The following is a 55,573-nucleotide window of genomic DNA, read 5'->3' on the forward strand; positions in this document are numbered from 1 at the left end:
ACGTCGCCGGACAATCATTAGCGCGAGGCCGCCCCCCAGGGGCGGCCTCGCTGCATTTCCCCAGCGGGAACCCAGCGCGCCTGATGGCCGGCTCACGACGTGACACGTCGAGGGCCGGCCATTCGTGCGTCCGGGCACGACCGTCGGTGCGAGCTCACCCGCGCCGTGCCATAGGTTGGGCTGGTGAGTCCCGTCAACGTCCGTGTGCCCGCCAAGATCAACCTCTGCCTGGGTGTGGGGCCCGTGCGTGACGACGGCTACCACCCGCTGGCAACGGTGTACCAGGCCGTCGACCTGCACGACGAGGTGCGCGCCACCGTGCGGGAGGACGATGCGATCACCGTGACGGTGCACTCCGACGTCGACGCCCGTTCCGAGGTGGCGGTGGTGCCCGTCGACGACGACAACCTCGCGGTCAGGGCGGCCAGGCTCCTGCGCGACCGCACGGGCGTCTCGGCGGGCGTCGACCTCGCGATCCGCAAGGTCATCCCCGTGGCGGGTGGCATGGCGGGAGGCTCGGCCGACGCCGCAGCGTCGCTCGTGGCGTGCAACGAGGCGTGGGGCACGGGTCTGGCGCGACCTGCGCTGGAGGTGCTGGCCGGTCAGCTCGGCAGCGACGTCCCGTTCCTGCTGCACGGCGGCAATGCCGTCGGAGGAGGACGCGGAGAGACCGTGAGCCCCGTGCTGGCGAGGGGTTCGTACCACTGGGTGTTCGCGATGGCCCACGACGGACTGTCGACCAAGGCGGTCTTCGCCGAGTTCGACCGGATCAATGCCGGGCGGACCGTGGCCGAACCTGCCGTGCCCGACGCCCTGCTCGCCGCATTGCGGGCCGGTGACGCCGAGGCTCTGGGTGCTGCGCTGTCGAACGACCTGACCGAGGCGGCCCTGTCGTTGCGGCCGGAGCTCGATGACACCCTCAGCATCGGGATCGAGGCGGGGGCGCTCGGAGCCATCTTGTCGGGCTCGGGTCCGACGGCCCTGTTCCTGGCGTCGGACGAGCAGCACAGCCTCGACATCGCCTTCGCGCTGACCAGCGCGGCGGGCTGCGCCGACGTGGTGCAGTCGCGCGGGCCCGTGCCCGGGGCGCGGCTGGTCTGAGGCGCGTCAGCCCTCGAGCAGCTCGGTGAGCTCGAGCCAGCGCTCCTCGAGGCCGCTGACGGTCGCCGCGAGATCGTCGGCCTCCTTCGAGCGGGCGAGCAGGCCGGGGACGTCGGACGGATCGTGCGTCGCCAGCTCGGCGTGCAGCTCGTCGATCCTTGCGGTCTGCTTCGCGATCCTGCGCTCGAGCGAGCCGACCTCCTTGCGGGTCGTGCGCTCCTCGGCGCTCGACAGACGCGAGACCTTGACGTGGCCGGCGGTGGACGGGTTGGTCGCGGCAGGGGAGTCCTGCTGACGGCGCAGCTCGAGGTACTGGTCGACGCCGCCCGGCAGGTGCCGGAAGCGGCCGTCGAGGATCGCGTACTGCTGGTCGGTGATGCGCTCGAGCAGGTACCGGTCGTGCGAGACGACCAGCAGCGTGCCGGGCCACGAGTCGAGGAGGTCCTCCATCGCGGCGAGCATGTCGGTGTCGAGGTCGTTGGTCGGCTCGTCGAGCACCAGGACGTTGGGCTCGTCGAGCAGGATCAGCAGCAGCTGCAGGCGTCGCTTCTGCCCACCCGACAGGTCGCGGACCGGGGTCGACATCTGGGCGCTCGAGAAGCCGAGACGCTCGAGCAGCTGTGACGGCGTCATCTCCTTGCCGCCCGACACGTAGGCCGTGCGCTGACGGCCGACGACGTCGCTGACGCGGTCGGCGCCGACGTCCTTGAGCTCGTCGAGCTCCTGCGTCAGCGTGACGACCTTGACGGTCTTGCCCTTCTTGACCCGCCCGGAGGTCGGCTCGACCTTGCCGGTCACGAGGCCCAGGAGCGTCGACTTGCCGGCGCCGTTGGCGCCGAGGATGCCCGTGCGCTCGCCCGGTCCGATGCGCCACTCGATCTGCTTGAGCACGTCGTTGGGGGCCGTCTCCGACCCCGTGGCGGGGTACGACACCGACACGTCGAGGATGTCGACGACGTCCTTGCCGAGGCGCGACGTGGCCATCTGCTTCAGCTGGATGGGGTCGCGGGCCGGCGGCTCGTCGGCGATCAGCTCGTTGGCCGCGTCGATGCGGAACTTGGGCTTCGACGTGCGGGCCGGTGCGCCGCGGCGCAGCCACGCGAGCTCCTTGCGCATGAGGTTCTGGCGCTTGGACTCGGTGGCGGACGCGTGACGGTCACGCTCGACGCGCTGCAGGACGTAGGCCGCGTAACCGCCCTCGAAGGGCTCGACGATCCCGTCGTGGACCTCCCACGTCGCGGTGCAGACCTCGTCGAGGAACCACCGGTCGTGCGTCACGACGAGGAGGCCTCCGGCGTTGGACGACCACCGCTTCTTCAGGTGCCCGGCGAGCCAGGTGATGCCCTCGACGTCGAGGTGGTTGGTCGGCTCGTCGAGGAACAGGACGTCGTCGTCGCCGACCAGCAGGCGGGCCAGCGCGACGCGGCGGCGCTGACCGCCCGAGAGCGTCCCGACCGTCGCGTCCCACGCGATGTCGGAGACCAGCCCCGCGATGACGTCGCGGACCTTCGCGTCGCCGGCCCACTCGTAGTCCTGCATGTCGCCGACGATCGCGCGTCCGACGGTCCCGGCCTGGTCGAGCACGTCGGTCTGGTCGAGCATCCCGATCGTGACACCGCCGCGGGTCGTGACGCGGCCGGAGTCCGGCTGGAGCGTCCCGGCGAAGATGCGCAGAAGGGTCGACTTGCCGTCGCCGTTGCGACCGACGATGCCGATGCGGTCGCCCTCGTCGATGCCGATCGTCACCGACTCGAAGACGGTCTTGGTCGGGAAGTCGAGCGCGATCTGTTCCACGCCGAGGAGATGTGCCACCGCACGAGTCTAGGGGCGGGCCCTCAGGCGTCGAACGGCCGGGACAGGATGCGCAGCGCGGCGGCGAGGTCGGCGGCACGGTCGGCCGGCAGGCCCGCGAGCAGATCGCGCTCGCGGGCGATCAGGGCGTCGAGCGCCCCGTCGACGGCGCGCCGTCCCGACGGCGTCAGCCGCACCTGGACGCCGCGTCGGTCGGCGGGATCGGGCAGGCGCTCGACGAGCCCCTTCGTGACGAGTCGGTCGACCCGGTTCGTCATGGTGCCGCTGGTCACGAGGGTCTCCTGCACGAGCTGGCCGGGGGAGAGCTGGTACGGCTCACCGGAGCGGCGCAGCGCCGAGAGGACGTCGAACTCGGACGGCTCGAGCCCGTGCCCCGCGAAGGCCTCCTTACGGGCCCGGTCGAGGTGCAGGGCGAGCCGCGAGACGCGGCTGAGGACGTGCATCGGCGTGACGTCCATGTCGGGACGTTCGCGCTGCCAGGCGGCGATGAGCCGGTCGACGTCGTCCTCCATGCCGACAGACTACCAAGGCTCGTCAAGATTCTTGATGTCGAGATTCTTGACCGCGCCCACGCCACGACATCGTGCGGGTCGGGTCGATCGGGACGACGATGGAGGCATGACCGAACTGCAGGGAGCCCGCGTGCTCGTGCTCGGGGCGACCGGGGGCCTGGGTGCTCCCATCGTGCGTCGTCTCGTGGCTGCGGGCGCCGACGTGTGGCTGTCCGCCCGGTCAAGCGACCGCCTGGCCGCGCTGGCCGACGAGCTGGGGTCGTCGGTGCTGGGCACCACGGCCGCGGACCTCCGCCTGCCGGGTGGTCCCGACGAGGTCGTCAGTGCCGCCGCGGAGGGTGGGCCCCTGACGGGGGTGGTGCTCGCAGCCGGCGTCGTGGCGTTCGGCGACGTGGTCGACCTCGAGGACGACGTGCTGGACGACCTGCTGCTCCTGAACCTGATCGGGCCGATCCGAGTCGTGCGCGCGGTGACTCCTCATCTGGCCGAGGGCGGGTTCGTGGTCCAGGTCAGCGCCGTCGTGGCGGAGCGGCCGATGCCGGGGATGGCCGCCTACAGCGCCAGCAAGGCCGGGCTCACGGCCTTCGGTGCGGCGGTCGCGAGCGAGCTGCGTCGGCGGAAGGTCAGGCTGCTCGACGTGCGGCCCCCGCACACCGAGACGGGTCTGGCCGATCGTCCGCTGGCCGGTACCGCCCCGCGCATGAAGACCGGGCTCGACCCGGACGCCGTCGCCGCCCGCATCGTCCAGGCCGTCACCGACGGTGAGAAGGTGCTCGGCTCGGACGCGTTCACGCCGTAGCGGGATCGCCGGCGGCAGGCGTGCGAACGTCCTGGCGGTCGGACCGAACCCCTGCCGTGGCCCCTGCCGCGGCGGTACCGTCGTGACGTGTCCCTCGATGACGCGGCCCTGGTCGCCGCCGGTCCCACCCGCCTCGGCGAGCTGATGCGCGCCGGCGAGCTGACGTCACGACGCCTGACGGAGGCCACCGTGGCCGCGATCGACGCGGCGGAGCCCACGGTCAACGCGACCGTGGCGGTCCTGGCCGAGGAGGCGCTCGAGGCCGCCGACGACGCCGACCGCCGCCGTGCGGCGGGGGAGTCGGGCCCGCTGCTCGGCATCCCCGTCGCGGTCAAGGACGACCTGGACATCCGTGGTCACGTGACGGGCCGGGGCAGTCGAGGGGCCACGGCGGTGGCGACCGCCGACGCCGACCTCGTCGCCGCGATGCGCGCCGCCGGCATGGTCGTGGTGGCCAAGACGACGCTGCCGGAGCTGGCCATCACGGGGTTCACCGAGTCCGAGCTGACCGGCGTCACCCGCAACCCCCACCACCCGGACCACACGCCCGGCGGGTCGTCGGGCGGCTCGGCGGCCCTCGTCGCCGCAGGAGCGGTCAGCCTCGCGACGGCGTCCGACGGCGCGGGCTCGATCCGCATCCCGGCCGCGTGCTGCGGGCTGGTGGGCTTCAAGCCGACCCAGGGCACCATGCCGAGCTCGGGCGGGTGGCACGATCTCTCGACGCAGGGCTGTCTGGCCGCACGGGTCGTCGACAGCGCCCTGTTCCTCGACGCGTTCGGGAGCTTCGGGACGTCCCTCGTCGAGGCGGCCTCCGCCGACCCGGCCCCGCTGCGGATCGGCGTCTCGTTCAGTGCCGCGGCCGCGACCACGCCGGCACCCCTCGACCAGCGGGTGCGGCAGCAGGTCGAGCGCGCCGCGACGTTCCTGCGCGACGCGGGACACGCCGTGACCGAGGTCGACGTCCCCTACCCCCTGGCGGCCAAGGCCCTGACCGCGCGCTACCTCGGGGGCATCGCGCAGGCCGCCGCCGACCTCGACGACCCGCGGGCGGTCGAGGCCCGGACGCGGTCGATCGCCCGGCTGGGCCGTCCCTTCGGGCGGCGCGCCGTCGCGTGGTCGCGACGGCAGGGTGCGACGTGGGGCGGGTCGGTGCACGACGTCCTGGACGTCGACGTGCTGCTGACGCCGGTCATGAGCGGTCCGGCGATCCCCGTCGAGCACTGGAAGGGGCGGGGCGGTCTGTCGACGGTGCTCGCGATGAACGCGTTCTACCCGTACACCGCGCAGTGGAACCACGCGGGCGTCCCCGCGGTGTCGATGCCGTCCGGGTCGACCGACGACGGGCTGCCGCTCGCGATCCAGCTCGTCGCGCGCCGCGGCGACGACGCGCGGCTCATGGCCCTGGCGGGCCAGTGGGAGCGTCGGTCGGTGTCATGACGTCAAGTATCTTGACATCAAGATATACGGGTCGTACTGTCGGAGCATGACGACCTGGGACCCCCACCGCTACCTGCGTTACGCCGACGAGCGGTCGCGGCCGTTCGTCGAGCTCGTCGCCCGCATCGAGGGCGAGCCCCGCTCGATCGTCGACCTCGGCTGCGGGCCCGGCCACCTCTCGGCCGTCCTGCGCGCCCGCTGGCCCGAGGCGACGATCGTCGGCGTCGACTCGTCGCCCGAGATGATCGAGCGGGCCCGGACCGACGACACCGACGCCCGGACGTCGTACGAGCTGGCCGACGTCGCGACGTGGGAGCCCGACGGTCCGGTCGACCTGATCGTCTCGAACGCCCTGTTCCAGTGGGTGCCCGATCAGCTGACGGTCATCGAGCGCCTCGCGGCCCACGTCGCTCCGGGTGGGACGTTCGCCCTCCAGACCCCCAACAACTACGGCGGACCGAGCCACCGGCTGCTGTCCGAGATCGCCTCGCAGCCGCCGTACCGCGACCTGACCGAGGGCCTGCACGACGACCGTGGCACGCCGCCCGCGGCCTACCTCGACCTCTTCAGCCGCCTCGGCTGGGCGACGGACGTGTGGGAGACCACCTACCTGCACGTGCTGCCCGGGGAGGACCCGGTCCTCGACTGGATCTCGGGCACGGGAGCCCGGCCGGTGCTGGCCGCCCTGCCCGATCCGCTGCGCGAGGCGTTCGTCGAGGAGTACCGCGCGGCGCTGCGGGCCGCCTATCCGGCGCAGCCCTGGGGCACCGTCATGCCGTTCGCCCGCGTCTTCGCCGCCGCCCGCCGGACGGACTGACTCCGGTACGCTGGGCGGGCTGTCCCGGGTCGGCCCGCCGACCCCCGACGGTTGTTCCCCGGTTGGTCTGCCGGCAGGGCCCGCCGCACTTTGAATGCGGACAAGCGACGTAGGTTCGACTCCTACCCGGGGAGCCACGCCACCGCTCCGCGCCCGCGCGGACCCCCGCCGTCGACCGAGGAGCCCTGTGACCACGAGCCCGCACTCCACCGACGCCACCGCCGTCACCGCGATCGTGCTGGCGGCCGGTGCCGGCACCCGGATGCGCTCGCAGCGTGCGAAGGTCCTGCACGAGATCGCCGGCCGCAGCATGCTCGGCCACGCCCTCGCCGCCGTGGCGGGGGCAGGCGTCCACACGACCGTCGCGGTCGTCGGGCACGACCGCGACCAGGTGTCGGCCGCGATCGCCGAGCACGATCCCACGATCGTCCTGGCCGTCCAGCACGAGCAGAACGGGACGGGTCACGCGGTCCGCGTCGCGCTGGAGGCGCTGGGCGCACCCGTCACGGGCACCGTCGTCGTCACGTACGGCGACGTGCCGCTGCTGACGTCGCAGACCCTGGCCGAGCTGGTCGTCGGCCACCGCGCCGCCGGGCGGGCCGTCACGATCCTGTCGTCCGAGGTCGCCGACCCCGCGGGCTACGGACGCATCGTGCGCGACCGCGACGGCTCGGTCCTGGCGATCCGCGAGCACCGTGACGCGTCCGACGACGAGCTCGCGATCCGCGAGATCAACAGCGGCATCCTGGTCGTCGACGGACCGTTCCTCGACCACGCCGTCGCCCGGCTGAGGTCCGACAACTCCCAGGGCGAGCTGTACCTCACCGACATCGTCGGCACCGCGGTCGCCGAGGGGCGGCCCGTCGGTGCGCACGTGCTCGAGGACGTCTGGCAGACCGAGGGCGTCAACGACCGCGTCCAGCTGGCCCGGCTGGGCCGCGAGCTGAACCGGCGCATCACCCGGCACTGGATGGCCGAGGGCGTCACGATCGTCGACCCGGCCACCACGTGGATCGACTCCGCCGTCACGCTGGCGCCCGACGTCACCCTCCTGCCCGGCACGCAGCTGCTGGGCGCGACGGAGGTCGGCGAGGGCGCGACGATCGGTCCCGACACGACGCTGCGCAACGTCGAGGTCGGGGCGGGGGCCACGGTCGAGCGCACCCACGGGTCCGACGCGGTGATCGGCGTCGACGCCACGGTCGGTCCGTTCGCGTACCTGCGACCCGGCGCCGAGCTGGGCGAGGGCGGCAAGATCGGCACGTTCGTCGAGGTGAAGAACAGCTCGATCGGCCCCGGTGCGAAGGTGCCGCACCTGTCGTACGTCGGGGACGCCGACATCGGGGAGGGCGCCAACATCGGTGCCGGCACGATCTTCGCCAACTACGACGGCGTCCACAAGAACCGGTCGACGATCGGCCGGCACGCCAAGACCAGCTCCAACAACACGTTCGTGGCCCCCGTGACGGTCGGCGACGGCGCCTTCACGGGAGCGGGCGCGACGATCCGCGAGGACGTCCCGCCGGGGGCGCTGGCGGTCAGCGCGGGCCGACAGAGGAACATGGGGGGCTGGGTCGCCAGCAAGCGTCCGGGCACCCCGTCAGACCAAGCCGCGCGCGAGGCCGACAGCGCAACGACCATGGAGGACTCCGGTGAGTAGCCTTTCCCGCCGCACCCCGACCCGCAACCTGCTGCTCTTCTCGGGACGGGCGCACCCCACGCTGGCCCAGGAGGTCGCCGACCTGCTCGAGATCGAGGTCGTTCCGACGACGGCCTACGACTTCGCGAACGGCGAGATCTACGTGCGCTTCGACGAGTCGGTCCGCGGCTGCGACGCCTTCGTGCTGCAGAGCCACGCCGCGCCGATCAACGAGGCGATCATGGAGCAGCTCATCATGATCGACGCCCTCAAGCGGGCCTCGGCCAAGCGCATCACCGTGATCCTGCCGTTCTACGGCTACGCCCGCCAGGACAAGAAGCACCTCGGCCGCGAGCCGATCTCGGCCCGCCTGATGGCCGACCTCTTCCTGACCGCCGGCGCCGACCGGCTCATGACGGTCGACCTGCACACGGCGCAGATCCAGGGATTCTTCGACGGGCCGGTCGACCACCTGCTCGCGATGCCGATCCTGACGCGTCACGTCAAGAAGCACTACGGCAACAAGGACCTCGCGGTGGTCTCGCCCGACGCCGGACGCATCAAGGTCGCCGAGCAGTGGGCCGCTGCGCTCGGCGGGGCGCCGCTGGCGTTCATCCACAAGACCCGTGACCCGCGCCGCCCCAACGAGTCGAAGGCCAACCGGGTCGTCGGTGACGTCACCGGTCGCGTGTGCATCCTGGTCGACGACCTCATCGACACCGGCGGGACGATCGTCCAGGCCGCCGAGGCCCTGATGGCCGACGGCGCCGAGGACGTCGTGATCGCGGCGACGCACGCGGTGTTCTCGGGCCCCGCCGTCGACCGGCTGAAGAACTCGACGGCCCGCGAGGTCATCGTGACCAACACGCTGCCGATCGCCGACGACAAGCGGTTCGACAAGCTCACCGTGCTGTCGATCGCCCCGCTGCTGGCGCAGGCGTCCGCCGCGGTCTTCGAAGAAGGAAGCGTCACCAGCCTGTTCAAGTCCTGAGGCCGAGCGAGCCCTGCGAGCGAGCGCCGAAGGAGGCTAGCGGAGCGTGAGCGCCGCGCGGCGCAGCCGCCCCGCAGCGAAGCCTCCCGGGCGGGCGATCAGACCGACCCGCCCCGCCGGGGAACCCGCCCCGCGGGGAACCCGAGCCGCGGGGACGACGAGCTGACGACCTACGCGACCGGAGCGGGCGCGGAGGTGGTCGGCGCCGGAGTGGTCGGCGCGGGAGTTGTCGGGGCCGTGGTCGTCGGCGTCGGGGTGGTCGGGGCCGTGGTCGTCGGCGCCGGAGTGGTCGGGGCCGTGGTCGTCGGCGCGGGCGTCGTGGGCGTGACGGGATCGGGCTCGCGCTGGAGCGTGATGCGTCCGAGGCTCAGGTCCTGGTTGTTGAACAGCGTGAGGACCGACGACGTCCACGCCTGGTACGTGTGGCCCTGGATGGTGCTGTACGGGAACACCACGACCGTGACGCCACCCTGCTGACGAGCCGTCCCGCCGATCGCGAAGGTGCCGTCCTGGTTGGTCGGTCGTTCGTCGAGGACCCGGCCCTGCGCGTCGGTCATCCGCACGCTGATGTTGGGGATGCCGACACCGTTCTTGTCGACGGCCTGGCCGGTGAACGTGCCACCGCGGGTGCCGAGGTCGATCGTGACGTTGCGCTTGCCGCCGGCGCGGACCGAGCCGATGGCGAACGAGCCGCCGAAGTAGCCGTTGGTGTCGGGCACCTGGAGGCGGTACGGACCGGGCGTGAGGCCGCGCAGCGAGATGTTGCCGGCCGAGACCTTCTTGACCCAGTACTCGCCCGACTTCTTGTTCACCGCCGTGACGTAGGTGACGCCCCGCGCCCGTGCGCCGCCGAGCGTCAGGAAGCCGCGGATCGCGCCGGGCTTGGTCGTCAGGTTGAACGAGGCCTGGCGGAACGTCCGCAGCTTCACCGAGCGGATCAGCTTGCTCTTGCCCACGCGGCGGTTGCGCGCGTCGTAGGCGAAGACCCGGTAGTCGTCCTTGGCGAGACCGCCGAGCGCGTACTCGCCCTTCTTGTTGGCGTCGACCTCGATGACCTGGCCGCCGTTGCTGACCGCGCGGATGTGCGCCTTGGCCGCTCGCTTGCCCCGGACCTTGACGACACCGCCGATCGCCCCGCCGCGCTTCATGCGGACGTTCTTCTGGACGGGACCCGATCCGACGCGCACCCGGACGTCGAGACGAGCCGCGTACGCCTTGGTGTTGTAGGCGGGACGGCCGTCGACGAACTGCAGGTGGTAGCTGCCGGGACCGGGCGGCACGAGCTGGTAGATGCCGTTGCCCTTGACCTTGACGCGCTTGAGGTAGGTCCAGTTGGCGTCGAACAGCAGCACCCGCACGGTGCTGACCGGCGACCCGGTGGAGGCGTCCGTGACACGGCCGTACACCTGGGGGCCGGCGGCCTGGGCGGGCGTCGAGACCCCCACGAGGGCGCCGACCGTCACGAGGACGGACAGCAGTGCGGCCACGAGCGGGCGACGTCGAGCGAGCATGGGTGTGGATCTCCGTCCGGGACGGTGCCGCAGGGTTCCGACACGCGATCATTTTAGCCGCGATCGGTGTCAACCACGGGCGATCCCGGCCCTCGTGTCCTGCGTCACCCCGCACCGATCGGTGAGCCCGTGCACGGTGCGGGAGATATCATGCGACGAGTGGATCGTAGAGCCGTCCCGAACCGGCGTCGCGAGGTGGAGGAAGGTGTCGATCGCATGTCCGAAGCGCGTGGAGGGCTCCGTCGGCCGTTGCTGGTCGTGGTCCCCGTCCTCCTGTTCGTCGTGGTCTTCATCGGCGCCCGCATGATCGGTGGCGGCCCCCCGGGCAACCCGTTCGTCGACCGGCCGCCCCTCGTCGTCGCCGACACCGCGGCAGCCGGTGCTGCGGCCAGCGCCTCCGGCGGCGACCGAGACCTGCTCGACCGCCTGTCGAAGGTGCCGCAGGGCACGTGGCTGACGCCCGAGGCCTTCCCGGTCGGGCAGGTCGGTGCCCGCGTCTCCAAGGTCGCGGCGCAGGCCGAGGTCGAGAAGCGCACACCGGTGTTCGTCGTCTACGGCATCACCGACCGCGACTGCAGCGGCGGGGAGTCCAGCGGTGGCCTGCCCGCCGACCAGTACCCGACGTGGGTGGCCGAGATCGCGTCCGCGATGGGCTCGGACGCCGCGGTCGTCGTCGAGCCCGACGCGCTGGCCACCGCTGCCGAGTGCGGTCAGGGCGAGCAGCGCACGACCCTGCTGCGCGACGCCGTGACGCTGCTGGCCGACCGGGGTGCCGTCGTGTACCTCGACGCCGGCCACGCGAGCTGGACCGACCCGCAGGTCATGGCGGGCCTGCTGCGTGACTCGGGCGTCGAGAAGGCGCGGGGGTTCTCGACGAACGTCTCGGGCTACGAGTCGGACGCCGACGAGCGGACGTACGCCGAGACGATCAGCACCGCGCTGGACGGTGCGCACTACGTCACCGACACCGGGCGCAACGGGGCCGGGTCGAACGGCGAGTGGTGCAACCCGGAGGGCCGGGCCCTCGGTCGCGCACCCGCCGCGAGCACCGACGGCGCGCTCGACGCGTACCTGTGGATCAAGCCTCCCGGCGAGAGCGACGGCACGTGCGGCGGGGGTCCGCCGGCGGGTCAGTTCTGGACCGAGCGCGCCCTCGCGATGGCGCGCGCCGCGGGATGGTGAGACATGCGTCTCGTTACAGTTCGTCGCGTTGACTCCGCTCGTCCCCGCGGGCCACTAGGATCGGCTTCATGATTGAGGGAGGCGAGCCCAAGCTCGCGGTCATCATCGAAGACGATGCCGATGTGCGGCACCTGTTGAAGACGGTGCTGACGCAGAGCGGGTTCCAGACGATCCTCACGACCAACGGCGCCGACGGCATCGAGGCCGTGCGCACGCACGACCCGATCCTCACGACGCTCGACGTCTCGATGCCCGGCATGGACGGGTTCGCGGCCGCCAAGCGCATCCGCGAGTTCAGCACGACGTACATCGTGATGCTGACGGCGCTGGCCGACGAGATCGACATCGTGCAGGGCCTCGACTCGGGCGCCGACGACTACCTGCTCAAGCCGTTCCGCCCGCGCGAGCTGCGCGCGCGCATCGAGACGATGCTGCGGCGCCCCCGCGACCGCGCCGGGGTCGGGTCGAGCGCGCCGGCGCCGGCGTCCACGTCCACGTCCGCGGCCCCCGCCCGTGCCGCCGAACCGGTGTTCGAGCAGGTGACCGAGCCGTTCGCGCAGCCCGCGCAGCAGGCCCAGCAGGCTCCGCCCACCGTGCCCTACCCGGTCGTCGAGCATCCTCCCGTCGCCCCTGCCGAGCCCGCGCCCACCTATGCGCCGCCACCGGCCCCGCCCGTCTACGCGCCGGTCCCGGCACCGCAGCACCAGGCGCCGCAGCCTCCGCCCGCTCCCGAGCGGCCCTACCGCCAGCCCGTCCAGGAGCCCATGTCCGTGGCTCCGGCACCGTCAGCCGACGGATGGCTCGAGCACCGCGGCCTGCAGCTCAACACGCAGACGCGCCTGGTGCAGGTCGACGCGCGCGGCGTCGAGCTGACGCGCAGCGAGTTCGACCTCCTCGCGACGCTGATGGGCTCGGGTCGCCGGGTCCGCAGCAAGGCCGACCTGGTGCTGGCGCTGCGCGGCGAGACCTACGTGACGACGTACTACGTCAACGACGCCGACAAGCGGGCCGTCGAGGTGCACATGGCGAACCTGCGGCGCAAGATCGGCGACTCGTCGGCGACACCGCGGTTCATCGAGACGGTCCGGGGCGTGGGCTACCGGCTCGCGTCCGACCGCGAGGTCGGCTGACCGCGACCGCCCGACCCCACGCGAGAGGCCCCAGCCGGTTCGGCTGGGGCCTCTCGCGTGTCGTGCCGGTCGAACGGGTCAGTTGGCGTCGACGGGGATCTCGGCGGCCTGCGTCGGGGTGTCGGAGGCGAAGATCGCGATCGGCACCTCCTGGCGGATCGTCTCGCGCTCGTACGACGACGAGCCGGGGGAGCGCTGGATGCGCACCTCGGCGCGGAACGTCAGCGTGACACCGGTCGTGTCGGCGGCCAGGTCGCCGATCGGCTGGTTGCGCAGCTCGAAGGCGCCCTTCGGCGACGTGATGAGCATGCCGTACTTGCCGCCCTGCGGCTCGGGGTCGAACGTGATCCTCGAGGCCTTCTCGTTGAGCGTGTAGGGGCGCTCGACCGTGCCGGACGTCGACGTCGTCGCGGACTCGACCTCGATGCGGTCGAGGAAGACCCGCCGCTTGGTCTTGAACGGGTCGCGCAGCTCCTGGTCGAGGTCGTAGGCCTGGAACGTGAACGAGAAGTACTTGTTGCCCTTGGGGTACCACTCGTTGGTGCGGGGCGTCGACTTGGTGGGGTAGAGCGTGTAGACGAAATCGACGCCGTCGATCTCGACGTGCGACTGGAACGTGCCGTCCCGCGTGAACTGCGAGTCGAAGGCGGGGGTCGCCGCGGCCGTGGGGGTCGCGCTGGGCGTCGGGGTCGCCTCGGACGACGAGAACGTGCCGAGGTTGCAGCCGCCGAGTGCCGACAGCGCGACGACGGCGACGGCGGCGTGGCCGACGCGGCGGCGGAGGCCGCGTCGGTGGGAGGTCGAGGTCACGGGGATGCTCCTGGAGGCGTCGGTCGAGGGGGAAGAGGGCGTGGAGGAGTGGTGGGGGTGGCGCGCGTCGGTCATGCCTTGAAGCCCTTGTGGCGCTTGAGGAGCTTGATCGCCATCCACACGGTCTGCAGGACCGTGATGACGCCGAGGACCGTCCAGCCCCCGAGCAGGACGTCCGACTGCAGCACGGTGGGCAGCTGGGCCCAGATCGCGACGGCTCCGGCCAGGACGATGCCGACGATGGCGAGGGGGATCAGGTGGGCGTGCCCGCCGCCGCCGCTCTCGGCCTTGGCCTGCAGCGCCCAGTTGTCGGTCTGCGAGCTGCTGGCGAACTTGGTCCACGAGCGCGCGAAGTGGCCCAGGCGCACCCACATGTAGAGCTCGGCCGGGATGAACAGCAGGGCGAACAGGTAGTCGCGCCGGTTGGCGTTCTGCATCGCGTGGGCCGTGCGCAGGTTCAGCAGCGTCGCCATGATCGTCGGCACGATCCACAGGATCACGAAGACGAAGGCGTGGAGCATCAGCGACGTGATCAGCAGGAACAGGAAGACCAGCCGCGTGAAGCCGTTGGTCGCCATCGAGATGTTCTCGAACCAGCGCAGGCGCAGGTTGGGGTGCAGCGGCTGGCCCTTGGTGTCGCCGCGCTGGCCGGGCCACATCAGGTCGATCGCGCCGGTGTTCCACTTGACCTGCTGCGCGTCGAGCGACTGCAGCGTGGTCATGCCGCCGACGTTGGCGCGCGCGTGGGCGCTGATCTTGGTGAGGTAGCCGGCGCTCTTGATCTCGAGCGAGAGCAGGGAGTCCTCGATCTCGCTGTCGCGCACCCACGGGTAGCGCTGGTGGGTCTGCTTGACGACGGCTCGCAGCGCCGTGGTGGAGAAGATCGAGTACTGGCCGCCGAGGACCGCCATGTTGCGGCCCCGCAGCAGGTTCTGGATGTTGAAGGCCGCGAACTGCGCGCGCTGGCCGGCGATGAGGAACTTGCCCATGAGGGTGTCGAGGCCGCTGTCGTCGATGCTGTAGATCGCCGAGATGCCGCCGATGCGCTCGTCGTCCTGGATCTCGCGGACGAGGTACTCCACGGCGTGCGGGTCGGCGGTCGTGTCGCCGTCGACGCCGAGCAGGTAGTCCATGCCCTCGACGAGCGTGTAGCCGTAGTTGAGCGCACCGACCTTCTTGTCGGGGTTCTCGCCGATGTCGTGGACGAAGATCTCGGTCATCTGCTCGTCCGAGCCGTGGCCACGCACGTGGAGGCCGGCGTAGTGACTCGCGATCTCGACCGTCGCGTCGGTCGTGTTGTTGACGATGACGTGGATCGCGTCGGGCAGGCGCGTCTGGGCCAGCAGGGAGTCGAGGACGTCGGCGATCGCGTCCTCCTCGTTGTAGGCGGGGATGACGCAGCCGACCGTCGACCGGTACGTCGGCAGGGCGTCGATGCCTGCCATGAACGTGTCGGCGTACTCGCCCATGACGGGATCGACGTAGGTCCCCTCCGGTGCGGCGTAGCCGATGCCGTCGTCGTTCATGTCGTCTCGCTCCTCGTGGACGGGGCGCTCGCCCGGCCGATGGCACCAGCCTGACTCATCAACATCAGGATTGCCGCACCTTCGGCTCAGGATCGCCTCAGTTCTGGCGGGCCTTGGCCAGATCGGCGTCGGCCCGGCCGAGCAGCGAGTCGAACGTGGCGGGGGAGTCGATCGTGTGGCCCGTCCCGAAGGTCGCACCGGTGCGCAGCTCCATGCCCTCGCCGACGGCCGACTCGGTCAGCCCGGTGCGGATCGCGTCGACGACGCGGCGGGGCGTCTCGGCGTTCGCGGCGACGACCAGGACGACGAAGCGTCCGGCACCGAGGTGCCCGAGCAGGGCGTCGGCGGGCACGCGGGAGCGCAGGATGCCCGAGAAGTGCACGAGGGCGTTGTCGCCGGCCTCGCGGCCGAACGCCGAGTTGAGCTCGTCGAGGTCGTCGATCTCGGCCAGCACCAGGGCCACGTGGCTGCCGGCCCTGGTGGCGCGCTCGAGCCGGTCGGCGGCGTCCTCGCGGAACGCGTCGGACGCCAGGACGTTGAGCTTGCTGCGCCGGCGCGCCTCGGCGCTCATCGACCACCAGTTGCCGGCGCGCTCGACCCGCAGGGCCGACAGGCAGACGGCCGAGACGACGAACAGGGCCGTGAAGGGCAGTGCCACGCCCACGACGCCGGGGCGCACGGCACCGGAGGCGTAGAGCGCCGCGACGGCGACGTACCAGGCGCCGAACAGCAGGAACGTGCCCTGCAGGATGCGGGCGTTCAGGTTGAGGCGCATGGGGCCCCGGAGCAGCTCGGTCGCCGCGAGCCAGGCGAAGCCGCCCGTGGCCGCCGTGCGCAGCGTCGTGCTGAGGTCGAGGTCGGGGTCGGACGTCTGCACGAGCGTCGGGAGCGCGACGGCGGCGGCGGCAGCCACGGCCATCCAGATGTTGGAGCGCTCGCGGCCGTCGAGCAGACGGCAGCCCGCCCACATCGCGCCGACCGCGAACACGGTCGAGGCGTCGCCGGCCGCGACGACGACCAGCGGCGCCGAACCGTCGGCGGCGTAGATCGCGTCGAGGGCCGTGACGCACAGCGCGCCCGCGAAGGCGGCGGTCCAGGCCCGGTTGGCCTCGTCGTTGTGGCGCATCGCCGCCGTCGTGGCGAAGATCGCGGTCACCAGCGTCATCGGGAGGACCCGAGCGATCAGCAGGGTCTCCAGGTCGAGATCCATGTCGTCTCAGCTCTCCTCAGGGTGGTGGTCGACCGCGCGGGCGGTCGTCGTGGACGGGGACGTGGCCGGGGCCTCGACGCTCCGGGCGGGGTCGTGCCGGGGGACGCACACCGTGACCTGCGTGCCGCGGCCCGGCTCGCTGTCGACCTCGATCGTCCCGCCGTGCAGCACGACGATCTCGCGCGAGATGCTCAGCCCCAGGCCCGTGCCGTGGACCGTCGACCCGCGGACCGACTCGGCGCGGTAGAAGCGCTCGAACAGTCCCTTCTGCTCCTCCAGCGACATGCCGCGACCCGTGTCGGTGACCACGATCTCCACCTGGTCGGACTCCGTGGGGGCGACGGTGACCGAGATGCGGCCACCGATGCGGTTGTACTTGATGGCGTTGGAGAGCAGGTTGTCGACGACCTGGCGCAGTCGGAACGAGTCGACCTCGGCATCGACGGCGTCGGCGACGTCGAGGCGGATCGAGATGAGCCGCTCTCCGGCCATGGGCCGGATCGCGTCGATCGACTCGTGGACCAGGCGCGAGACGTCGCACGAGGTGCGGGACAGCGACATCGCGTTGGCCGGGCTGCTCGACCGCGCCGCCAGCAGGTCGGTGACCAGCGAGTTGAGACGCTCGGTGTTGGTCAGCGCGATGGTCAGCATGTCGCGGGCGTCGTCCGGCAGGCCGTCGGTCTCGAGGGCCAGGTCGATGTAGCCGAGCACCGAGCTGAGCGGTGTGCGCAGCTCGTGCGACATCGACGTCACGAGGTCGTCGCGGTCGGTGATCGCCCGGACCTCGGCCGACACGTCGCGCAGGACGATCACGACGCGGTCGAGGCCGGCCTGCTCGTCGTGGATCACGCGGACCGTCACGTCGATCGTGAAGCGGGTGGCCGTGCGGTGACCGATCCAGTACGTCGCGCCGTCGACCTCCTCGCCCGCCAGCACGCGGACGTGCGGGAAGTCTCCGAGGGCGACCGGCGTGATCTTGTCGGCGTGGTAGAGCGGGAAGCGGTGCCACGGCGTGTCGTCGGGCAGGCCCAGCTCGGCGAGCAGGGCGCGTGTCGCCCGGTTGTTGGTGACCGTCGCGCCGGTCATGTCGAGGCTGATGACGGCGAACTGGACGGCGTCGAAGGCCTCGCGCAGGGTCGTCTCCTGGATGCGGGCGCGGGTCAGGGCGGCCTCGAGCATGCGGGTCTGGCGTCGCAGCAGGACACGCTGCGAGTCGACCCGGCGGGACGTCGTGTAGACGACGCCCGCGACGAAGATCTGGCTGAACGCCAGGCTGATGGCCGGGATGGGGCTCGTCGTGGCGGCGGGGGACGGCATCACGCCGAGCTCGAGCAGCAGCGTCTGGGTCAGCAGCATGACCGATGCCAGGCCTGCCCCCGCGACGGCTCCGAGCCGGCCGAACGACGTCGCGAGCCAGATGACCGGGAACACCATCAGGACGCCGAAGCCGGTCTCGGGCACCGCCATGCGCAGCAGGCCGAGCGCCGCGATGTCGAGCAGCGGGACGATCATCTGCCAGCGCTGCGGGATGCTCAGCCACGGGACGACGGCCGCGGCGATCGTGACCCACAGGATCGCGGTGATGCCGAGGAAGAACGCGGGGCTGTCGGACAGGTCGCGCTCCGACAGCACGACGGTGATGCAGGTGATGAGACCGATCGCGCCGGCGAGGAAGACCTGCGAGCGGAAGACGCCGTCGCCGAACCGCGAGGACGAGACAGGTGCCCGATCGCGGACCGGGGACGACTGCATGGCGCACAGCGTATCTTCCCGCGGGCGTCGGTCGCGATTTCCCGGTCCGTGGGCGCTGCGATAGACTGCTGCGGTTGCCTCGGCGAGGGTCCACGGACCGTGATCGACAGGGCGCTCCACAGGAGTGCTGTGTCGAGCGCCTCGACCGCCGGCACGTCCGACCTTTCGCACGCACGACGCACCCAACAGGAGTTATCCCGTGGCCGAGACCAAGATCGCCGCCGAAGCACGTACCGAGTTCGGCAAGGGTGCGGCCCGTCGCATCCGCCGCGAGGACAAGGTCCCCGTCGTCCTCTACGGCCACGGCACCGACCCGATCCACCTGACCCTCCCGGGTCACCAGTTCATGCTGGCGCTCAAGGGCTCGGCCAACGCCCTGCTGACGATCGACCTCGGATCCGACACGCACCTGGCGATCCCCAAGCAGGTCCAGCGCGACCCGCTGAAGGGCTTCATCGAGCACGCCGACCTGCTGATCGTCCGCAAGGGCGAGAAGGTCACCGTCGACGTCCGCATCAGCACCGTCGGCGAGGCCGTCAGCGGCAACCTCGTCGTCCTCGAGAACGCGACGATCTCGATCGAGGCCGAGGCGACCCACATCCCCGAGGCGTTCGAGGTCTCGGTCGAGGGACTCGAGGCCGGCGCCCAGATCCTGGCCAAGGACATCGAGCTGCCCAGCGGCTCGACCCTCGCCGTCGACGAGGAGCTCCTCGTCGTCAACGTCACCGCCGCGCCCACCGCCGAGCAGCTCGAGGCCGAGCTGGCCGAGGCCGAGGACGAGCTCGGCATCGAGCACGACCCGACCGACGCCGAAGAGGCCGAGGCCGAGGCTGCTGCCGAGTCGTCCGACGACGAGGCGCCCGCCGAGTCGGAGTGACCTGGCTGGTCGTCGGGCTCGGCAACCCGGGCGCGACGTACGCCGCCACGCGGCACAACATCGGCTACATGGTGGCCGACGCCCTCGCGATGCGCATGGGCGGAACAGCCAAGAACCCCGGCTGGAAGAAGCACAAGTCCGGCCGGGGCGAGGTCGTCGAGGGACGGCTCGCCGGTGAGCGGGTCGTCCTCGTGCGCGCCAAGTCGTACATGAACGAGAGCGGCGGTCCCGTGTCGACCATGGCGAAGTTCTACGGCGTCGAGCCCGATCACGTCATCGCGATCCACGACGAGCTCGACATCGACTTCGGCATGCTGCGCATCAAGCTCGGTGGCGGCGACAACGGGCACAACGGCCTGAAGTCGATCCGCCAGTCGCTCGCCTCGGGTGACTTCTTCCGGGTGCGCGTCGGCATCGGCCGGCCGCCGGGACGTCAGGACGTGCACGACTTCGTGCTCAAGCCCTACAGCTCCGTCGAGCGCAAGGACCTGCCGGTCTACGTCGAGGAGGCGGCCGACGCCGTCGAGAGCCTCGTCACGGTGGGACTGGATCAGACCCAGAGCGCGTTCAACCGGTAGATGATGACACTTTCCCGCCTCGCCACGACCGTCTCCTCCGAGCCCACCGTGGCGGCCGTGCTGGCCGAGCGCGCCGAGGGCGTCGACACCCTCGACGTCCAGGCCCCCGAGCCGCTGCGGCCGTTCCTGACCGCTGCGCTCGCCGAGCAGGCGACGGTCGTCGCCGTCACCGCGACCGCCCGCGAGGGCGAGGAGCTGACGGCGCAGCTCGGCGAGCTGCTGGGCGCCGACGCCGTCGCGTACTACCCGGCGTGGGAGACGCTGCCGCACGAGCGGCTGTCACCGCGGTCCGACACCGTCGGGCGTCGTCTGGCGGTGCTGCGCCGCCTGGTGCACCCGACGCAGGCCGGCGAGCTCGACTCCGACACCGCGAGCGGGGCGCTGCGGGTCGTCGTCGCGCCGATCCGCTCGCTGCTGCAGCCGCAGGTCAAGGGCCTGGCCGACCTCGTGCCGGTCGAGCTGCACCGCGGCGACGAGGTCGCGCTCGAGCAGGTCGTCGCCGATCTCGCCGCAGCCGCCTACTCGCGGGTCGACCTGGTCGAGCGCCGAGGCGAGTTCGCGGTCCGCGGCGGCATCATCGACGTCTTCCCGCCCACCGAGGACCACCCGCTGCGCATCGAGTTCTTCGGCGACGAGGTCGACGAGATCCGCCGCTTCGCGGTCGCCGACCAGCGGACGCTCGAGGAGATCACGCACGTCTGGGCTCCGCCGTGCCGCGAGCTGCTGCTGACCGACGAGGTGCGCGCACGCGCCGCACAGCTGGCCGTCGAGCACCCCAGCCTGGCCGAGATCTTCACCAAGCTGTCCGAGGGTCACGCCGTCGAGGGCATGGAGTCGCTGACGCCCGTGCTGACCGACGAGATGGAGTCGTTCGTCAACCTGCTGCCCGAGCGGTCGGCCGTCCTGCTGATGGACCCCGAGCGCATCCGGGCCCGCGCGGCCGACCTCGTCGCGACGAGCGAGGAGTTCCTGCAGGCGTCGTGGGCCGCGGCGGCCGGTGGCGGCGAGTCGCCGATCGATCTCGGGTCGGCGGCCTTCCACTCCCTCGACGACGTGAAGCTCGAGACGCTGAGGCTCGGGCACACGTGGTTCACGCAGACGCCCTTCGGCCTCGACCTCGACGAGGGCCAGCGCGCCGTCGAGATGGAAGCTGGCGCGGCGTACCGCGGCGACACGTCCGCAGCGCTCGAGGACGTCCGTCGCTGGGTCGCCGCCGGCATGCGCGTCGTCTTCGTCGCCCCGGCGGCGGGTCAGGCGCAGCGCACCCTCGAGTGGCTGGGCGGAAGCGACGTCCCCGCAGCCCTCGACGACGAGGTCACCGCGCCCTCGCCGGGCATCGTCCAGGTCGTCATCGGCGAGCTGTCGACGGGCTTCGTGTCGGCTCCGCTCCAGCTCGCGGTCATGACGTACGACGACCTCGTCGGTCAGCGGGCCGCCGACCGCACCGAGCGCAAGATGCCGGCGCGCCGGCGCAAGCAGGTCGATCCGCTCGAGCTCAAGCCCGGCGACTTCGTGGTGCACGAGCAGCACGGCGTCGGTCGCTACGTCGAGCTCATGCAGCGCGTCGTCCAGGGGGCGGCGCGCGAGTACCTCGTGATGGAGTACGCGCCGTCCAAGCGCGGCCAACCGGCCGACCGGCTGTTCGTCCCGATGGACCAGCTCGACCAGATCAGCCGGTACGTCGGCGGCGAGTCGCCGACCCTCGACCGTCTGGGCGGTGCCGACTGGACGAGCCGCAAGAACAAGGCCCGCAAGGCCGTCCGCCAGATCGCCGGCGAGCTCATCAAGCTGTACGCGGCCCGCCAGGCCACCAAGGGGCACGCCTTCGGCCCCGACACCCCGTGGCAGGCCGAGCTCGAGGACTCGTTCGCCTTCGTCGAGACGCCCGACCAGATGGTCACGATCGACGAGGTCAAGCGCGACATGGAGCGCACCGTGCCGATGGACCGCCTGGTGTGCGGCGACGTCGGCTACGGCAAGACCGAGATCGCCGTGCGTGCGGCGTTCAAGGCGATCCAGGACGGCAAGCAGGTCATCCTGCTCGTCCCGACGACCCTGCTCGTCCAGCAGCACTACGCGACGTTCGCCGAACGCTTCGGACAGTTCCCGGTCACGATGAAGCCACTGTCGCGGTTCCAGACCGAGAAGGAGTCCAAGGAGACCCTCGCGGGCCTGGCGGACGGCTCGATCGACATGGTGATCGGCACGCACCGGCTGCTGCAGCCCGGCGTCAAGATCAAGGACCTCGGCCTCGTCATCGTCGACGAGGAGCAGCGCTTCGGCGTCGAGCACAAGGAGGCCATGAAGATGCTGCGGGCCGCCGTCGACGTCCTGTCGATGTCGGCCACGCCGATCCCGCGCACGCTCGAGATGGCCATCACGGGCATCCGCGAGATGTCGACGATCGCGACGCCCCCCGAGGAGCGCCACCCCGTGCTGTCGTTCGTCGGGGCGTACGAGGACCGTCAGGTCGTCGCCGCGATCCGCCGCGAGCTGCTGCGCGAGGGTCAGGCGTTCTTCATCCACAACCGCGTGCAGTCGATCGACAAGGCCGTCGCCAAGATCAAGGAGCTCGTGCCCGAGGCGCGGGTCGCCGCGGCGCACGGCCAGATGGGCGAGCACCAGCTCGAGGAGGTCATGGTCGACTTCTGGGAGAAGCGCTACGACGTCCTGGTGTGCACGACGATCGTCGAGTCGGGCCTCGACGTGTCGAACGCCAACACCATGATCATCGAGCGCGCCGACACCCTCGGCCTGTCGCAGCTGCACCAGCTGCGGGGTCGCGTGGGGCGCTCGCGCGAGCGCGCGTACGCGTACTTCCTGTACCCGCCCGAGAAGCCGTTGACCGAGACGGCGCACGACCGGCTGGCCACGATCGCGCAGCACTCCGAGCTCGGCGGCGGCATGGCGGTCGCGATGAAGGACCTCGAGATCCGCGGCGCCGGCAACCTGCTGGGCGGCGAGCAGTCCGGCCACATCGCCGACGTCGGCTTCGACCTGTACGTGCGGCTCGTGGGCGAGGCCGTCGCGGAGTTCCGCGGCGACGCCGAGCCCGAGCGCGAGGTCAAGATCGAGCTGCCGATCGAGGCGCACCTGCCGCACGACTACGTCGGCAGCGAGCGGCTGCGGCTCGAGATGTACAAGCGGCTCGCCGACGTCCGTGCCCTGGCCGACGTCGACGAGATCCGCGGCGAGCTGGTCGACCGCTACGGCGAGCCGCCCGAGGCCGTCGACGTCCTGCTCGACGTGGCACGCCTGCGCGTGCGGGTGCGCGAGGCAGGGCTCACCGAGGTGACGGCCGCGGGCCCGAACGTCCGCTTCGCCCCGCTGACGCTGCCCGACTCGGCGCAGATGCGGCTGCAGCGCGTCTACCCGCGCAGCACCTACAAGGTGGCCGCCGAGGTCGCGCTCATCCCGCGTCCGAAGACCGCGCCGATCGGCGGCACCCCGCTGGTGGGCCGCGAGCTGCTGGAGTGGACCCGCACCGTCATCGACACCCTGGTGCCGGCGCCGGCGCCGGCGGGCTGAGCCGCTACTCGCCGGGAGGAGGTGGATCCGCAACCGTGCCAGCGCTGAGACGGTTGCAGATCCGCCTCCTCCTCAGGGCCGGGCGGCCGAGCGTGCAGCGGTCCTCCACGCGTCCTCGTCGGCGAAGGTGACCCGGGCAATGCGTACGGCGCCGGGGTGGAAGTCGAGGCGCGGCCGGTAGGCGAGCTCGCACCGGGCGCTCAGGTACTCGCTCGTGGCGTCGAGCGACTGGGACGACAAGAACAGGGCGGCCCGGCTCGAGAGGCCGATGACGTGCTGCCGGTTGACCACCACGAAGAAGCCCTGCTCGACGGGTTGGTGCCGAGACATCTGGTAGACGTTCGACCGACGCCACCCGACGTCGACGTGCCGGAGCCCGTCGTCCTCCCCGGTCGTGATCAGCGGTGAGATCTCGTTGTCCAGGAGCACGTCGACGCCGCACCCGCTCCGCGTGTCGAGCTTGATCTCGAGGATGCTCGTGCGCGTCCACTCGTCGATGTCGCCAGGTGCGATGTCGACGACGGGCGCACCGGTCGACGCGAGAAGGATGTCGAGACAGTGTCGGTCGACCTGTCCGGCCAGCTGTATCAGCAGATCGTCCTGCGTCCGGTCGACGTCGTCGAGATTGGAGCGGTCGAACGGGGTGGGCAAGGTCGTGATCGACGTGTCGTGTCGTGCCAGGTGGCCGACAGGCACCTCGTGGTCGATCCAGAGGAAGGACACGCGTGCGAAGGCGCTGTGGTTCTCGAACGCGCTGGCCCGCGACTCGTCGTCGAGGCGGACCGTCTCGTTGCGGCCGACGTCGGTCGCCATCAGGCCTCTTCGCGGAGCCTGGGGGGAGTCGCGTTCTTCGGCTTGATGCCGTGCTTGTCGGCGTAGAAGGCCCGGACGACGTCCATGTCGGCCGTCACGTCGTCGGTCGCGTGGAACGTCGGACCGAAGCCCATCGTCCGGGTCGGGGGCTCGAAGAACGCCAGCGTGATCGGCAGCCCGGTCTCGCGGGAGAGGCGCAGGAAGCCCGACTTCCAGTACTCGCCCCTCGACCGGGTGCCCTCGGCCGCGAGGATCAGCCGGAACGGCTCGCCGTCGCCGCGCCTCGCCTCGTCCGCGAGGTCGCGGACGACGCCGGCCGCGTTGTCCCGGTCGAGCGGGATGCCGCCGAGCGCCTTCAGCACCCAGCCCAGCGGGCCCTTGAACAGCTGCTTCTTGACCAGCACCCGCGGGTGGGCGCCGCCGTGCCACATGACGAGCAGCATCGTGATGAAGTCCCAGTTGGACGTGTGGGGCGCGCCCACGAGGATGCCGCTCGGCGGGACGTCACCGACCATCCGGTAGCGCATCAGCCGGACGACGGTGCGGGCCAGCCGCTGACGGATCATGCGACAACTTTAGGGGAGGGCCAGGCGCACCCCGGCGGTGCCGGACGCGCCGCGCCGGAGCCGCGGATCGGTTGCGGATGGCAACGACGGTACTAGCGTCGTCCCATGACCAAAGCGGGGACGTGGAAGCAGCTCGTGCGCACCAAGGACGTCGACGACGTCATCCACCAGAACGACGCCGATCCGACGGAGGAGGGCCACCACGCCCGCCTGAGTCGCCGACTGACGGTCTGGGACCTCATGGGGTTCGGCATCGGCATCGTGATCGGCACGGGCATCTTCACCCTCACCGGCACGGCCGCGAAGGACAACGCCGGCCCCGCCGTCATGATCTCGTTCCTGATCGCCGGCGTCGTCGCGATGCTCGCGGCGCTCTGCTACGCCGAGCTCGCCGCCGCGGTGCCGACCGCCGGCAGCTCGTACACGTACGCGTACACGACGATCGGCGAGATCTTCGCGTGGATCATCGCGTGGGACCTGATCCTCGAGTTCGCCCTGGGCGCGGCCGTCGTCGCGCGCGGCTGGTCGGGCTACCTGCAGGGCGTGTTCGACCTGCCGAAGGCCTTCTTCGGCGAGGAGGACAGCGTCGTCAACCTGGGCGCCGTGTTCATCGTGATCGTCCTCGGCGTGGTCGCCGCGATGGGCATCCGCGAGTCGAAGCTCGTCACGAACTCGCTGGTCGTCATCAAGGTCTCGATCTGCCTGTTCATCATCGGCGTCGGGCTGTTCTACATCGACATGGGCAACCAGAAGCCCTACATCCCGCCGAGCGAGAAGGCCGAGTCGGCCAGCGGCCTCAAGCAGCCCCTGTGGCAGTGGATCACCGGTGTCGACCAGACGGCGTACGGGGTCACGGGCGTCCTCGTCGCGGCGGCGGTCGTCTTCTTCGCCTACTCGGGCTTCGAGGCCGTCGCCAACCTGGGGGAGGAGACCAAGGACCCCGCCAAGGACATGCCGCGAGGCCTCATCGGCACCCTCGTCATCTGCACCGTCCTGTACGTCGCGGTGTGCTTCGTGCTGACCGGCATGGTCAAGTACACGCAGCTCAGCACGGGAGAGCCGCTCGCCGACGCCTTCGACCAGAAGGGGCTCGGGTGGGCCGGCATCATCATCGGGACGGCCGCGGTCGCCGGACTGACCTCGGTGATCCTGGTCGACATCGTCGCGATGGGACGCATCGGCTTCGCGCTGTGCCGCGACGGCCTGCTGCCCCCGGCCGTCGGCCGGATCCACCCGAAGTACCAGACCCCCGTCGTCATCACGGTCGGCACGACGATCGCGGTCGCGGTGCTGGGCGCCTTCGTGCCGCTGGCCGTCCTGGCGGAGATGGTCTCGATCGGGACGCTGTTCGCCTTCCTCGTCGTGTCCCTCGCGGTGATCGTGCTGCGCCGCACCAAGCCGCGCATGAAGCGTCCGTTCCGCACGCCGTCGGTGCCGCTCCTCCCGATCGTGTCGGCGGTGCTGTGCGTCGCCCTCATGACGAACCTCGCGGTCGAGACGTGGCTGCGGTTCCTCGTCTGGCTCGCGCTCGGGCTCGTCGTGTACCTCGCCTACGGACGCAAGCACTCCCGGCTGGCGTCCGGCCGGGCGGAGCCGTCTAACCTGTGACCATGCTCACTCGAACGCGCGGGGTCGTCCTCGGGCTCGCGGGCCTGTCGCTCGCGGCCTGCGGCGCCGTCCACCCCGGATCGGCCGCCGTCGTCGACGGCACGACGATCTCGATGCGCACCCTCGACCGCACCGCCACCGCCTACTGCACCCTGACCGCCAGCACGGCTCGCCAGCAGGGCATCACGACGGTCAGCAACGCCGACGTGCGCCGTCAGGCGATCGTCGGCCTGGTGTCGCTGCGGGTCGCCCGCGACCTCGCCGCGAAGGAGGACGTGACGGTGTCCGCGAGTGACTACGAGCTGACCGCGTCGCAGCGCGAGCAGCTCGCGTCGGCGTTCCCCGGCTCGGACGGCGACGACCTGGCCGAGGCGATCGAGGACAGCCAGGAGGTGTCGGCGATCGCCGTCGCCCTGGCCGAGAAGCGGTCCAACCAGCAGGCCACGACCGAGAACGAGGCCCAGTTCGCCGAGCTCGGGCAGAACGAGATCCTCAAGGCGTTCGCCGACAGCGACGTGTCGTTCGCCCCGCGCTTCGGGCTCGCCCCGGACGGCACGCAGCGCTCGGCGACGGGATCGATCTCGGTGACCCCCGTCGACCTCGAGGCCCCGGTCGACGAGGAGCTCCCGTCGGCGCTGCGGTGCTCGTGACGGTCGTCGCGTGACGATGCAGGTGCTGGTGCTCAGCCCCAGGGTCGCGCCCGGCATCCTGACGCTGGCCGCGTGGGACGCGTTGCGTGGAGCGCAGCGGGTGCGGGCGGCTCTCGACGACCCGCACGTGCAGGCGATCGTCCGATCGGGGGTCGCGGTCGAGACGGCCGCGGGGCCGCCGACGTTCGAGGCCGGCACGGTGTGGATCGCCCCGACGGGCGACGCGGCCTGGGCGCGGTCGATGGCCGACGACCTCATGGGGCCGGGCGACGACGCGCAGCGCGTCGAGGTGCTGTTCGGCTCGTACGACCTGCCCGGGTCGGGCCTGCTCGACGTCGTCGACGTCATGGACCGCCTGCGCCGCGAGTGCCCGTGGACCGCGCAGCAGACGCACGAGTCGCTCGCGCCCTACGTCCTGGAGGAGGCCCACGAGGTGCACGAGACGCTCGAGAGCGGCGACTCCGACCACCTGCGCGAGGAGCTCGGCGGCCTGCTGATGCAGGTCGTCTTCCACGCGCGCATCGCCGCCGAGGGATCGGTCGACGACGGCGCGGGGTGGGACGTCGACGACGTCGCGGCAGGCATCGCGGCCAAGCTGGTGCGCCGCAACCCACACGTGTTCGCGCCCGAGACGCTCGACCGCGTGCCGACCACCCCGGCCGAGATCGACGCCCAGTGGCAGAGCATCAAGCGGTGGGAGCGCGCCCAGGCCCCGAGCGCCCACGGCCACTGAGGTCCGGCGCGTCGCCCTGCTCGCGCGACCGGGCGCCTGACAGGCGGACCCGCGCACCCCTCGGGGCGATCAGTCGCAGGTGCGGTTGCCCTTGGTGGGAACGGTGTCGTGGACGATCTTGACCGAGCCCCGGACGTCGCGAGGGACGTGCAGCGTCGACACGCGGGCAGTCGGAAGGTCCTGCGACTGCGACGCGCCGCCCGGGCAGCTCGCACCGTCGGCGCGGTACGCGATCCGGTAGGTCAGCAGCGTCCACGTCCCGGCGTCGATCGTCTCGTCGGCATCGAAGATGGCGTCACCGGATTCATCGACCTCGTGGGGACGTTGGTCGAACTCGTCGCGCGGCGTCTCGAGGAGGAACCGGCCGGACTCGCCCGGCATCATCGCGTCGAAGGTGACGGACGAGAGATGGACGGGCCGTGAGCCGTGGTTCGAGACGGTCACCGTGATCCAGCAGTCGGAGGCCGGTGTGAGCTCCGGCTGGAAGGTCGGTGCCGGGGCGTCGCCGAACTCGTCCGGCACCACGGTCGCCGGGACGTCCTTGCCGTCGCACTGCATCGAGGCGGGGGTCACCGAGATCTCGGCGAGCGTGCTGCGTGCCAGCAGCTGCCACGCTGCCACGGCGACCAGGACGAGGACGACCGCCGCCACCGTCGCCGTCCTGAGACGCGGCCGTCGAGTGGTGGCGGGATCGAGCACGGCGCCATCGTGCCACGTGCGGGAGCCGACGGGGCAGCGGCGAGGCGGTGCGGTCGGGGTGGATCGCGGCACTAGGCTGTCCCCGCAGGTTCTTTCACTCACGAGGAGCACTCTCTTGGCACGCATCGACGCCGTCGGCGCACGGGAAATTCTGGATTCACGAGGCAACCCCACGGTCGAGGTCGAGGTCGCCCTCGACGACGGCACGATCGGACGCGCGGCCGTCCCGTCCGGCGCCTCCACGGGCGCCTTCGAGGCCGTCGAGCTGCGTGACGGCGACAAGAAGCGCTACCTCGGCAAGGGCGTGCTGAAGGCCGTCGGCGGCGTCAACACGACGATCGGCCCGGCCCTCGTGGGCTTCGAGGCCGACGACCAGCGCGCGATCGACCTCGCGATGCTCGACCTCGACGGCACCGACAACAAGGCCAAGCTCGGCGCGAACGCGATCCTCGGCGTCTCGCTGGCCGCGGCCCGTGCCGCGGCCGACTCGGCCAAGCTGCCGCTGTTCCGCTACGTCGGCGGACCCAACGCGCACGTGCTGCCGGTGCCGATGATGAACATCCTCAACGGCGGCTCGCACGCCGACTCCAACGTCGACATCCAGGAGTTCATGATCGCTCCGATCGGCGCGAGCTCGTTCTCCGAGGCGCTGCGTCAGGGCGCCGAGGTCTACCACGCGCTCAAGTCCGTCCTCAACGAGCGCGGGCTGTCGACGGGTCTGGGCGACGAGGGCGGCTTCGCGCCGAACCTCGACTCCAACCGCGCGGCTCTCGAGCTCATCGCCGTCGCCGTCGAGAAGGCCGGCCTGAAGGTCGGCACCGACATCGCCATGGCGCTCGACGTCGCGGCCTCGGAGTTCTTCGCCGACGGCACGTACGCGTTCGAGGGCGAGCAGAAGTCGGCCGAGGAGATGTCGGCCTACTACGCGCAGCTCGCCGCCGACTTCCCGATCGTCTCGATCGAGGACCCCCTCGACGAGGACGACTGGTCGGGCTGGACGACGCTGACCGAGACGATCGGCGACGACGTGCAGATCGTCGGCGACGACCTCTTCGTGACCAACGTCGAGCGTCTGACGCGCGGCATCTCCGAGGGCGCCGCCAACGCGCTGCTCGTCAAGGTCAACCAGATCGGCTCGCTCACCGAGACGCTCGACTCGGTCGACCTCGCCCACCGCCACGGCTTCAGCTGCATGATGAGCCACCGCTCGGGCGAGACCGAGGACACCACGATCGCCGACCTCGCGGTCGCGACCAACTGTGGCCAGATCAAGACCGGCGCCCCCGCCCGGTCCGACCGCGTCGCCAAGTACAACCAGCTGCTGCGCATCGAGGAGCTGCTGGGCTCGTCCGCCAGCTACGCCGGCGCCTCCGCGTTCCCGCGGCTGGCCCTCTGACGCATGGCATCGCGTTCACCCCGCGGTCGCGGTCGGCCTCCTGCCCGGAAGCCGACCGCGACACGGGGTGGACGCCGCACGCCCCGGGCCGCGGCATCCGCGACGTCCCGACCCGGGTCCACCCCGGCCAAGCCCGTCACGCAGGGTCGCATCGGCTCGGCGCCCCAGCTGACGACCAGGGCCGTCGTGCTGCTGGCCGTCGTGCTGCTGCTCATCGCGTCGTACACGTCGACGCTGCACGCGTGGTGGCAGCAGCGCTCCGACATCCAGGCGACCAAGGCCGAGATCGCGACGCGCCAGCAGGCGATCGTCGAGCTGGAGGACCAGATCGACCGCTGGGACGACCCGGCCTACGTCAAGCAGCAGGCCAAGGAGCGGTTCGGCTGGGTCTCGCCCGGTGAGGTCGGCTACCGCGTGATCGGCAGCGACGGCAAGGTGCAGGGCGCCGACGTCCCGACGCTCGACGCGCCGCCCGCCAGGACCGACCCCGACTGGTACGACAAGCTCTGGGGCAGCGTGAAGGAGGCCGGCAAGGAGCCGTCCGCCACCCCGACCACCGACCCCGAACCAGACAAGGTGCTGAAGGACCAGTGACAGTCGCCCAGGCCGACCTCGACGCCGTCGCCGACCAGCTCGGACGCTCCCCGCGGGGCATCCTCGAGATCATGTCGCGGTGCCCGTCGGGGCACCCGAACGTCGTGAAGACCGAGCCGCGGCTCGACGACGGCACCCCGTTCCCGACGATGTTCTACCTGACGTGCCCGCGGCTGGCCGGCGAGATCGGCACGCTCGAGGCGTCCGGGCTGATGCGCGAGATGAGCGCCCGCCTGCTCGAGGACGACGAGCTCGCCCGGGCGTACGAGAAGGCGCACGTCGAGTACCTCGCCGAGCGCGAGGCCCTCGGTCACGTCCCCGAGATCGACGGCATCACCGCCGGCGGCATGCCGACCAGGGTCAAGTGCCTGCACGTGCTGGCGGGCCACTCGCTGGCCAAGGGCCCCGGCGTCAACCCGCTGGGCGACGAGACGCTCGAGCTGCTGGGCGACTGGTGGGTCGGCACGCCGTGCGACCCCGACTGGGTCGCCCCCGTCGACGACTGAGCCGGGTGCTCGCGCTGCGGCCGTGGGTCGCGTCGCTATGCTCGTCAGATGCCTGAGCAGCGTGCCCGCGTCGCCGCGATCGACTGCGGCACCAACTCGATCCGCCTTCTGATCAGCGACATCGGCGACGGCCGCAAGACCGATCTGCTGCGCGAGATGCGGGTCGTCCGCCTCGGGCAGGACGTCGACCGCACGGGCCACCTCGCCGAGGACGCCGTGCAGCGCACGCTCCAGGCGAGCCGTGAGTACGCCGAGCTGATCGCGATGTTCGGGGTCACCGACATCCGGTTCTGCGCGACGTCCGCGGTCCGCGACGCCGACAACGCCGAGGCCTTCGGCGACGCCGTGGAGGGCGTGCTGGGCGTGCGTCCCGAGGTGCTGGCCGGCGACGACGAGGCGCGCGCGTCGTTCCTCGGCGCGACCCGCGACCTCGACGACGTCCGCACGCTCGTGGTCGACATCGGCGGCGGCTCGACCGAGATCGTCGTCGGCACGGGCGACCGGATCGAGTGGTCGGTGTCGCTCGACATCGGCTCGGTGCGGCTGACCGAGCGCTTCCTGCCCAGCGACCCGGCGTCCGTCTCCGAGGTCGCGGCGTGCATGGAGCACGTCGACGCCGTCCTGGCACCGGTCGTGGCCCAGCTCGATCCCGTCGGCTCGTTCGTCGGCGTGGCCGGCACCGTCACGACCGTCGCCGCGCACTCGCTCGCGCTGCCGTCGTACGACTCCGACGTGATCCACCGGGCGCGGCTCGACCTCGGGGACGTCAGCGCGGCGTGCCTGTCGCTGGTGCAGATGTCGGTGGCCGACCGGCGCATGCTGCCGTTCATGCACCCGGGTCGCGCCGACGTGATCGGCGCCGGGTCGCTGATCCTCGACCGCCTGGTCGCGCAGCTGCCCCTCGACACCGACACCCTGGTCGTCAGCGAGCACGACATCCTCGACGGCATCGCCTGGGACATGGCCTGACCCTCCCGCCCCGCCCGCCGGCCTGCCGGCGAGTGGTGCGGAGTGGACATTCCGGGACGGCGTGTCCGACCACACCGCACCGCTCGAGGACGGGTTTGCACCACTCGGCATGATCGGACCATGGCCTCCCGCACCCTGCACGTGACCGTCCCCGACGACAGCTGGCTCAGCGCGCTCGATGACCTCGACGACGTCGAGCTGTCGGTGTGGGACATGGGCGGCGACCAGCCCGGAGAGCACGTCGACCTCGCCGTCCGGCCCTACACCGTCGCCGCCGGCGGGCTCGACGCCCTCGACCCCGACCGGCTCGACGTCGTCCAGTCGCAGGCCCTCGGCTACGACGGCGTCGCCGACGTGCTGCCCGACGGCATCACGTACTGCAACGCGGTCGGCGTGCACGAGGAGTCGACCGCCGAGCTCGCCGTCGCGCTGCTGCTGGCCTCGCAGCGCGAGATCGACCGCTACGCCCGTGAGGTCGGCCAGTGGAACCGCGGCTTCACCGCGAGCCTGATCGACCGTCGCGTCATGCTGCTGGGCACGGGCGGCATCGGTCGCGAGATCGAGAAGCGCCTCGACGGCTTCGGCGCCGAGCTGGTGCGGGTCGCGTCGCGTGCGCGGACCGACGACCGGGGCGAGATCCACGGGCAGGACGAGCTGCCCACGCTGCTGCCGACCGTCGACGCCGTGCTGCTGGCGGTGCCGCTGTCCGACAGCACCGAGGGCCTGGTCGACGACGACTTCCTCGCGGCCCTGCCCGACGGTGCGATCGTCGTCAACGTCTCGCGTGGCAAGGTCGTCGACACCGACGCCGTCGTGCGCCAGGCCGGTCGCGTCCGCCTCGCCGCCGACGTCACCGACCCCGAGCCCCTGCCGTCCGAGCACCCGCTGTGGACGACGCCGGGCGTGCTCGTCTCGCCGCACGTCGGCGGCATGTCGACCGCGATGCGTCCGCGCATCGAGGCCGTCGTGCGCCGGCAGATCGCGCTGCTGCAGGACGGGCAGCCGCCCGCCGACGTCGTCGTCGGCTGACCGCGGCCTAGGCTGGGGCGACGCTCCCGTAGCCCAACTGGCAGAGGCAGATGGCTTAAACCCGTCACAGCGTGGGTTCGAACCCCACCGGGAGCACCGGACGCACCGGGAGACCGGACCCGCGCGTCAGGGCAGCAGGCCGTGGCGGCGGGCGGCCGCGACGGCCTCGTGCCGCGACGACGCGCCGAGCCGCGCCATGGCGCTGCGCAGGTAGCTCTTGACGGTCTCGGGCGCGAGACCGAGCCGGGCCGCGATCTCGGCGTTGCGGCAGCCGACCGCGACGAGCGCCACGACGTCGAGCTGGCGCGTCGTCAGGGACGTGGGGGAGTCGGGCGTCGCGGCCAGCAGCGACTCGAGCCGCTCGCGGGTGTGCGGGTCGGCGGTCTCGCGCGCGATGACGCGCATCTCGGCGAACGCGTCGCGCAGCCGCTGCAGCTCGGCGGTCTCGGGACCGGCCGACGCCACCGACGCCGCCAGGCCCACGCGACGGTCGACCTCGTCCCGGATCTCCATCTCGTCCGAGACCTTGCGGGCCTCGACGACCAGCGAGTCGAGCGCGCCGGTCGACAGGGGGCTGTCGCGGGTGCCGGCGTAGAGCAGCCCGCGCACGTCGTCGCGCACGACGATCGGGACGACGGCCAGGAACGTGACCCGCTCACCCAGGATCTGCCGGTCGTACTCGTGCGTGATGTCGAGCGACGTTCCGTAGTCGCGGACGTACGCGGGCCGCCGGGTCAGGAACGTCTTGCCGCCCAGGCCGAGGGACGGCTTGATGGTGATGGTCGCGAGATCGCTCGTGACCTCGCCCATCGTCAGGGTGACCGGGACGCCCCGGTCGTCGCGCAGGCCCCCGAAGACGAGCGGGATGCCGCACTCGCGGCGCAGGCGCCCGGCGGACGCACGCAGCAGCTCGAGGTCGTCCGCTCGCGCGTCGATCGTCACCGTGCACCCCCTTTCGGGGCTAGACCCTCCACCGTCGTCGTCACACGATGTGTGACAGACCACACCAGTTTGTCACGGCCCCGCCACCCGGCACCTGCCGAAGCGGCCCGTGCCCGACGTGCCGATCCAGGAGCAGCCCGTGACCGAGCAGAACATCAGCAACCTCTCCCACGAGGACCGGACGTTCGACCCGCCCGCCGATCTCGCCGCCGCGGCCAACGTGAAGGCCGACGCCTACGAGACCGCGGCCGCCGATCGTCCGGCGTTCTGGGGCGAGCAGGCGCAGCGGCTCGACTGGGGCACGCCGTTCACCGAGGTGCTCGACTGGTCGAACGCGCCGTTCGCGAAGTGGTTCGTCGGCGGGACGCTCAACGCCGCGTACAACTGCGTCGACCGGCACGTCGAGGCCGGCAACGGCGACCGCGTCGCGCTGCACTTCGTGGGCGAGCCCGCGGACGACACCCGCGACATCACGTACGCCGAGCTCAAGGACCTCGTCTCGCAGGCCGCCAACGCCCTGATCGACCTCGGGGTGCGGACCGGCGACCGCGTCGCGATCTACCTGCCGATGATCCCCGAGGCCGTCATCGCGATGCTGGCCTGCGCGCGTCTCGGCGCCCCGCACACCGTGGTGTTCGGCGGCTTCAGCTCCGACGCGCTGTCGAGCCGCATCCTCGACTGCGACGCGAAGGTCGTCATCACCGCCGACGGCGGCTACCGTCGCGGCGCCCCGTCGGCGCTCAAGCCGGCCGTGGACGAGGCCCTGCAGAAGTGCCCCGACGTCACGGGCGTGCTCGTGGTGCGCCGCACGGGCCAGGACGTCGACTGGACCGAGGGCCGCGACGTCTGGTGGCACGACACCGTCGACCGGGCGTCGACCGACCACACGCCCGAGATGTTCGACTCCGAGCACCCGCTCTACGTCATGTACACGTCCGGCACGACGGGCTCGCCCAAGGGCATCCTGCACACCACCGCCGGCTACCTCGTGCAGTCGGCGTGGACGTTCTGGGCGGTGTTCGACCACAAGCCCGACGACGTCTACTGGTGCACCGCCGACGTCGGCTGGGTCACGGGCCACTCGTACATCGTGTACGGGCCGCTGGCCAACGGCGCGACGCAGGTGCTCTACGAGGGCACGCCCGACACCCCCGGCAAGGACCGCTGGTGGCAGATCATCGAGGACTACAAGGTCTCGCTGTTCTACACCGCGCCGACGGCGATCCGCACGTGCATGAAGTGGGGCGAGGAGCTGCCGGCGAGGCACGACCTCAGCAGCCTGCGCATCCTCGGCTCGGTGGGCGAGTCGATCAACCCCGAGGCGTACGTCTGGTACCGCGAGAACATCGGCGGCGGGACGACCCCGATCGTCGACACGTGGTGGCAGACCGAGACGGGCGCGCACATGATCAGCCCGCTGCCCGGCGTCACGTCCGGCAAGCCCGGCTCGGCCATGACCGCGATCCCGGGCATCGCCGCCGAGGTCGTGGACGACGCGGGCAACCCCGTCGACAACGGCGAGGGCGGCTACCTCGTCATCACCGAGCCGTGGCCGTCGATGCTGCGGACGATCTGGGGCGACGACCAGCGCTACCAGGACACGTACTGGTCGCGTTGGCCCAACGTCTACTTCGCGGGCGACGGCGCGCGCAAGGACGAGGACGGCGCGATCTGGCTGCTGGGTCGGGTCGACGACGTCATGAACGTCTCGGGCCACCGCCTGTCGACGACCGAGATCGAGTCGGCGCTCGTCTCGCACCCCAAGGTCGCCGAGGCGGCCGTGGTCGGCGCGACGGACGACACGACGGGCCAGGCCGTCGTGGCCTTCGTGATCCTCAGGGAGTCTGCCGGCGACGGTGGCACCGAGGTCATCCAGGAGCTGCGCAACCACGTCGGCAAGGAGATCGGACCGATCGCCAAGCCCCGCACGATCATGGTCGTCCCCGAGCTGCCCAAGACCCGCTCGGGCAAGATCATGCGGCGCCTGCTGCGCGACGTCGCCGAGAACCGCGAGGTCGGCAACACCACGACGCTCGCCGACTCGGGGGTCATGGACCTCATCACGAGCGGCATGCAGACAGCCAAGGACGACGACTGACGTCCTCCGCCGCGCGGGCGCGACGTCAGGTCTGACGGACGCGCTCGCGCAGCCCGGCGGCGAGGCCGACGAGGGTCAGCCAGTCGACGAACCCGCCGCCGACCCGCGCGAGCCGCTCGCGACGCACCCCGCCGAGGCGCAGCCGCAGGTGGACGCGCGAGGTGCCCGGACCGTCGGCCGTCACCCGGATCGCCCACGACAGCCGCACGCTGCCGCGGGTGCTGACGTGCACGAGCGTCGACGGCGGCTCGAGCACCGCGACCTCGAACGTCGCGTCGGGACCGCCCCAGTCGGCGATGACGTCACCGACGGCGAGGTCCTGCAGGCCCGGCTCGATGCGCCGGTAGGCGCGACGGTCGGGCGGCACGAAGCGCTCGACCCAGCGCGGCAGGTACCAGCCCGCCCGCTGCTTGCCCAGCTGGACGAACCACGGCCACACCTGCTCGGGTGGCGCGTCGAGCCCGAACGCCCGGTCCATCACGACGTTCGCGTCGGGGACGACGTCGTCGCCGGGCAGGAGGGCTGTGACCTCGGCCGCCGTGGGGTTCATGTCCCGACCCTAGACGGGGGCTCCCGACGGCGACCTGCACGTCGGGCCCCGACTGCCTAGGGTGGTTGCTCCACCCCATCTCGAAGGAGCACCACCATGCAGGCACGCACGCTCGGACGCACAGGACGGGACGTCTCGGTGGTCGGCCTCGGCACCTGGCAGCTCGGCGCCGACTGGGGCGACGTCACGAAGGAGGACGCCGCCGCCGTGCTCGACGCCGCGGTCGACGAGGGCGTGACGTTCTTCGACACCGCCGACGTGTACGGCGACGGGCGCAGCGAGCAGATCATCGGCGAGTACCTGCGCAGCCGCCCCGAGCTCGACGTCTTCGTCGCGACCAAGATGGGCCGCCGCGCCGAGCAGGACCCCGTGCACTTCACGATGGACAACTTCCGCACGTGGACCGACCGGTCGCGCGGCAACCTGGGGGTCGACACGCTCGACCTCGTGCAGCTGCACTGCCCGCCGACCGCCGTCTTCTCCGACGACCGCGTCTTCGACGACCTCGACACGCTGGTCGACGAGAAGGTCATGGCCGCCTACGGCGTCAGCGTCGAGACCGTCGACGAGGCGCTGACCGCGATCGCCCGCCCGAACGTCGCCAGCGTCCAGATCATCCTCAACGCGTTCCGGCTCAAGCCGCTCGACGAGGTGCTGCCGGCCGCGCGCGAGGCGGGCGTCGGCATCATCGCCCGCGTGCCGCTGGCATCGGGCCTGCTGTCGGGCCGCTACACCGAGCAGACGACGTTCGCCGACGACGACCACCGCACCTACAACCGCTCGGGCGAGGCGTTCGACGTCGGCGAGACGTTCTCGGGCGTCGACTTCGAGACCGGCGTCCGGGCGGCGCGCGAGTTCGGCGGGCTCGTGCCCGACGGCGTCCGGCCCGCCGAGGCGGCCATCGCGTGGATCCTCGCGCAGGACGGCGTCACGGCCGCGATCCCCGGCGCGCGCAACGTCGAGCAGGCGCGGGGCAACGCGGCCGCGGCCTCGGTCGTCCTGCCGGACGGCTTCGACGCCGGCGTGCACGACGTCTACGACCGTCTGCTGCGATCGTCGATCCACCCGCGCTGGTAGGCGCTAGGCTGCGGGGCACCGGGCCGGGAGGAGGGACGTCGATGATCCTCTCCGCGCCCGACCCCGCGGCCGACCCGTACGTCGTCGCGGCGCTGCTCTCGCTGCAGCGCGAGGCCTACGCCGTCGAGGCGGGCCTGATCGGCGACGACCGGCTGCCACCGCTGCAGGAGGACGAGCACGCGCTCGCCGCGTGGCGTGGGCGGTGGCTCACGGCGTGGGACGGCGTCGACCTCGTCGGCGCCGCTGCGTGGACCTCCGGCCCCCACCGCGTCGACCTGGTCAAGGTCATGGTCGCCCCGTCGGCGGTGCGTCGCGGGATCGGCTCGGCCCTGCTGCGCCGGGTGCTGGAGGTCGCCGACGGCCGGACGGTCGAGGTGGCGACGGGACGCGACAACGTCCCGGCGACCGCGCTGTACGCGGCGCACGGCTTCGACCACGCGGGCGACGAGCAGGTGCCGCCCGGTGTGTGGATCAGCAGGTTCGTCCGCGAGCCCTGAGCGGTCGACCGGCGCAGTGCTACTCCTGCTCGATGCGCAGGGCGGCGAAGGAGTCGTCGAGCAGGATCGACTCGACGGCGTACCAGCCGTAGTCGGCCACGAGCTCCTGGATCGCGTCCTCGCCGATCTGGTCGTCGTGGACGGGGAACGCGACCCAGACGACGGGGATCGAGCCCAGCTGCGGCAGCACCTCGTCGAAGCTGTCGGCCAGCTGCGTGCGCTCGTCGGCGAACAGGATCGCGGCGTCGACCGGCTCGGGCTCCTCCTCGTCGCGGGTCTCGATCATCTCGGCGCCCTCGGGCATCGGATCGAGCAGCGAGGTCTCCTCGACCGTCGTCCCGATGACCCACACCACGAATCCGTCGGAGATGCGCAGCTTCTCGGCGTTCGTCACGTCGGTGCTCATGGCCACATCCTAGGGGGTCGCGACGACGTCCCGGTCGATGCTCAGAGGGGTCGGCGGACGGCCTCGAGGTCGCGGATGTCGCGGTCGACCTGCAGGCCCTTGTGCTCGAACCGCGTCATCGGACGACCCGCGAACCGCGGTGCCCACGTGCCGCTGAACTCGAAGTCGGGACTGCCCGCCAGCACGTCCCGCATCTGGTCGGCGTACTCCTGCCAGTCGGTCGCGAGACGCCACGTGCCGCCGGGCTCGACGACCCGGGCCGCGAGGGCGGCGAACGACGGCGTCACGAGGCGGCGCTTGTTGTGCCGCTTCTTGTGCCACGGGTCGGGGAACCAGACGCGCAGGTCGTGCACCGACGCGGGCGGGAGCATCGTGCCGAGCGCCTCGGCGGCGTTGACGATCATGAGCCGGACGTTCTCGACCCCGCGGTGGCGCATCGTCACGAGCGTCTGCGCGACGCCGGGCACGTAGACCTCGAGGCCGAGGAAGTTCTGGTCGGGGTGCTCGTGGGCGGCGTGGACGATCGCCTCGCCGCGGCCCGTCCCGATCTCGACGACGAGCGGGGCCTCGCGGCCGAAGAGGGCCGTCGTGTCGAGCACGTACGACGGGTCGATGGACGTCGTCGGTCCGTTGTCGGGCGCCTCGGCCACGTAGGTCGTCGCGAGCGCGTCCCACGCGGCCTGCTGCCGCTCGGACAGGCGTCCGCCGCGGCGGGTGAACGAGACGGGCTCGGTGCGATAGGGGGCGGGTTCCACGCGCGCTAGCGTAGACGCGTGGACATCGAGCCTGACACCAAGGACTGGACGTGGGTGCTCGAGCGGCCCTGCCCCTCGTGCGGCTTCGACGCCGCGCAGGTCGACCCGACGGCGGTGGCCGACGGGGTGCTCGACGTGCTGCCCCGGTGGCGCGACGTGCTGGGGCGCGTCGAGGCGCGCGAGCGTCCGGCCCCGGCCACCTGGTCGCCGCTCGAGTACGCGTGCCACGTGCGTGACGTGTTCGTCGTCTTCGACCGCCGGGTGCGGCTCATGCTCGACGGCGACGACCCCGAGTTCGAGAACTGGGACCAGGACGTCACGGCGATCGAGGACGACTACGCCGCGCAGCTGCCGTCCGAGGTGGCGTCGCAGCTCGACGTCGCGGGGCGTGCCGTCGCCGAGACGTTCGCAGCCGTGCCGGACGACGCGTGGAGCCGCACGGGGCGGCGCAGCAACGGCTCGGTCTTCACGGTCGCGACGCTGTCGACGTACTTCCTGCACGACGTCGTGCACCACCTGCACGACGTCCACGGGTGAGGCCCGCGGTGCCCGAAGAGGTTGCAACACCCAACGACTGTTTCGGGATCAAACAGCCTGTCGGAAGCGTTGGATAGGGTAGGACCAACGACTCCATCTTCGGAGCCATCCCACGGAGGGAAACATGAAGAGCAGCAACCCTGTCTTCGCCCGCAGCGCCGAGTTCAACGGCCGCGGCGGCGCGATCGCCAACGACCCGTCCCAGTGGCAGGTCGACCTCAACGGCTCGCCCACGCACACCCAGCCCGGCACCGGCCGCATGACGATCGACTCGGTCGTCGAGAAGACCGCGATCACGCTGGGTCTGCTCGTCGTCGCCGCAGCCGTCACGTGGTTCGCGATCGGCGACGTCATCGACCCCACCACCGGCGAGGCCGTGATGGGCAAGGCCGCGACGTTCGCGATGGCCGGTGCGCTCATCGGCTTCGTGCTGGCGATGGTCAACTCGTTCAAGAAGGTCGTCAGCCCCGCGCTGGTGCTCGCCTACGCGGTGTTCGAGGGTGTCTTCATCGGCGCCTTCTCGAAGGTCATCGCGGCGTACGTCGGCGAGACCTCGATCGTCTTCCAGGCGGTCCTCGGCACGGTCGTCGCCTTCGCCGGCACCCTGGCCGCGTACAAGTTCTTCAACATCCAGGTGACCGACAAGTTCCGCAAGGTCATGATGATCTCGGGCTTCGCGATCGTCGGCGTGCTGCTGATCAACATGGTGCTGAGCCTGACCGGCGTCTTCGAGTCGGGCGGCCTGCGCGGGTTCAACACCCTCGGCCTGCTGGTCTCCTGCGCGCTGGTCGTCTACGCGACCTTCTGCCTGATCCTCGACTTCGACTACGCCGAGAAGGGCATCCAGGCCGGCCTGCCCGAGCGCGAGTCCTGGCGGGTGGCCTTCGGCCTGACCGTCACGCTGGTCTGGATCTACATCGAGATCCTGCGCATCCTCGCGATCCTGCGTGGCGACTGAGCGCAGCTGAACCACTGACGATGGCCGGTCCCCTCGGGGGCCGGCCATCGGTCTTTTCCGTCGCCCGCGGGGACGTCATCACGTCAGTACCCAGGCTGCCCCAGGCGTGATGACGTCCGGGCGGGGCGGGGGTGGACCGGCAGGCGTCAGCCGGCGCGGCGGCGGCGCAGCACGGTGGCCCAGCGGCCACCCTGGGCGGCACCGTCCTGGACGACCTGGGTGCCTGCGTTCTCGGCGGCCTCGGCGGCCGCCTCGCGCACCGACATGAGGTCGCGGGGACGCTCGGTCGAGGCGTAGCCCGCGTACGCCAGGGTGCGGGCGCGCTCGCGCAGCGACGCGGCGACCGCCGGCACCATGACCGAGACCATGTTGGCGTAGCCCGTCTCGGACGGGTGGAAGCGGTCGAGACCGAACATGATGTCGCGGTTCTCGGTGAACAGGTTGCCGAGCAGGTCGCCCAGCGACACGGCCCGCCCGCCCGCGCCGACGACGGCGACGGTCTGCTTGCGGGCCAGGTTGCGGCTCCAGCGACGGGCCACGGAGCGCAGCGGCTGCATGATGGGCCGCACCGAGCCGAGGTCGGGGGTCGTGCCCACCACGACCTCGCAGTCGGCGGCCACGAGGTGCCGCACGACGTCGCCGAGCTGGCGGGCCGACGTGCTGGGCGGCACCTGGTGCGTCACGTCGTTGGTGCCGACGACGATGACCGCGACGTGCGGCTGCCAGCCGTCGACCTCGGCGATCTGCTGCATCAGCTCGGACGTCTGCGCGCCCACGACGGCGCGGCACCGCACCTCGACGGGTGCGTCCATGACGTGCGCGAGACCGATGCCCAGCATCGCCGACGGCGTCGCCTCGGCGGTCGTCATGCCGTAGCCCACCGCGGCCGAGTCGCCGATCACGAGCAGTCGGATGGTCTGGCCCGGCAGGTCGTCGCCGTAGGTGCCGTCGGGCAGCGGCGGACGCTCGTCGGTCGTGCCGATCGCGCGGCGGGCGAGCACGGCCTCGCCGATCAGGAACCCGTAGAAACCGGTGATGGTGGCTCCGCTGCCGATGAGTGCAGTCGTGGCTGCTCGACGGGGACGGACCATAAACCGATTTTACGATGCGGCGGACGGCACGATCGACTCGGGACGTCCCGACGTGAGATGTCTCTCCCCGCCCCTAGAGTGGCCGCGTGCCCGATCTGACGCCCAACCTCCGCGACATCGGCGGCCGCCCCACGACCGACGGGCGCACCGTCGCGACGGGTCGCGTCCTGCGCAGCGCCGTGCCCCACGCCGACGACCACGGCCCCGACGGGCACGACTGGCCGCCGGCCCTCGTGATCGACCTCAGGTCGCCCAGCGAGTCTCGGGCAGGTCACCCCCTCGAGGCGGCCGGCTCGCGCGTCGTCAACGTGCCGCTGCTGGCGGCGCTGCGCCCCGGTGTCGCTCCTGCCGAGAGCCTGGCGATGCTCTACCGCATCGTGCTCGACGACGCCGCGCACGAGCTCGTCCGCCTGGTCGACGAGGTGTCGCGCGAGACCGGCACGGTCCTGATCCACTGCGCGGCCGGCAAGGACCGCACCGGCATCGCCGTCGCCCTGCTGCTGCGCCTCGTGGGCGTGCCGCGCGACGAGGTGCTGCACGACTACCGGCTCACCGAGCACGCGCTCGTCGAGATCGACCGCCGACTGCGCCCGCCGACGTCCGCCCCCGCGTCGGCGGCGCCGGGACACACCTACCCGCCGGGCTTCGCGCACGTGTCGCCCGAGGCGATCGACGCGGTCCTCGACGTGTGGGACGAGCACCCGGCCGGGGTCGAGGGCTGGTTCGTCGAGGTGGGCGGAACTTCGGCCTCGCTCGACCAGCTGCGTCGTACGCTCCTGGCATGACCCACGACCTGACGCTCGGGGCCCGCGAGGTGCCCCTCGGTGGCCTGCGCGGCCTCACGGTGCACCGCACGCTGCCGCAGAAGGGCTTCCCGACGGTGGGGGCGTGGTGCTTCGTCGACCACTTCGGACCCACCAGCCACCCCATGGCGGTGCTGCCGCACCCGCACACGGGCCTGCAGACCGTCACGTGGCCCCTCGCGGGCGAGATCCGGCACCGCGACAGCCTCGGCAGCGACGTCGTGCTCAAGCCCGGCGAGCTGAACCTGATGACGTCCGGCGACGGCGTCTCGCACTCGGAGTTCTCGGTCGGCGACCCCGACGCGCCGATGCACGGCATCCAGCTGTGGGTGGCCCTGCCGGCCGGCGCGCTCGACGGCCCGGCAGGGTTCGAGCACCACCCCGACCTGCCGGTCGCCGAGGGCGACGGGTGGACGGCGACCGTGCTCCTGGGCGAGCTCGGTGGCGCCTCGTCACCCGCCACGACGTACACGCCGATCGTCGGTGCCGAGCTCTCGGTCGAGCCCGGGGCGTCCACGATCCCGCTGCGTCCCGACTTCGAGCACGCGGTCCTGGCCGTCGACGGGCCGGTCGTCGTCGACGGTGTCGAGGTCGCCCGCCGCGAGCTGCGCTACCTCGCGCCCGGACGTTCGCAGGTCGGCGTGCAGGTGCCCGCTGCCACGACGCTCCTGCTGATCGGCGGCGAGCCGTTCGACGAGGAGCTCGTCATGTGGTGGAACTTCATCGGACGGTCGCACGACGACATCGTCCTGGCCCGCGACGACTGGCAGGCCGCCGCCGAGCGCTTCGGCCACGTCGACGGGCACGACGGCAAGGTCATCCCGGCGCCTCCGCTGCCCGAGGTGCGCCTGACGCCGCGTCGACGCTCTGTCGGCTAGCGCCCCGGTCTGGTACCGTCGATCTCAGATACCGTTGGTATGTGAGATCGAGAGGCTCGTCATGACCCACTTCACCGGCAAGGTCGCCGTCGTCACCGGCGCGGCATCGGGCATCGGACGAGCGCTGGCCGTCGAGCTGGCACGGCGTGGTGCGCGGCTGGCCATCAGCGACGTCGACGTCGCGGGCCTGTCCGAGACCGAGGCGATGGTCGCCGCGGCCGGCGCCGAGGTGCGGTCCGACACCCTCGACGTCTCGCAGCGCGAGCTCGTCCTCGAGTACGCCGACACCGTCGCGCAGCACTTCGGGGTCGTGCACCTGGTGTTCAACAACGCGGGCATCGCGTTCACCGGCAGCATCGAGCAGATGTCGTTCAAGGACATCGACCGCGTGATGGACGTCGACTTCTGGGGCGTCGTCAGCGGCACCAAGGCGTTCCTGCCCCACCTCATCGCGTCCGGCGACGGTCACGTCGTCAACATCTCGAGCATCTTCGGCCTGTTCGCCGTGCCGAAGCAGAGTGCCTACAACGCCGCGAAGTTCGCGGTGCGGGGCTTCACCGAGGCGCTGCGCCAGGAGATGATCAACGACCGGCGGCCGGTCAAGGTGACCTGCGTGCACCCCGGCGGCATCAAGACCAACATCGCCCGCAACAGCGAGCAGGTCGAGGGCCTCGACCACGACAAGCTGGCCTCGTCGTTCGACAAGCTGGCGCGCACGACCCCCGAGCGGGCCGCCGAGGTCATCCTCGCCGGCGTCGAGAAGAATCGGGCACGGGTGCTGATCGGCCCGGACGCCAAGGCCCTCGACGCGCTGGTGCGCGTCACGGGCTCGGGCTACCAGCGGATCGTGGCGGCCGCCAGCAAGCGCGGCGGGCTCTAGGCAGGACGGCGAGGGACGGGGTCGGATCATGCGCAACGACTGGGACGGCCAGAGCTTCCCGCACCCGCCCGGACGGCGGCCCCTGGTCGGCGACGTGCTGGGGGCCGACCCTCGCAAGCCCCTGCAGAGCTCGCTGGAGCGGTCGAAGGGTCTCGGCCCGATCTTCGAGCTCAAGATCTTCGACCAGAAGTTCGTCGTCGTCACGGGCGCCGAGCTGGCGGCCGAGCTGGCCGACGAGAGCCGCTTCGAGAAGGCCCTCTCGCCGGCCCTGGTCGCGCTGCGCGAGTTCGCGGGCGCCGGCCTCTTCACGGCCTACAACGACGAGACCGACTGGGCGCTGGCGCACGACCTGCTGCGGCCGGCGTTCATGCGCGACTCGATGCAGCGCTACCATCCCGTGATGCTGGCGGCGGCGCAGGAGCTGTTCGACCACTGGGACGTCGCCACCGAGCCCGTCGACGTGTCGGCCGACATGACGAAGCTGACCATGGAGACCATCAGCCGCACGGCCTTCAGCCAGGACTTCGGCTCCTTCACCCGTGACGAGCCGCACCCGTTCATCCCGGCCATGATCGCGGCCCTGCGGGCGGGGCAGCGCAAGGGCACGCTGAACTCCATGCCGGGGGCGGGCCTCATGGCCAAGCGCATCGACCGCCGCAACGCCCACCACCAGGAGTACGTCGACCGCCTGCTCGACGACATCATCGCGACCCGCCGGGCCTCGACCGACGTCGACGACCGCGACCTGCTCGGCATCATGCTGCACACGCCGCACCCGGAGACGGGGGCGCGGCTCGACGACGTCAACATCCGCCACCAGATCCTGACGTTCCTGGTGGCCGGGCACGAGACGACGTCGGGGGCGCTGTCGTTCGCGCTGTACTACCTGTCGCGCGACGCCGACCTGCTCGCCCGCGCGCACGAGGAGGTCGACCGCATCCTCGGCCCCGACCGCGACGTCGAGCCGACGTTCGGGCAGGTGGCCAAGTTCCGGTTCCTGCGGCGGGTGCTCGACGAGGGGCTGCGGCTGTGGCCCACCGCGCCGGCGTACGCGCGGAGCCCCCGCGAGACGACGACCCTCGCGTCGGGTCACGTCATGCGTCCGCAGGACTGGGCCCTCGTGCTGCTGCCGGCGGTGCACCGCGATCCGTCGGTGTGGGGCGAGACGGCCGACGAGTTCGACCCCGACCGCTTCCTGCCCGAGAACTCCCGCGGGCGTCCGACGCAGACGTACAAGCCGTTCGGCACGGGGGAGCGGTCGTGCATCGGGCGCCAGTTCGCGCTGCACGAGGCGATCCTGGTGCTGGCCCGCATGCTGCACCGCTACGAGCTGACGTACGACCCCGCGTACGAGCTGTCGATCACCGAGCGGCTGACCCTCATGCCCGAGGGCTTCCGGCTGGGGCTGACGCTGCGGACGCCGTCGTCGTCCGCGGCGGACGCCGACGAGCCGGCTCAGCCGGCCGAGAGCCGCACGTGCCCCGTCTCGTCGATCGACCAGCCGGGGTTGTAGGCGACCTCCCACGGGTGCCCGTCCGGGTCGGCGAAGTAGCCGGAGTAGCCGCCCCACACCTGCTCCTCGGCCGGCTTGGTGACGGCGCCTCCGGCGGCCTCCACGGCTGCCAGCACGTCGTCGACCTCGTCGTGCGAGCGCGTGTTGAACGCGATGCTGATGCCGCTGAAGGTCGCACCGGTGTCGGTCGTGCGGGCGTCGGCGGCGAGCTCATCACGTGACCAGATCGCCAGCACCAGGCCGTTGCTCAGCTGGTAGAACGCGACCTCGTCCTCGTCGTTGCCCTTGACCCACCCGAGCCCGTCCTCGTAGAAGCGGCGGGCGCGGGCGAGGTCGGCGACACCGAGGGTGATGAGACTGATGCGTTGCTCCATGACCCGACGCTAGCGGCGGGGACCGACGGTGTCAGGCCCGCCGCGTCGTTCGCGGGTCAGACCGCGGCGCGCAGCGAGTCGGCCAGCGGGGTCGTCGGGCGTCCGATCAGGGTGCTGAGGTCGTCGCCGTCGACCTCGAGCTCGCCCCGCGCGATGGAGGCGTCGGTCGCGACCGTGAAGTCGACCCACATCGGCGGGACGCCGGCGGTGGCGAGGGTCGCGGCCTGCTCCTCGGGCGAGACCTCGTTCACCGTGACCGGCGTGCCGAGCACGTCGCTGAGCGTCGAGGCGAGATCGGCCTGCGACCACGCCACGTCGCCACCGAGCTCGTAGACGGGCTTGAGCGGCTGGTCGGTCGTCAGCACGACGGCGGCGGCCTCGGCGAAGTCGGCGCGGGCCGCGCTCGAGACCTTGCCCTCGCCGGCACTGGTCAGGACGGCGCCGGTGTGGCGCGCCGCGTCGACGCTGGTCAGGTAGTTCTCGTGGTACCAGCCGTTGCGCAGCAGGACGACGTCGAGGTCGGACGTCGCGAGGTACTGCTCGGTCGCCAGGTGCTCGGGGGCGACGGGCAGCGTGGAGGTGTCGACGGCGGGTGCGCTCGTGTACGCCAGCAGCGAGACGCCCTGGGCGGCCGCGGCGTCGATGACGTTCTGGTGCTGCGCGAGCCGCTGGCCGAACTCGTTGCCCGAGATCAGCAGCACCTTGTCGACGCCCTCGAACGCGGTCACGAGAGCGGCTGCGTCGTCGTAGGCCGCGACGCGGACGGTGACGCCCCGGTCGGCGAGCGGCTGCGCCTTGGCGGCGTCGCGGACGACGGCGACGATCTCGGAGGCGGGGACGCGGGCGAGCAGCGAGTCGACGACGAGCGAGCCCAGCTGTCCGGTGGCGGCGGTGACGGCGATGGTCATGGGAGGTCCTTTCCGGCGGGCGGTCGATCCGCGGGCCGGGGTCGAGCATACGCTCACTATTCGTTAGCGCCAACTATTCGATAGTGCTAACCAAGTGATAGCATGGTCTCATCCTGAGGAGGCACCGTGGCAGACCGTGATGACCGTCCGTTCGACGTGATGGCAGGCGCGTGCCCGTCGCGGGCCGTGCTCGAGCACGTCACCAGCAAGTGGGGGTCGTTGACGCTGACCGCGCTGTCGTCCGAGCCGGCTCGGTTCGGCGAGCTGCGACGCACGATCGGCGGCATCAGCGAGAAGATGCTGTCGCAGACGCTGAAGTCGCTCGAGAGCGACGGGCTCGTCGACCGTCGCGTGCAGTCGACCACGCCGTTGCACGTCGACTACGCGTTGACACCGTCCGGCCAGACCGTGGCGCAGGCGGTCCGCACGCTGGTGCTCGCGGTGTACGACGTCATGCCCGAGGTGCTGAAGGTCGCCGACTCCGCCTAGGTGGCAGGTCCCGGCTCCCGATGCGTCCTACGCTGGCGGTCCGGACGTCGAGAGGATCAGCATGGGCTTCGAGCTGCAGGGGGCCCGCGCGCTCGTCACGGGCGCGACGGGCGGCATCGGTCAGGCGATCGCCAGGACGCTGGCCGCGCAGGGGTGCGAGCTGGTGCTGAGCGGACGTCGGCGCGATGTCCTCGACCCCTTGGCCTCCGAGCTCGGCGCGGGCGTCGTGGTGGCCGACCTGGCCGATCCCGACGACGTCCGGCGGCTGCTGGTCGAGGCCGGTGACCTCGACGTGCTGGTCGCCAATGCCGCGCTGCCCGGGTCGGGCGCGCTGCTGGAGTACACGCACGAGCAGATCCGTCGCAACCTCGCCGTCAACGTCGAGGCGCCGATGCTGATGGCGCGTGACACCGCGGCCGGCATGGTCGAGCGCGGGCGCGGGCACATCGTGATGATCGGCTCGGTCGCGGGCAAGGTGGCCACCGGCAACGCCGCGATGTACAACGCCACCAAGTTCGCTCTGCGGGGCTTCTCGCTCGGGTTCCGCCAGGACCTCGCGCCGCACGGCGTCGGGCTGTCGATCGTCGAGCCGGGCTTCGTCCGCGAGGCGGGGATGTTCGCCGAGTCGGGCGCCACGCTGCCGGCGGGCGTGCGCACCGTCAGCCCCGAGCAGGTCGCCCGGCAGGTCGTGAGCGCCATCGTCAAGGATCGCGCCGAGGTGGTCGTCGCACCCCTCGAGCTGCGGGTCGGCACCGCGATCGGCGGCATCTTCCCGACGCTGTCGGCGACGCTCCAGCGCATCGGCGGGGCCGACCGCGTCGCCGCCGAGATGGTCGAGCGGCAGCGCGACAAGCGCTAGACGACGCCTGCGGCGGCAGCGGCCGCACGGTAGGCGTCCGCCAGCGAGGTGACGGTCTCGTGAGCGTTCAGGCCGCTGGGGTTCGGCACGACCCACACCTGCGCACCGCCGAGCGTGCGCTCCTGCAGGCCCGGTGCGGCCTTCTTCTCGCCGTACGCGATGCGGTACGAGGTGATGCCCGCGAAGGCGACGACGCGCGGGCGCCGCGACTCGATCAGCGCCTCGAGCCGCACCCGTCCGTCGAGCAGCTCGACGTCGTCCAGCTCGTCCGCCCTCGCCGAGGCCCGGGCGACGATGTTGGTGATGCCGACACCGCGCTCGATCAGAGCCGGTGCCGCCAGCTCGGGCGTCACGGCCTCGTCGGGGATGATCCCGGCCAGCCGCAGCGCGGGGTAGAAGCGGTTGCCGGGCCGGGCGAAGTGCATCCCGGTCGCGGCGCTGACGAGCCCGGGGTTGATGCCGACGAACAGCAGGCGCAGGTCGTCGGGCAGCAGGTCGGGGATCGTCCGCCCCGCGAACGACTCCAGCTCCGCGCGGGTGAAGGCCATGCCCCGACGCTAGCCGCGTCCGGGCCCGCACGTGCGAACGGGGAACATCCCGGCCACCAGGTGACCGTGATGTTCCCCGTCGAGGTGCGAGCGGTTGCTCAGCTGCTGTAGGCGACGCCCGTCGCGTGCAGCGGGCAGTAGCCGAAGGGGTTCTTGACGAGGTACTGCTGGTGGTAGTCCTCGGCGTAGTAGTAGCGCTCGAGGGGCAGGATCGACGTCGTGATCTCGCCGTAGCCGGCCTCGGTCATCTTCAGCTGGTAGGCGTCGCGCGACGCCTCGGCCTCGGCCTGCTGCTCGGGGGTCGTGGTCAGGACGACCGAGCGGTACTGCGTGCCGCGGTCGTTGCCCTGACGCATGCCCTGCGTGGGGTCGTGATTCTCCCAGAACGTCTTGAGCAGGTCGTGGAACGTCAGCTTGGCCGGGTCCCAGATGACGCGGACGACCTCGGCGTGGCCCGTGCGACCGGAGCACACCTCGTCGTACGTCGGGTTCGGGGTCTGCCCGCCGGCGTAGCCCACGGACGTCGACCAGACGCCGGGGACCTCCCAGAACGTCTTCTCCTCGCCCCAGAAGCAACCGAGGCCGAACACGGCCGACTGGTAGCCGTCCGGCACCTGCGTCTCGACGGGCGTGCCGAGCACGAGGTGCTGGCCGCCGACCTGGAACTGGCGTCCCTCGCGGCCGGGGAGGGCCGACTCGGGGGTGGGGAGCTCTGACTTGCTGCGTCCGAAGATCATGGTGTTCCGCCTCTCGTGACGGTGATGGTGGTGGGAGTGGTCAGGCTGGAGCCCGGTCGAGGATGTCGGCGATCTCGGTGAACCCGAGCCGCCGGGCGTGCTGCAGGGCGGTGACCCCGTCGCGGTCGGCGATCGACACGTCGGCGCCGTGCTCCACGAGAGATTCAACAATCCGCTGCCAGGGTTCTGTTCCCTTCCCCAGGATCACCGCCTCCAGCAGGGCCGTCCAGCCGAGGTCGTTGACGTGGTCGACGGCGATGTCGGTCGCGTCGAGCACGAAGGCGACGTAGTCGGCGTGCCCCCGCTCGCTGGCGGGGATGTGCGAGACGCCGCCGAAGCGGTTGCGGATCGTCACGTCGGTGTCGGCGGCGAGCAGCACCCGGGCCATCGCGACGCTGCCCGTGACCCCGGTGACGAGCCACGGCGTGTCGTGCCGGTCGTCGAGGGCGTCGGGGTCGGCGCCGGCCGCGACGAGGGCCCGTGCGGCGTCGACGCGGTCGTCCGTCACGGCCAGCAGCAGGGCCGTCCGCTCACGCTCGTCGCGGGTCTCGAGGTCGACGCCCGCCTCGACGAGCAGGGCGATCTTGTCGGCGTCGCCGCTGCGCGCCGCGAGCAGCAGCTGCCGCCCCCGGAACTCCGCGGAGCGCTGCGCGTACGGGTTGGGCTCGGGCGTCGGCTCGGCCGCGGGGGTGGCGGACGGCGGGGCAGCGGTCGCCGGGTCGACGTCGTCCGGCGAGGAGGCGGTGGACGTGCACGACGCCATCAGGGTGGCGGCGAGGACGAGCGGGACGGTCGCGGGTCGGAACGGCATCACACCATGACAACTCTCGGTGAGCGCCGAGCGTTCCTCTGCGGTTACTGTGTCCGACGAGGAGTGAGGCCCAGTGAGCGAGAGATATCAGGTCCCGCCCGGCGTCGAGATCGCGACGGCCTGGGCATGGCGGCTGCTGGTGATCGCCGCCGCGGGCGGCGTGGGGCTGTTCCTGCTGCGCTTCTTCTCCGAGATCACGGTGCCCGTCGCGGTCGCCCTGCTCGGCACGGCCCTGACGGTCAACGCCGTCAACTGGCTCGACGACAAGGGCCTGCCGCGCGTCCTGGCCACGTTCATCGTCGTCATCGCGATGCTCGTGGCGTTCTTCGGGGCGCTGGCGCTGGTGGGCCAGCAGCTGTCGACGCAGGTCAGCGAGCTGCGGTCCAACGTCGTGGAGGGCATCTCGCAGGTGCAGGACTGGGCCAAGACCGGTCCGCTCAACCTCACCGACAACCAGATCCAGGGCTACATCGACAGCGCCAGGGAGTCGATCGCGTCGAGCGACACGTCGGTCGTGGCGCGGGTCGGCGAGCTCGGCTCGACCCTGACGCACGTGCTGGCGGGCTTCTTCATCGCCCTGTTCTCGGCGTTCTTCTTCCTGTACGAGGGCGATCGCATCTGGAGCTGGGTCGTCGCGCTGTTCCCGCGGTCGGCCCGCGACCGCATCGACTCGTCGGGCCACACCGCGTGGACGTCGCTGGTCGCCTTCGTGCGCGCGACCGTCATCGTGGCCTTCACCGACGCCGTCGGCATCGCGCTGGGCGCCTACCTGCTCGGCGTCCCGCTGACGTTCGCGATCGGCGTGCTGGTCTTCCTCGGTGCCTTCGTCCCGATCATCGGCGCGCTGCTGTCGGGCATGGTCGCGGTGCTCGTGGCCCTCGTGGCGCAGGGGCCCTGGACGGCGCTGTTCATGCTGCTCGTCGTGGTGGCCATCCAGCAGCTCGAGTCGCACGTGCTGCAGCCGTTCCTGATGGGTCGCCTCGTCGCGGTCCACCCGCTCGCGATCATCATCGCGATCGCGGCCGGCGTCACGGTGGCGGGCGTCGTCGGCGCCCTGATCGCGGTGCCGCTGGCGGCCTGCCTCAACGGCGTCGTGAAGCACCTCGTGTCGGTGGCGCAGGACTACCAGGACGACCCCGAGGACGACGTCGGGCTCGAGCCCGAGCCGGCGTGACGCCGTGGACGTCCACGCCCTGTGCGCCGCGATGCCCGGCGCGACGCTGACGTTCCCGTTCGGCGAGGACACCGCGGTCTACAAGGTCGGCGGGCGCATCTTCGCGCTGACGGGCGTCGACCGTGGTCAGAGCATCAACCTCAAGGCCGAGCCGCAGGACGTCACGGGGCTGGTCGAGACCTACGAGGCCGTCAGCCGCGGGTACCACATGAACAAGAAGCACTGGGTCACCGTGCAGCTCGACGGCACCCTGCCGCCGGGCCTGCTCGAGGAGCTCGTCGAGGACTCGTACGACCTGGTCGTCGACCGGCTGCCGGCGCGCGACCGTCCCTGAGGGTGGTGCGGCGCGATGCCGGGTCAGACGTCGCCGAGGTCGGCGGTCAGCCGCTGGATGTCGTCGCGCAGGCGCTCGCGGTCGTCGTCGCTCCAGCCCGACATCGCGTCGGTGACGAAGGCGCGACGCTGGTCGAACGTCAGGGCCAGCGCGGCGCGGCCGTCGTCGGTGACGTCGACGATGCTGGCCCGGCCGTCCGCCGGATCGGGGTCGCGGCGCACGAGGCCGTGGTCGCCGAGCTGCTGCACGTGACGGGACACGGTCGAGGCGTCCAGCCGCATCGACTCGGCGAGGTCGCCCAGGCGCATCGATCCGCGGCACGACAGGGTGTACAGGATCGCCGCCTGCGACGGATCGACCGTGTCGCCGTCGATGCGCGCACGGAAGCGTCGGCCCATCGCCATCACGAATCGCAGCACGGCGTCCTCGGCGGAGAGCGCCTCGGTGGGTGTCGCCATCACTCGTTGCATGACGCAAGCATATATCAGTTGCGCCACGCAACCAAGTGGTCACGGGTGTGGCGTGGCACGCACCAGACCGACCGGCAGCCGCTTCGCGAGCTCATCGAGGATGTCACGTCCCCGGCGGAAGTCCGTCATGTCGATCCCGGCACTCCGGCCGTCGTGGTCGAGCAGTCCGATCCAGCCGTCGCCGCGATGCGATGCGAACGCCAGCGTGTCGAGCGGCACGCGCTGCTCCAGCCCGCGCGCCGACAGCCACAGGCAGTTCGCGTCCAGCGCCAGCCGGAAGCCGGGCAGGGCGCCTCGGCGCCGCGCTCGCCACCGGACCGCGCCGGGACCCGGGCGCTCGGCGCCCGAGTCGACCCACAGGTCGAGGGACCGGACCGCGAGCCCGTTCGGCCCCGTGACGGTCTCCGGGACCGTCTGCTCGTCGTCGACGGCGATCAGCAGGCCGCCCAGGGCCCCGCGCAGCGCCTCGGTCACCGCCGCGGGCGTCACGGCTTGCGCCATGGCTGCTGCCGCGCGGGGAGTGTGTGCGGGGACTCCCAGGACGTGGCTGTGGGCCAGCTCGCGGAGCAGCTGGTGCCCGCAGGAGGCCCGGTCGGCGCTCGCGTCCCGCAGGCTGCGCAGCGAGTACTCCACGGCTTCGCGGGAGACGCCGTCGTCCCGCAACCGGTGCAGGACGGCGAGCAGACGCTCGAGGGCGGGGATCGTCTGCTCGGGGAGGGGATCGAGATGGACGTCCAGCGCCGTGCGTCCCTCATCGATGTCGGTGAGGTACGTGTCCGTCGAGTAGATCAATCCGTCGAGCTGACGCAGGTCGCCCAGGATCTCGTGGTCGAGGACGCACGCGACGTGCGAGGCCATGGCCGGCGTCGTCACGATCGAGAACGCCAGGTGGTGCCGTTCGGACGGCACGACGGTCGGGACACCGACGCTGTCCGTCTCGACGGGGCGGGGCGCCGGGACACCGCTCGGCAGATCGATCTCGATGCCCTCGGGAGGGGGGCCGACGAAGCTCAGCACCAGGTTGTCCCGGGTCAGGTGCGTCCCAGCCCAGGAGACGACGTCGTCGAGCGTCAGCAAGGGGAGGGCGACCGTGCCACCGCTCGACTTGCCGATGCCCGCGTATCCGAACCGGTGGGCCAGGAGAGTGCAGGCCGGCTGCGCGTAGTGGTCGGTCGTCTCGGCCTCCAGCACCCGCTTCTCGCGGTCGACCTCGGCACCGGGCAGGGCGTCCAGCGTTCGAACGGCTCTCGTCACGGCGTGGACGAAGTCGACCAGCTCGCTCGGCGTGCCGCTCGCCGTGAGTCTCAGGACGCTGGGTCCGGTCGCACCGTTGGCGAGCAGGGGCGATGGCTCCATCGACGAGAACAGCAGGTGCTCCAGCAGGTGCGTGACACCGGACAGCGAGGGCGGTTCGTCGCGCATCCCGACGCCGAAGGTCATCGTGACCTGTGGTGACTCGTCGATCTCGGTCCAGAACGCCGGGACACCGTCGATCGTGGTCTCGTGCGCCTCCGGGAACATGGCGGCGATTCTGGCACACGCGTTACGTTGACGTGGTGCACCTGAGCGATGTGAGAGCCGCCCGTGGGCTGCTCGACGGAGTCACCGAGATCACCCCGATGGCCCACTCGCGCTGGTTGAGCTCGAGAACCGGCCAGGACGTCTTCCTGAAGGCCGAGAACCTGCAGCGCACGGGGTCGTTCAAGATCCGCGGCGCCTACGTCCGCATCGCGCGGCTGACGCCGGAGGAGCGGGCTCGGGGCGTCGTCGCGGCGAGCGCCGGCAACCACGCCCAGGGTGTCGCGCTGGCCGCGTCGCTGCTGGGCGCGAAGGCCACGATCTTCATGCCGGTCGGTGCGGCGCTGCCCAAGGTGGCCGCGACCGAGGGCTACGGCGCCGAGGTGCGCTTCCACGGGTCGGGCGTCACCGAGGCGCTCGTTCCCGCCCGCGAGTTCGCCGAGCGCACCGGGGCCGTCCTGATCCACCCGTTCGACCACGAGGACATCGTCGCCGGGCAGGGCACGCTCGGCCTCGAGGTGCTGGAGCAGTGCCCCGACGTGCGGACGATCCTCGTGCCCCTGGGGGGCGGCGGCCTGGCCGCCGGCGTCGCGCTGCTGCGCACCGAGCGCCCCGACCTGCGGATCATCGGCGTGCAGGCCGAGGACGCCGCCGCGTACCCCGCGTCGATCTCGGCCGGCCACCCCGTCACGGCGACGATGGGCGTCACGATGGCCGACGGGATCGCGGTCGCGCAGCCCGGCGACATCCCGTTCGGGATCATCGACGAGCACCTCGACGAGGTCATCACCGTCAGCGAGGACGCGATGAGCACCGCGCTGGTCCACCTGCTGGAGCGGGCCAAGATGCTCGTCGAGCCGGCCGGGACGGCAGCGGTCGCCGCGGTCCTCGACCGTCCCACCGAGTTCGAGGGGCCCGTCGTGGCGGTGCTGTCGGGAGGCAACATCGACGCCCTGGTGCTGCTCGACGTCATCCGTCACGGCCTCGTCGCGGCCGGCCGGTTCCTGAGCTTCCGGGCGCGCATCTCCGACCGTCCGGGTGAGCTCATGCGGCTGCTCGGCGACCTCGCCGCGATGCAGGTCAACGTGCTCGACGTCAACCACGACCGGGCGTCGGAGTCGCTGCCAGTGCGGCAGGTCGACGTCGACATCCGGGTCGCGACGCGCGGCCCGCAGGACCGCGCCGACGTCATCACCCAGCTGACGCAGCTGGGCTACCAGCTGCTCTGAGCCGGGGTCAGAAGGGCTTGGCGGCGACGATCTCGACCGTCAGGCTCTTGCCGTTGGGCGTCTCGTAGGCGGCGGAGTCGCCGACCTTCTTGCCGACGATCGCCGCGCCGAGCGGCGACGTGGGGGAGTAGACGTCGATCTCGACGTTGGAGTCCATGCTCAGCAGCTCGCGCGAGCCGAGGAGGAACTCCTCGGTGTCGGTGTCGCCCTCGAAGCGGATCGTGACGATCATGCCGGCCTCGACCGTGCCGTCGTCGGCGGGCTTGTCGCCCACCTCGGCGCGCCGCAGCATGCTCTCGAGCTGGTCGATGCGGGCCTTGGTCTTGCCCTGCTCCTCGCGGGCGGCGTGGTAGCCGCCGTTC

At 71.6% G+C, this 55,573-nt stretch carries 56 protein-coding genes and 2 tRNA genes (1 of these 58 cut by a window edge); 35 read left to right on the forward strand and 23 right to left on the reverse strand.

Annotation, left to right across the window (positions count from 1 at the left end; translation table 11 throughout):
- Nucleotides 1-183 precede the first annotated feature (183 nt).
- Entirely contained in the window at nucleotides 184-1,101 is a 918-nt protein-coding gene (locus ASD10_RS14795; RefSeq protein ID WP_056610617.1) for a 4-(cytidine 5'-diphospho)-2-C-methyl-D-erythritol kinase, read from the forward strand.
- A gap of 6 nt (nucleotides 1,102-1,107) precedes the next feature.
- Here the strand turns inward: ASD10_RS14795 and ASD10_RS14800 are convergent, their stop codons facing one another.
- Together ASD10_RS14800 and ASD10_RS14805 are read right to left on the reverse strand one after the other, a co-directional pair.
- The gene (locus ASD10_RS14800; RefSeq protein ID WP_056610619.1) at nucleotides 1,108-2,913 is read right to left on the reverse strand and encodes an ABC-F family ATP-binding cassette domain-containing protein; all 1,806 of its coding nucleotides are present in this window, start codon (nucleotides 2,911-2,913) and stop codon (nucleotides 1,108-1,110) included.
- A gap of 23 nt (nucleotides 2,914-2,936) precedes the next feature.
- Nucleotides 2,937-3,425 (reverse strand): MarR family winged helix-turn-helix transcriptional regulator, encoded by a 489-nt coding sequence (locus ASD10_RS14805; RefSeq protein WP_056610622.1) that lies wholly within the window; start codon nucleotides 3,423-3,425, stop codon nucleotides 2,937-2,939.
- Between the two features lie 106 nt (nucleotides 3,426-3,531).
- On the opposite strand from ASD10_RS14805, the gene ASD10_RS14810 reads away from it, so the two are divergent.
- The 6 genes from ASD10_RS14810 (at nucleotide 3,532) to ASD10_RS14835 (ending at nucleotide 9,108) form a co-directional block, all read left to right on the forward strand.
- Entirely contained in the window at nucleotides 3,532-4,224 is a 693-nt protein-coding gene (locus ASD10_RS14810) for an SDR family oxidoreductase (protein ID WP_056610625.1), read from the forward strand.
- Nucleotides 4,225-4,311: 87 nt separating this feature from the next.
- A complete protein-coding gene (locus ASD10_RS14815; RefSeq protein WP_056610627.1) occupies nucleotides 4,312-5,661 on the forward strand; it encodes an amidase in 1,350 nt (449 codons plus the stop codon).
- 46 nt (nucleotides 5,662-5,707) lie between these two features.
- Nucleotides 5,708-6,478, forward strand: a complete 771-nt coding sequence (locus tag ASD10_RS14820) for a methyltransferase domain-containing protein (RefSeq protein ID WP_056610630.1) — start codon at nucleotides 5,708-5,710, stop codon at nucleotides 6,476-6,478.
- Nucleotides 6,479-6,533: 55 nt separating this feature from the next.
- A tRNA-Gln gene (locus tag ASD10_RS14825) sits at nucleotides 6,534-6,615 on the forward strand.
- Nucleotides 6,616-6,665: 50 nt separating this feature from the next.
- Nucleotides 6,666-8,138: a bifunctional UDP-N-acetylglucosamine diphosphorylase/glucosamine-1-phosphate N-acetyltransferase GlmU gene (glmU, locus tag ASD10_RS14830; RefSeq protein WP_255355148.1), complete on the forward strand. Its 1,473-nt coding sequence runs from the start codon at nucleotides 6,666-6,668 to the stop codon at nucleotides 8,136-8,138.
- Nucleotides 8,131-9,108, forward strand: a complete 978-nt coding sequence (locus ASD10_RS14835) for a ribose-phosphate diphosphokinase (protein ID WP_056610633.1) — start codon at nucleotides 8,131-8,133, stop codon at nucleotides 9,106-9,108. Before glmU ends, ASD10_RS14835 begins: the two co-directional genes overlap by 8 nt.
- A 170-nt stretch (nucleotides 9,109-9,278) precedes the next feature.
- On the opposite strand, the gene ASD10_RS18890 is transcribed toward ASD10_RS14835, so the two are convergent.
- Nucleotides 9,279-10,619, reverse strand: coding sequence for a collagen binding domain-containing protein (locus tag ASD10_RS18890; RefSeq protein ID WP_157432668.1), 1,341 nt, complete (start codon nucleotides 10,617-10,619; stop codon nucleotides 9,279-9,281).
- A gap of 216 nt (nucleotides 10,620-10,835) precedes the next feature.
- On the opposite strand from ASD10_RS18890, the gene ASD10_RS14845 reads away from it, so the two are divergent.
- Nucleotides 10,836-11,801 carry a glycoside hydrolase family 6 protein gene (locus ASD10_RS14845; RefSeq protein ID WP_162248863.1) on the forward strand — a complete coding sequence of 322 codons (966 nt, stop codon included), beginning with the start codon at nucleotides 10,836-10,838 and terminating at the stop codon, nucleotides 11,799-11,801.
- Between the two features lie 68 nt (nucleotides 11,802-11,869).
- Complete coding sequence (locus ASD10_RS14850) at nucleotides 11,870-12,931, forward strand: response regulator transcription factor (RefSeq protein WP_056610640.1); 1,062 nt, start codon at nucleotides 11,870-11,872, stop codon at nucleotides 12,929-12,931.
- A gap of 78 nt (nucleotides 12,932-13,009) precedes the next feature.
- Here the strand turns inward: ASD10_RS14850 and ASD10_RS14855 are convergent, their stop codons facing one another.
- The 4 genes from ASD10_RS14855 to ASD10_RS14870 form a co-directional block, all read right to left on the reverse strand.
- Nucleotides 13,010-13,741, reverse strand: coding sequence for a hypothetical protein (locus ASD10_RS14855; RefSeq protein ID WP_056610642.1), 732 nt, complete (start codon nucleotides 13,739-13,741; stop codon nucleotides 13,010-13,012).
- Between the two features lie 71 nt (nucleotides 13,742-13,812).
- Nucleotides 13,813-15,267 (reverse strand): glycosyltransferase, encoded by a 1,455-nt coding sequence (locus ASD10_RS14860; RefSeq protein WP_082556325.1) that lies wholly within the window; start codon nucleotides 15,265-15,267, stop codon nucleotides 13,813-13,815.
- Between the two features lie 97 nt (nucleotides 15,268-15,364).
- Entirely contained in the window at nucleotides 15,365-16,477 is a 1,113-nt protein-coding gene (locus ASD10_RS14865) for a diguanylate cyclase (RefSeq protein ID WP_056610645.1), read from the reverse strand.
- Between the two features lie 6 nt (nucleotides 16,478-16,483).
- Nucleotides 16,484-18,229 carry a cell wall metabolism sensor histidine kinase WalK gene (locus ASD10_RS14870; RefSeq protein ID WP_056610648.1) on the reverse strand — a complete coding sequence of 582 codons (1,746 nt, stop codon included), beginning with the start codon at nucleotides 18,227-18,229 and terminating at the stop codon, nucleotides 16,484-16,486.
- Nucleotides 18,230-18,428: 199 nt separating this feature from the next.
- On the opposite strand from ASD10_RS14870, the gene ASD10_RS14875 reads away from it, so the two are divergent.
- From ASD10_RS14875 to mfd, 3 genes are read left to right on the forward strand one after another with little or no spacing between them, the layout of a single operon-like run.
- A complete protein-coding gene (locus ASD10_RS14875) occupies nucleotides 18,429-19,106 on the forward strand; it encodes a 50S ribosomal protein L25/general stress protein Ctc (protein ID WP_056610650.1) in 678 nt (225 codons plus the stop codon).
- Complete coding sequence (gene pth / locus ASD10_RS14880; RefSeq protein ID WP_056610653.1) at nucleotides 19,103-19,684, forward strand: aminoacyl-tRNA hydrolase; 582 nt, start codon at nucleotides 19,103-19,105, stop codon at nucleotides 19,682-19,684. Before ASD10_RS14875 ends, pth begins: the two co-directional genes overlap by 4 nt.
- Nucleotides 19,685-23,212 carry a transcription-repair coupling factor gene (mfd, locus tag ASD10_RS14885; RefSeq protein WP_369797586.1) on the forward strand — a complete coding sequence of 1,176 codons (3,528 nt, stop codon included), beginning with the start codon at nucleotides 19,685-19,687 and terminating at the stop codon, nucleotides 23,210-23,212.
- A gap of 72 nt (nucleotides 23,213-23,284) precedes the next feature.
- On the opposite strand, the gene ASD10_RS14890 is transcribed toward mfd, so the two are convergent.
- Nucleotides 23,285-24,025, reverse strand: coding sequence for a hypothetical protein (locus ASD10_RS14890; RefSeq protein WP_056610654.1), 741 nt, complete (start codon nucleotides 24,023-24,025; stop codon nucleotides 23,285-23,287).
- On the reverse strand, nucleotides 24,025-24,591 hold the full coding sequence (locus ASD10_RS14895) for a 1-acyl-sn-glycerol-3-phosphate acyltransferase (protein ID WP_056610659.1): 567 nt from the start codon (nucleotides 24,589-24,591) through the stop codon (nucleotides 24,025-24,027). The genes ASD10_RS14890 and ASD10_RS14895 overlap by 1 nt, the downstream gene beginning before the upstream one ends.
- 105 nt (nucleotides 24,592-24,696) lie before the next feature.
- Here ASD10_RS14895 and ASD10_RS14900 point away from each other — a divergent pair, with 105 nt between their 5' ends.
- The 3 genes from ASD10_RS14900 to ASD10_RS14910 are packed head-to-tail and all read left to right on the forward strand — an operon-like array spanning nucleotide 24,697 to nucleotide 27,582.
- Nucleotides 24,697-26,199, forward strand: coding sequence for an APC family permease (locus ASD10_RS14900; protein WP_056610662.1), 1,503 nt, complete (start codon nucleotides 24,697-24,699; stop codon nucleotides 26,197-26,199).
- Nucleotides 26,200-26,201: 2 nt separating this feature from the next.
- Nucleotides 26,202-26,849: a hypothetical protein gene (locus ASD10_RS14905; protein ID WP_157432669.1), complete on the forward strand. Its 648-nt coding sequence runs from the start codon at nucleotides 26,202-26,204 to the stop codon at nucleotides 26,847-26,849.
- A 16-nt stretch (nucleotides 26,850-26,865) separates the two neighbouring features.
- Nucleotides 26,866-27,582 carry a MazG nucleotide pyrophosphohydrolase domain-containing protein gene (locus tag ASD10_RS14910; protein ID WP_235502104.1) on the forward strand — a complete coding sequence of 239 codons (717 nt, stop codon included), beginning with the start codon at nucleotides 26,866-26,868 and terminating at the stop codon, nucleotides 27,580-27,582.
- Between the two features lie 69 nt (nucleotides 27,583-27,651).
- On the opposite strand, the gene ASD10_RS14915 is transcribed toward ASD10_RS14910, so the two are convergent.
- Entirely contained in the window at nucleotides 27,652-28,281 is a 630-nt protein-coding gene (locus ASD10_RS14915; RefSeq protein ID WP_157432670.1) for a hypothetical protein, read from the reverse strand.
- 115 nt (nucleotides 28,282-28,396) lie between these two features.
- Between ASD10_RS14915 and eno the strand changes: the two genes are divergently transcribed.
- The 6 genes from eno to ASD10_RS14945 all read left to right on the forward strand — a co-directional run bounded on the left by eno (nucleotide 28,397) and on the right by ASD10_RS14945 (nucleotide 32,871).
- Nucleotides 28,397-29,677 carry a phosphopyruvate hydratase gene (gene eno / locus ASD10_RS14920; protein ID WP_056610674.1) on the forward strand — a complete coding sequence of 427 codons (1,281 nt, stop codon included), beginning with the start codon at nucleotides 28,397-28,399 and terminating at the stop codon, nucleotides 29,675-29,677.
- Between the two features lie 3 nt (nucleotides 29,678-29,680).
- Complete coding sequence (locus ASD10_RS14925; protein WP_082556326.1) at nucleotides 29,681-30,271, forward strand: septum formation initiator family protein; 591 nt, start codon at nucleotides 29,681-29,683, stop codon at nucleotides 30,269-30,271.
- Nucleotides 30,268-30,777: a DUF501 domain-containing protein gene (locus ASD10_RS14930; RefSeq protein ID WP_056610679.1), complete on the forward strand. Its 510-nt coding sequence runs from the start codon at nucleotides 30,268-30,270 to the stop codon at nucleotides 30,775-30,777. The genes ASD10_RS14925 and ASD10_RS14930 overlap by 4 nt, the downstream gene beginning before the upstream one ends.
- A 48-nt stretch (nucleotides 30,778-30,825) precedes the next feature.
- Nucleotides 30,826-31,746 (forward strand): Ppx/GppA phosphatase family protein, encoded by a 921-nt coding sequence (locus ASD10_RS14935; RefSeq protein WP_056610682.1) that lies wholly within the window; start codon nucleotides 30,826-30,828, stop codon nucleotides 31,744-31,746.
- Nucleotides 31,747-31,866: 120 nt separating this feature from the next.
- Nucleotides 31,867-32,775, forward strand: coding sequence for an NAD(P)-dependent oxidoreductase (locus ASD10_RS14940; protein ID WP_056610684.1), 909 nt, complete (start codon nucleotides 31,867-31,869; stop codon nucleotides 32,773-32,775).
- 22 nt (nucleotides 32,776-32,797) lie between these two features.
- Nucleotides 32,798-32,871 (forward strand) — tRNA-Leu (locus tag ASD10_RS14945).
- 30 nt (nucleotides 32,872-32,901) lie between these two features.
- Here the strand turns inward: ASD10_RS14945 and ASD10_RS14950 are convergent.
- Complete coding sequence (locus ASD10_RS14950; protein ID WP_056610686.1) at nucleotides 32,902-33,717, reverse strand: LuxR C-terminal-related transcriptional regulator; 816 nt, start codon at nucleotides 33,715-33,717, stop codon at nucleotides 32,902-32,904.
- 139 nt (nucleotides 33,718-33,856) lie between these two features.
- On the opposite strand from ASD10_RS14950, the gene acs reads away from it, so the two are divergent.
- A complete protein-coding gene (acs, locus tag ASD10_RS14955) occupies nucleotides 33,857-35,815 on the forward strand; it encodes an acetate--CoA ligase (protein WP_056611728.1) in 1,959 nt (652 codons plus the stop codon).
- A 25-nt stretch (nucleotides 35,816-35,840) separates the two neighbouring features.
- On the opposite strand, the gene ASD10_RS19240 is transcribed toward acs, so the two are convergent.
- Nucleotides 35,841-36,365, reverse strand: coding sequence for a hypothetical protein (locus ASD10_RS19240; protein ID WP_056610689.1), 525 nt, complete (start codon nucleotides 36,363-36,365; stop codon nucleotides 35,841-35,843).
- Nucleotides 36,366-36,461: 96 nt separating this feature from the next.
- On the opposite strand from ASD10_RS19240, the gene ASD10_RS14965 reads away from it, so the two are divergent.
- Nucleotides 36,462-37,442, forward strand: coding sequence for an aldo/keto reductase (locus ASD10_RS14965; RefSeq protein WP_056610693.1), 981 nt, complete (start codon nucleotides 36,462-36,464; stop codon nucleotides 37,440-37,442).
- 41 nt (nucleotides 37,443-37,483) lie between these two features.
- Nucleotides 37,484-37,939 (forward strand): GNAT family N-acetyltransferase, encoded by a 456-nt coding sequence (locus tag ASD10_RS14970; RefSeq protein ID WP_056610697.1) that lies wholly within the window; start codon nucleotides 37,484-37,486, stop codon nucleotides 37,937-37,939.
- 19 nt (nucleotides 37,940-37,958) lie between these two features.
- On the opposite strand, the gene ASD10_RS14975 is transcribed toward ASD10_RS14970, so the two are convergent.
- Both ASD10_RS14975 and trmB read right to left on the reverse strand, forming a co-directional pair.
- Nucleotides 37,959-38,345: a hypothetical protein gene (locus ASD10_RS14975; RefSeq protein WP_056610700.1), complete on the reverse strand. Its 387-nt coding sequence runs from the start codon at nucleotides 38,343-38,345 to the stop codon at nucleotides 37,959-37,961.
- A gap of 41 nt (nucleotides 38,346-38,386) precedes the next feature.
- On the reverse strand, nucleotides 38,387-39,100 hold the full coding sequence (gene trmB, locus ASD10_RS14980) for a tRNA (guanosine(46)-N7)-methyltransferase TrmB (RefSeq protein ID WP_056610703.1): 714 nt from the start codon (nucleotides 39,098-39,100) through the stop codon (nucleotides 38,387-38,389).
- An 18-nt stretch (nucleotides 39,101-39,118) separates the two neighbouring features.
- On the opposite strand from trmB, the gene ASD10_RS14985 reads away from it, so the two are divergent.
- The gene (locus tag ASD10_RS14985) at nucleotides 39,119-39,637 is read left to right on the forward strand and encodes a DinB family protein (RefSeq protein ID WP_056610705.1); all 519 of its coding nucleotides are present in this window, start codon (nucleotides 39,119-39,121) and stop codon (nucleotides 39,635-39,637) included.
- A 124-nt stretch (nucleotides 39,638-39,761) separates the two neighbouring features.
- Complete coding sequence (locus tag ASD10_RS14990; RefSeq protein WP_056610708.1) at nucleotides 39,762-40,595, forward strand: Bax inhibitor-1/YccA family protein; 834 nt, start codon at nucleotides 39,762-39,764, stop codon at nucleotides 40,593-40,595.
- A 146-nt stretch (nucleotides 40,596-40,741) separates the two neighbouring features.
- On the opposite strand, the gene ASD10_RS14995 is transcribed toward ASD10_RS14990, so the two are convergent.
- Nucleotides 40,742-41,686, reverse strand: coding sequence for an SGNH/GDSL hydrolase family protein (locus tag ASD10_RS14995; protein WP_056610711.1), 945 nt, complete (start codon nucleotides 41,684-41,686; stop codon nucleotides 40,742-40,744).
- Between the two features lie 86 nt (nucleotides 41,687-41,772).
- Between ASD10_RS14995 and ASD10_RS15000 the strand changes: the two genes are divergently transcribed.
- The 4 genes from ASD10_RS15000 (at nucleotide 41,773) to ASD10_RS15015 (ending at nucleotide 45,760) form a co-directional block, all read left to right on the forward strand.
- Entirely contained in the window at nucleotides 41,773-42,471 is a 699-nt protein-coding gene (locus tag ASD10_RS15000) for a tyrosine-protein phosphatase (RefSeq protein ID WP_056610714.1), read from the forward strand.
- Nucleotides 42,468-43,367, forward strand: coding sequence for a pirin family protein (locus ASD10_RS15005; RefSeq protein WP_056610717.1), 900 nt, complete (start codon nucleotides 42,468-42,470; stop codon nucleotides 43,365-43,367). The genes ASD10_RS15000 and ASD10_RS15005 overlap by 4 nt, the downstream gene beginning before the upstream one ends.
- Before the next feature lie 61 nt (nucleotides 43,368-43,428).
- Complete coding sequence (locus ASD10_RS15010; protein WP_056610719.1) at nucleotides 43,429-44,247, forward strand: SDR family oxidoreductase; 819 nt, start codon at nucleotides 43,429-43,431, stop codon at nucleotides 44,245-44,247.
- A 28-nt stretch (nucleotides 44,248-44,275) separates the two neighbouring features.
- Nucleotides 44,276-45,760, forward strand: a complete 1,485-nt coding sequence (locus ASD10_RS15015) for a cytochrome P450 (protein ID WP_056610722.1) — start codon at nucleotides 44,276-44,278, stop codon at nucleotides 45,758-45,760.
- On the opposite strand, the gene ASD10_RS15020 is transcribed toward ASD10_RS15015, so the two are convergent.
- Nucleotides 45,703-46,134, reverse strand: coding sequence for a VOC family protein (locus ASD10_RS15020; protein ID WP_056610724.1), 432 nt, complete (start codon nucleotides 46,132-46,134; stop codon nucleotides 45,703-45,705). The genes ASD10_RS15015 and ASD10_RS15020 overlap by 58 nt on opposite strands.
- Before the next feature lie 56 nt (nucleotides 46,135-46,190).
- Complete coding sequence (locus ASD10_RS15025; protein ID WP_056610726.1) at nucleotides 46,191-47,042, reverse strand: SDR family oxidoreductase; 852 nt, start codon at nucleotides 47,040-47,042, stop codon at nucleotides 46,191-46,193.
- 126 nt (nucleotides 47,043-47,168) lie between these two features.
- Here ASD10_RS15025 and ASD10_RS15030 point away from each other — a divergent pair, with 126 nt between their 5' ends.
- Together ASD10_RS15030 and ASD10_RS15035 are read left to right on the forward strand one after the other, a co-directional pair.
- Nucleotides 47,169-47,531, forward strand: a complete 363-nt coding sequence (locus tag ASD10_RS15030; protein ID WP_235502035.1) for a helix-turn-helix domain-containing protein — start codon at nucleotides 47,169-47,171, stop codon at nucleotides 47,529-47,531.
- Nucleotides 47,532-47,592: 61 nt separating this feature from the next.
- A complete protein-coding gene (locus ASD10_RS15035) occupies nucleotides 47,593-48,390 on the forward strand; it encodes an SDR family oxidoreductase (RefSeq protein ID WP_056610733.1) in 798 nt (265 codons plus the stop codon).
- Here ASD10_RS15035 and ASD10_RS15040 read toward each other — a convergent pair.
- The 3 genes from ASD10_RS15040 to ASD10_RS15050 all read right to left on the reverse strand — a co-directional run bounded on the left by ASD10_RS15040 (nucleotide 48,387) and on the right by ASD10_RS15050 (nucleotide 50,486).
- Nucleotides 48,387-48,938, reverse strand: coding sequence for a mismatch-specific DNA-glycosylase (locus ASD10_RS15040; RefSeq protein ID WP_056610736.1), 552 nt, complete (start codon nucleotides 48,936-48,938; stop codon nucleotides 48,387-48,389). The genes ASD10_RS15035 and ASD10_RS15040 overlap by 4 nt on opposite strands.
- A 98-nt stretch (nucleotides 48,939-49,036) precedes the next feature.
- Nucleotides 49,037-49,675, reverse strand: a complete 639-nt coding sequence (msrA, locus tag ASD10_RS15045; protein ID WP_056610739.1) for a peptide-methionine (S)-S-oxide reductase MsrA — start codon at nucleotides 49,673-49,675, stop codon at nucleotides 49,037-49,039.
- Nucleotides 49,676-49,715: 40 nt separating this feature from the next.
- A complete protein-coding gene (locus ASD10_RS15050) occupies nucleotides 49,716-50,486 on the reverse strand; it encodes an ankyrin repeat domain-containing protein (RefSeq protein WP_200938331.1) in 771 nt (256 codons plus the stop codon).
- Between the two features lie 73 nt (nucleotides 50,487-50,559).
- On the opposite strand from ASD10_RS15050, the gene ASD10_RS15055 reads away from it, so the two are divergent.
- Complete coding sequence (locus ASD10_RS15055) at nucleotides 50,560-51,660, forward strand: AI-2E family transporter (protein ID WP_056610742.1); 1,101 nt, start codon at nucleotides 50,560-50,562, stop codon at nucleotides 51,658-51,660.
- A 4-nt stretch (nucleotides 51,661-51,664) separates the two neighbouring features.
- Complete coding sequence (locus tag ASD10_RS15060; protein ID WP_235502037.1) at nucleotides 51,665-51,994, forward strand: MmcQ/YjbR family DNA-binding protein; 330 nt, start codon at nucleotides 51,665-51,667, stop codon at nucleotides 51,992-51,994.
- Between the two features lie 23 nt (nucleotides 51,995-52,017).
- On the opposite strand, the gene ASD10_RS15065 is transcribed toward ASD10_RS15060, so the two are convergent.
- Nucleotides 52,018-52,464: a MarR family winged helix-turn-helix transcriptional regulator gene (locus tag ASD10_RS15065; RefSeq protein WP_082556327.1), complete on the reverse strand. Its 447-nt coding sequence runs from the start codon at nucleotides 52,462-52,464 to the stop codon at nucleotides 52,018-52,020.
- A gap of 39 nt (nucleotides 52,465-52,503) precedes the next feature.
- Nucleotides 52,504-53,985 carry a pitrilysin family protein gene (locus ASD10_RS15070; RefSeq protein ID WP_056610748.1) on the reverse strand — a complete coding sequence of 494 codons (1,482 nt, stop codon included), beginning with the start codon at nucleotides 53,983-53,985 and terminating at the stop codon, nucleotides 52,504-52,506.
- Between the two features lie 35 nt (nucleotides 53,986-54,020).
- On the opposite strand from ASD10_RS15070, the gene ilvA reads away from it, so the two are divergent.
- Entirely contained in the window at nucleotides 54,021-55,211 is a 1,191-nt protein-coding gene (gene ilvA / locus ASD10_RS15075) for a threonine ammonia-lyase (protein ID WP_235502038.1), read from the forward strand.
- Between the two features lie 7 nt (nucleotides 55,212-55,218).
- Here the strand turns inward: ilvA and greA are convergent, their stop codons facing one another.
- Nucleotides 55,219-55,573 carry the 3' portion of a transcription elongation factor GreA gene (gene greA / locus ASD10_RS15080; protein ID WP_056610754.1) on the reverse strand. It continues 149 nt past the right edge of the window, so only the last 355 of its 504 coding nucleotides appear in the window; its start codon lies beyond the right edge, outside the window — the gene reads right to left on this strand; it ends in the stop codon at nucleotides 55,219-55,221.

It is taken from the genome of Aeromicrobium sp. Root472D3 (assembly GCF_001426485.1).
Taxonomy (GTDB): domain Bacteria; phylum Actinomycetota; class Actinomycetes; order Propionibacteriales; family Nocardioidaceae; genus Aeromicrobium.

Bases quoted from the DNA above. Each gene is read 5' to 3' on its own strand.
- ASD10_RS14805 (WP_056610622.1), bottom strand. From the start codon at position 3,425: ATGGAGGACGACGTCGACCGGCTCATCGCCGCCTGGCAGCGCGAACGT.
- ASD10_RS14810 (WP_056610625.1), top strand. From the start codon at position 3,532: ATGACCGAACTGCAGGGAGCCCGCGTGCTCGTGCTCGGGGCGACCGGG.
- ASD10_RS14820 (WP_056610630.1), top strand. From the start codon at position 5,708: ATGACGACCTGGGACCCCCACCGCTACCTGCGTTACGCCGACGAGCGG.
- ASD10_RS18890 (WP_157432668.1), bottom strand. From the start codon at position 10,619: ATGCTCGCTCGACGTCGCCCGCTCGTGGCCGCACTGCTGTCCGTCCTC.
- ASD10_RS14845 (WP_162248863.1), top strand. From the start codon at position 10,836: ATGTCCGAAGCGCGTGGAGGGCTCCGTCGGCCGTTGCTGGTCGTGGTC.
- ASD10_RS14850 (WP_056610640.1), top strand. From the start codon at position 11,870: ATGATTGAGGGAGGCGAGCCCAAGCTCGCGGTCATCATCGAAGACGAT.
- ASD10_RS14860 (WP_082556325.1), bottom strand. From the start codon at position 15,267: ATGAACGACGACGGCATCGGCTACGCCGCACCGGAGGGGACCTACGTC.
- ASD10_RS14865 (WP_056610645.1), bottom strand. From the start codon at position 16,477: ATGGATCTCGACCTGGAGACCCTGCTGATCGCTCGGGTCCTCCCGATG.
- ASD10_RS14870 (WP_056610648.1), bottom strand. From the start codon at position 18,229: ATGCAGTCGTCCCCGGTCCGCGATCGGGCACCTGTCTCGTCCTCGCGG.
- mfd (WP_369797586.1), top strand. From the start codon at position 19,685: ATGATGACACTTTCCCGCCTCGCCACGACCGTCTCCTCCGAGCCCACC.
- ASD10_RS14890 (WP_056610654.1), bottom strand. From the start codon at position 24,025: ATGGCGACCGACGTCGGCCGCAACGAGACGGTCCGCCTCGACGACGAG.
- ASD10_RS14895 (WP_056610659.1), bottom strand. From the start codon at position 24,591: ATGATCCGTCAGCGGCTGGCCCGCACCGTCGTCCGGCTGATGCGCTAC.
- ASD10_RS14900 (WP_056610662.1), top strand. From the start codon at position 24,697: ATGACCAAAGCGGGGACGTGGAAGCAGCTCGTGCGCACCAAGGACGTC.
- ASD10_RS14905 (WP_157432669.1), top strand. From the start codon at position 26,202: ATGCTCACTCGAACGCGCGGGGTCGTCCTCGGGCTCGCGGGCCTGTCG.
- ASD10_RS14910 (WP_235502104.1), top strand. From the start codon at position 26,866: ATGCAGGTGCTGGTGCTCAGCCCCAGGGTCGCGCCCGGCATCCTGACG.
- ASD10_RS14925 (WP_082556326.1), top strand. From the start codon at position 29,681: ATGGCATCGCGTTCACCCCGCGGTCGCGGTCGGCCTCCTGCCCGGAAG.
- ASD10_RS14935 (WP_056610682.1), top strand. From the start codon at position 30,826: ATGCCTGAGCAGCGTGCCCGCGTCGCCGCGATCGACTGCGGCACCAAC.
- ASD10_RS14940 (WP_056610684.1), top strand. From the start codon at position 31,867: ATGGCCTCCCGCACCCTGCACGTGACCGTCCCCGACGACAGCTGGCTC.
- ASD10_RS19240 (WP_056610689.1), bottom strand. From the start codon at position 36,365: ATGAACCCCACGGCGGCCGAGGTCACAGCCCTCCTGCCCGGCGACGAC.
- ASD10_RS14965 (WP_056610693.1), top strand. From the start codon at position 36,462: ATGCAGGCACGCACGCTCGGACGCACAGGACGGGACGTCTCGGTGGTC.
- ASD10_RS14970 (WP_056610697.1), top strand. From the start codon at position 37,484: ATGATCCTCTCCGCGCCCGACCCCGCGGCCGACCCGTACGTCGTCGCG.
- ASD10_RS14975 (WP_056610700.1), bottom strand. From the start codon at position 38,345: ATGAGCACCGACGTGACGAACGCCGAGAAGCTGCGCATCTCCGACGGA.
- ASD10_RS14990 (WP_056610708.1), top strand. From the start codon at position 39,762: ATGAAGAGCAGCAACCCTGTCTTCGCCCGCAGCGCCGAGTTCAACGGC.
- ASD10_RS14995 (WP_056610711.1), bottom strand. From the start codon at position 41,686: ATGGTCCGTCCCCGTCGAGCAGCCACGACTGCACTCATCGGCAGCGGA.
- ASD10_RS15005 (WP_056610717.1), top strand. From the start codon at position 42,468: ATGACCCACGACCTGACGCTCGGGGCCCGCGAGGTGCCCCTCGGTGGC.
- ASD10_RS15010 (WP_056610719.1), top strand. From the start codon at position 43,429: ATGACCCACTTCACCGGCAAGGTCGCCGTCGTCACCGGCGCGGCATCG.
- ASD10_RS15015 (WP_056610722.1), top strand. From the start codon at position 44,276: ATGCGCAACGACTGGGACGGCCAGAGCTTCCCGCACCCGCCCGGACGG.
- ASD10_RS15020 (WP_056610724.1), bottom strand. From the start codon at position 46,134: ATGGAGCAACGCATCAGTCTCATCACCCTCGGTGTCGCCGACCTCGCC.
- ASD10_RS15025 (WP_056610726.1), bottom strand. From the start codon at position 47,042: ATGACCATCGCCGTCACCGCCGCCACCGGACAGCTGGGCTCGCTCGTC.
- ASD10_RS15035 (WP_056610733.1), top strand. From the start codon at position 47,593: ATGGGCTTCGAGCTGCAGGGGGCCCGCGCGCTCGTCACGGGCGCGACG.
- ASD10_RS15040 (WP_056610736.1), bottom strand. From the start codon at position 48,938: ATGGCCTTCACCCGCGCGGAGCTGGAGTCGTTCGCGGGGCGGACGATC.
- msrA (WP_056610739.1), bottom strand. From the start codon at position 49,675: ATGATCTTCGGACGCAGCAAGTCAGAGCTCCCCACCCCCGAGTCGGCC.
- ASD10_RS15050 (WP_200938331.1), bottom strand. From the start codon at position 50,486: ATGCCGTTCCGACCCGCGACCGTCCCGCTCGTCCTCGCCGCCACCCTG.
- ASD10_RS15065 (WP_082556327.1), bottom strand. From the start codon at position 52,464: ATGCAACGAGTGATGGCGACACCCACCGAGGCGCTCTCCGCCGAGGAC.
- ASD10_RS15070 (WP_056610748.1), bottom strand. From the start codon at position 53,985: ATGTTCCCGGAGGCGCACGAGACCACGATCGACGGTGTCCCGGCGTTC.